The following is a 54,691-nucleotide window of genomic DNA, read 5'->3' on the forward strand; positions in this document are numbered from 1 at the left end:
CAAATACCAGATGGCCTTGTACTTCGTCCGTCATCCCGAAGAACTCGACCGGGCGGCCAACTCCGACTTCATCGAGGACGACGACTTCGTGAGCGACATGATGAGCCTCATCGACACGATGGGACCGCATATCGTCGCCGCGGCGGACAACCTGCGCCCGGACGACGACTATCGCTCTGAGCCACCTCGCCGTGAACGGACCTACCAGCCGTCGGTCGACTCCATCCCCGCCAGCGAGCAGCTCCTCCGGTCGACAACGGCCGACAACGAGGACGACGTGATGCGACGCATCGAGCGTCTCGAGCGGCTGCTGGAAGAGAACCTCTCGGACGACACGTAGTTCGACGACCGACTCGCCGCACCGACATCGCTTTCTTCGCCGTCGCGGACACTGCCGAGCGTCCGAGCCGGAGAGCCGACACAGTTTCCGACAGCACCCCGTTCAGTATGGTCCCATAATAGGACCAGAATAGTGCATAACTAGCTCAAACCACATATTGGTCCCAATATGCGAAAGATTCAAGTTTTATAGTCCCAAACAAGCTCTTGTGAGCCAGGAGGTGTGGAGGCTCCAAGTGTGGTCCCAGCGTGTGACCAAACGCGCTAGAACGGAGGAGACAACATGACCGAACAACTCACCGCCCAGTGCCCGTGTGGAGAGACGATACACATCACCGACCCCGACGACGGTCCCGAAGTGGAGGTGGACGTCGTCCTGTTCAACCGTAAGTTCAGGTTCGTGCCGAACGTCCACGCGATCCTGTCCGTGTCGGCGTTGGTCGTCATGGCGATGCTCATCTACACCGAGATGATTCACCACGGCGAGGCGAACCCGCTGACGCTGGCCGAGGTGGCTCATTTCGCCGGTTGGGTCTACCTCGAACTCCCCGAAGCCATCTTCATCGAGACGCTGGAGTGACGCGGGCGGCGCGAGACCGCGTCCACCCAGCCGTTCTAACGGTTTTATGGCCTCGACTGCCGACAGGACTGACATGAACCGCACCCGTGCGTTCTTCCTCTTCGTTTTGGTCGCCGTCGCGGGACTCTCTCTTCTCGTCGCGCTTCCGTACTCGCAGTATATCCTGTTCGGCGTCCTCCTCGCCTACGTCCTCCGACCGTTACACCGGCGGCTCACTCCCCGGTTCGGCCCTCGAATCGCCGCGGGCACGCTCATCCTCGCGACGGTCTTCACCGTCTTACTCCCGGTCTTCGTCCTCCTCAGCGTCGTTCTCGGACAGGCACTCTCGTTGCTCGCGGCGGTCAGAAACGGCGAACTGGACTACGATCTCGTCGAGGACGCCATCCGAGAGTACATCGGCGTCAGCGTCGACGTGCGGGACGTGGTCCGCTCGCTGACGCTCGACGTCCGCGCGGTGCTGTTCGACAACGCCCTCGACGTCTTCGGCGGGCTCTCGAACGCCACCGTCGGTCTCGCGGTGCTGCTCTTCGTCCTCTACTATCTGCTGAAGGACGGCCACCGGCTGCTCGCGTGGCTCCGCACGTCCATGCCGCTCCCTCGCGACGTCCAAGACGAGTTGCTCGAGACGCTGGATCGTCTGATGTGGGCCGTGCTCGTCGGCAACGTCCTCGTCGCGGTCGTCCAGGGGGTGCTGACGGGCATCGGCTTCGCCATCGTCGGTCTCCCGAGCGTCCTCTTCTGGACGGTGATGACGACGGCACTCTCCTTGCTCCCGCTCATCGGGGCCTCGATCGTCTGGTTCCCCGCTGGCGTCTATCTGCTCGTCACGGGTGACATCGTCGCCGGTGGCTTCATCCTCGTCTACGGCTCCCTCATCGTCAGCCTCTCGGACAACTATCTCCGGCCGCTCATCGGCGGCCACGAGGCGCGGCTCAATCCGGGGCTGTTCATCGTCGGTATCTTCGGCGGTATCGGCGCGTTCGGGGTCGTCGGTCTCTTCTACGGCCCCATCGTCCTCGGGGCGTTGAAGGGACTCGTCGACATCTACAGCGACGTGGGCGACCGCCTCGTGCCTGCGGACGCGTCCGGTGTGACCGCCCCGGCCGGCGCGACCGATGCGACCGACGTGGCCGATGCAACCGATGCAACCGACACGACCGACACGACTGACGGCCCGACGGATTCCGAGTGACCACCGGCCGTCGCCGGTGGGATGAAGTCGTGGTCGGCCGTGGGAGGTGGTATGAGTACGACGAACGGGCCGACCGCGACGAGTGAGACGACCACGAGCAGGGGGCCGAGCGACGTGGCCGACGTCGGCGACATCGGCGGTATCGATGACGTCGGCGACGCCGGTCAGGCGGGGGGCTCCGGTGGGTCGACGGCCGAGTCCGGCGGTCCGGCGGCGAAGATCGTTCGGGCGGTGCGGCTCCTCCGAATCGGGGCCTGGACCGCCCTCGCGCTCTTCGTCGTCGCACTGCTCGCCGTGACCGTCGTCGGCCCGTTCCTCCTTGGAAATCCGGCCGTCACGGGCGGCCGACCGCGCCTGTTCGGCGGTCTCCTGCTCTCGCTCGTCGCCGGGACGGCGGTGTTCGTCGTCGCCACCCTCGCTCTGGACTGACTCACTCCGAAGTGTAAGGCAAAAAGAAACTCTGTTTAACACGGACGGCGGTGTAGGACGAGCAACTGTGACTACGATTACTGTCGACGGGCTCTCGAAGTCCTACGGGTCGACGGCCGTCCTCGCCGGACTGTCGTTCACCGTGGAGTCGGGAACGGTGTTCGGGCTGCTCGGCAAGAACGGGGCGGGGAAGACGACGACCATCAACGTCCTGACCGGGACCGTCTCGGCCGACGAGGGCACCGTCTCGGTGCTCGGTCTCGACCCCGGCGACCACCCCCAAGCGGTTCGCGAGCGTATCGGCGTCCTCCCCGAGAAGGAGTCGCCGCCGAGCTTTCTCACGCCGCGGGAGTATTTCTCGTTCGTCGGCGGCGTCCGCGAGATGGACACCGACGTCGTCGAGGAGCGAGTCGGCGAGTGGACCGAGCGGCTGGACTTCGCCGAGAAGCTCGATACGCTCTGTACGGACCTCTCGCGGGGCCAACAGCAGAAGGTAATGCTGACGCAAGCGTTCCTCCACGAGCCGGAACTCGTCTTCATCGACGAGCCGCTGGCGAACCTCGACCCGGTCATCCAAGAGCGCGTCAAGGCTGCCATCCGGGAGTTTCAGGCCCGCGGGACGACGGTCGTCCTCTCGACGCACCACGTCGAAGTAGCCCAAGAGCTGTGTACGCAGGTCGGTATCCTCGTCGACGGCGCGTTCGCCGTCGAATGCGACCCGCGGGCTCTCGACGGTGAGACGCTGCGGGACGTGTTCCTCCGTGCCGTCGGTGCCACTCCCACGTCATGACCCGGTTCCTGACGCTCCTGCGGCTCATGACGGTCGAGGAGTGGCGGCTCCACAGCGAACTGTTCGGTGGCCGCCGGTTCGCCGGGTTCCCGCTCGTGCTCCTCGTCCTCACCGCCGTCGCGAGCTACGCGCTGACCGTCATCGGCGTCCCGGCAACGACGCTCACCGCCGGTGTCGTCGGTCTCGCGTTCGCCTTCGGTCTCCAGACGGGGAGTATCGGTTTCGTCAGCCGCGACTCGCTGTCGGACCTGCTGGGTGACGTGACGCTCCTGCTCTACGCGACGCGCACGCTGCCCGTCTCGGCCCGCGAGGTCGTCGCGGCGTTCCTGGTGAAAGACGTCGGCTACTACGCGCTCCTGTTTCTCCTGCCGGTCTCCGTCGGCGCGCTCGTCGGCCCGGCGGCGGCGAGTGACGCGACGTTCGGGCTCGTCCTCACGCTCTGGCCCGCGTCGACGCTCGCGTTCGCCGCCGGATTGGCGCTCACGCTCGCCGCAAGTTCGCTCTGGGTCGACGGCTCCCGGCTCGTCCGTGTGCTCGGTCTCGTCGTCGGTGGCGGCGCGCTCGCTGCGGTCGTCCTCGCCCGGTCGAGCGGGGTGGGGTTCGACATCGGCACGCTGGCCCCGCCGTACTCGCCGCTCGTCGTCGCCGGAGTTACACTCGCGACGGTGGTGCTCTTTCTCGTCGGCGTCTGGCGTTTCGACTTCGCAGATTCCGGGGAGACGGCGGCCCGTCACACTGGCTACCGGTGGCTGCAGCACCGCCTCGGCGGGGGACCGCTGGCGTCGCTCGTCGCCAAGACGGTCTTCGAGGTCCACCGCAGCAGCGGCGGCGTGTGGAAGCTCGCGCTCTCAAGCGGCGTCCTGCTCGGCGCGGCGGTCGTCGTCGTCCGCTTCGTCGGCACCTACGTCTCGCTCCCGCTCGTCCCGGCGGTACTCTTCGGCGCGGTCCTCGGTGCGACGGCGTTCCCGACCTACAGCTGGCTCACGCAGGTCGACTCGCCCGCGGACTACCGGCTCTACCCTGTCTCCGAGCGCTCGCTCTACCTTGCCAAGGCGGGCGCGTTCGCCCTCCTGGAGACGCCGGTCGTCCTCGTCTACTATCTCGGACTGGCACTCTTCACCGACGCGGGCGTCGCGGACCTCGCGCTCGGCGGCGGGGTCCTCGTCGGCTCCGTCCTCTTCCTCTTCGGACTCACGGTCCTCGTGACCGGCTTCCAGCCCGACGAGTTCCTGTTCGATACGGTGCGGTTCTCGGCGTACTCGCTCGTGATGCTGCTCGGACTCCTACCGCTCGTCGTCGCCGGGTTCGTCCTGCCGGCACTCCCGGACGTCTTCGCGCTGGCGACGCTGGGTTACGCGCTGGCCGTCGGCGTCGTCGGCGTGCTCGCGCTGGAGCGTGCCGCGTCGCGGGCCGTGTGACCACGCCGTCAGTTCAACGCCGTGACCTCGTCGGTGAGGTCCGTCGGCTCGTCGACGGGGCCGTTGACGAACAGAGCGTGGCTCATGATGGCGATGGCGACGAGGCCGGCCACGGGGACGGTGACGGCCGACGACAACGCGGTGAACTGCCCGAGGGCGACGCCACTCTCGAGACTGCCGGCGATACCCAGCAAGACGAGGTCGTAGTACTGCCAGGTGTAGCTCATGGGTGTGTGTTGTGACTGGTGTCGGGAAAGTGTGAGGGCGAGTCGCCTCAGGTGTACTCCTGTGCGACGTCCGTCGAACCCGTGTGGTCACGTACGAGAGCGGCACATCATATTAAAAACACCGCCAGATAATTAATCCCAATAGGCATAGAATTATTCGGAGAAGTAACGATGGATCTTCGGACGCTTCGAGCCGCTCTGTTGTCGGTTCTCGCGGTCGTCGCAGCGGGCGGGTCTGTCGTAGTCGGTGTGACGCCGAACGGCTGGAACCCGCTCGGTGGAGTCGTGCTCGGCTTCGTGCTCGTGTATCTGCTGCTCCGTCGGGTCGTAGGAGCGTATCTGACGGAGGTGCAGCGGTGGGGACTGTTTGCACTGTTCGGCGTGGTCTCGTTTCTCTCCGTGGCGACCTACACGGCGGTGTACGGCGGGAGTCCGGATGCCGAACTCGTCGTCAGCGTGCTCGTGTGTCTCCTCGTGTCCGCACTGTTCGGCTACCGAGCGCGAGCACGTGTACGCTCGGGGTGACGACTGCGTCTGACAATTAGGAATCCAACTGTCGCAGCGTGATGGGGTGCTGCACTGAGAGTGAGTTCAGCGAAAACACAGCGGGAAGTAGATTTGAACTACGCGAACGTCGCTCCCTTCGGTCGCTCGTTCTCTCGTTCAAACTACGACGTGACTATTTTCAGGAACTCTGGGGTCGCGACGCGATGAAACGCGTCGCTTGCGGTGTGAGTTCCTGAAAAATAGCGGGAAGTAGATTTGAACTACCGATCTCCGGGTTATGAGCCCGGCGGAATCTCCTGGCTATCCCATCCCGCTATCATCACGTATCCCTCGGTTACGTATAAGGTTTGGTAAGTCGGTCTGTCCTGTCTCCCGGTACCACGTCACTCGACAGCGACGCCGTTACCGCTGGCGTCCCAGACGCGTCGCTGGAGGTCTTCGAGACCTTCGCGCTCCGAGAGTCGGTGGTCGTCGACGACGACCTGTACGGGCCGCGTGCGGTCCGTGAAATGGTTGTGGAGCACCGTCGCGACGATGTCGCGGGCGATAGTCGACGGAATCTCGATGGTCACCCGGAGCACGTCGACCGGGGCCGAGCCGTTCGTCTGTGCCGCCGCACGCTCGACAGCGACGTCGAGGTCGGAGTCCGTCGCCCGCCGTGGCTGCTCGGGCGACTCGTGGGAGGGGCCGCGCGGCACCTCCGTCCACTGCTCGGTCGTCACCTCCGAGACCATCTCGTCGAGCTGCTGGAACGCCGTTGCTACTGCGGATCGGTCGCCGACGAGTGTCACGGTGACCGGTCGAGCCATGGTATGTGATAACGCCCAACACACATGAAGCTTCCCGCCGTGCGGTGTGTCGGCATCGACCGAGTATCAGTCAGACAGCCGTCACACCGGCCTGAAGCTTGATTACGCACCAGTAGAAGAATCAAACAATCAGTGACGTGAGAGAGTCATGACGGGCACACACTCCGGGCAGGAGGAAGACGGCGAGACGGATCGACGGACGTTGTTGAAGGGAATCGCACTGGGGAGCCTCGGCACCGCGGGCATCTTCGGCGGTCTGGGAGCCGCCGACGGTACGGTGGGCGGCGCGGTCGACGACGTCGCAGGGGGTCTCCTCGGCGACGACAGTCACGACGGCCACGACAGCCACCACGTGCTGGCTCTCGTTCCGCGCGACGCCGTGACCCACACCGCGAGCGGTGGGCAGTGGGCCGACGCGACGACGTGGGGAGACGAGACACCGACCGACGGCGCGCGGGTCCACGTGCCCGCGGAGACGACGCTCACACTCACGTCGACGACGGCGCGGCTGCAGACCCTCCGCGTCGACGGGACGCTCCGCGTCGACCCCGAGACGGCGGCGCGCCTCCTCGTCGAAACGCTCGTCGTCACCGGCAGCGGCCGACTCGAACTCGGGAGTGAGGAGACTCCGGCACAGGACACCGTCGTCACGTTCCTCGACTCGGGAGCCATCGACGAGTCCGACGACCCCGAACGCATCGGCCGGGGCCTGCTCACCCTGCCGGGTGCGACGGTCCGGGTCCGGGGCGTCGAGAAGACATCCTTCCTCGAACTGGCGAGCGCGCCGACGAGCGGTGACGACGAACTGCGCCTCGCGGCCGAACCGACCGGTTGGACCGCCGGCGACACGGTCGTCCTCCCGGGACTCTCACCCGACCGCGACGAGGACGAGGAGCGCGAGGTCGTCGCCGTCGACGGCACGAGCGTCCGCCTCGACGAACCACTGGAGTACGACCACATCCCACCCAAGTCCAGTCTCCCGAGCTACGTCGTCAGCCTCTCGCGAACCGTCCGCTTGGCGTCCGAGAACGACCGGACGAAACGGCGCGGCCACGTGATGTTCATGAGTCGCGACGTCGACGTCGTCGGTGCGGAGTTCTCGGACCTCGGCCGGACCGACAAGTCCCGCCCCGTCACCGACCCGGCCAACGGCGTTCCCCCGAAAGACGCCGAGTCGAACCCCCAAGCCCGCTACGCCTGTCACTTTCATCGAACTGGCCCGACCGTCGGCGACCCCCGCGTCGTCCGCGACTGTGTCGTCCGGGGCAGCCCCGGCTGGGGCTACGTCAACCACGACAGCCACGTCCGGTTCGAGGACAACGTCTCCTACCAGGTGTTCGGTGCGGGCTTCGTCGCCGAGATCGGGACCGAAGCAGGGACGTTCAAACGGAACTTCGCGCTCCGGTCGCACGGTTCGGGTAGCGTCCCGGACGGTCGACAGTTCCGCGAAGGGGACGAAGGAGCCATCGACGACTTCGGCCATGGCGGCTACGGCTTCTGGTTTCAGGGCCCCGGCGTCGCCGTCGAGGGGAACGTCGCCGCCGGCCACCGTCACCACGGCTTCGTCTACTGGACCCGCGCCAAGCCGGACCGGGAGGTCCCCCCGGGCGAACTCGGTGGCGTCACCGGCGAGTTAGCCAACTTCCCCGTCGAGCGCATCGAGAACCAGCCCGACCTCGTCGACTCAGACGAGGTCGACGACGGCATGGTCCCGTCGAGTCTGGTGAAGTTCCGGTCGTTCCGCGACAACACCGTCTTCGCCTCCGGCGGCGGGCTCGACATCTCGCGGCACCGCTTCGGCGCACACCACGACCGACTGGACGAGTACAGCGTCGTCGACGGATTTCTCGCATTTAACATCGGCCGCCACTACAGCCAGTGGGACCATCTCAGAGTTCCCAACAGCCGCGGTGCGCAGGGTGGCTACAACGGGGTCTCGGTCCGGTACAGCGCGAACGTCCGGATTCGAGACGCCCACCTCGTCGCGGGCGACGGCGCGGGTCGCGGGGTCGGAATAAATCGAAATCACGCGCCGAGCAACGTCCGCGTGGAGGACTCGACGGTCGAGGGCTTCACGGTCGGCGTCCGGGCCGCACCACGAGGCGAGAGCCCCGTCACGGGCGTCCTCGACAACGAGGTCGACGTGCAGGTAATCGGAGGGACGACCGACCGGCGGTGGACGCCCGCCCAACAGGTCGACGTCGAGGCCGAGTTCGGCGAGGGGGGCCGGACAAACCTCTATCTCTCGGCCGAGTTCGACGACGACCTCTACGGCCTGTTCTCGCCGGAGGGTGGCGTCACGCTGAACGGCGAGGGGGTCTACTTCGCCGAACAGGCGGCCGACTACGTCCCGTTCCCCACCCGCGCCGACCTCGACGCCACGGAGAAAGATTCGCTGTCGGCACTCACCGACGTCGCCCCGCGGAAACTGGTCGGGAAGTCGAACGCAGAGCTGTACGAGGAGTACGGCCTCGCCGTCGAGGGGTCCGTCCTCCCGGAGAGTGCCGGTACGGACGCGGCCGTCGAAGGCGGCTACGTCGCGGGCGCGGCCGACGGCAGCCGACGAACCGAGTGGCCGGGCAGCGACACCGGGTCAGCGTTGCTCGCGCAGGCTCGCTCCACCGAGGGGTCGCTCTCGGAGGTCGGCCGGTTGCGACAGGGCGAGCGGCTGACCGTCTACGGCGAGGACACTGTCCAGACGCTACCCGGGAAGTACGCTGGTCTCGCGTACGTCAGACCCGAGGAAGAAGACGCCGACGCCGAGCGTCCCACGGCACTCCAGCTCTCCGTGACCGCGCCGGCAACGGTCTACGTCGCCTACGACGCCGAGACGCGGCCGGACTGGCTCTCGTCGTGGCGCGACACCGGCGACACGGTCGGGACGACCGACGGGAAGCGTCGGGTCTACGCCCGCGAAGTCGACGCCGGAACCGTCCGACTCGGCGGCTGTCCGGACACCCACCGGATGTACACGCCGTTCGTCGAAGGGCGGTAGTCACGGCGGCGAGACGGGCGACATTCGGACCGGCAGACAGCGAGCCGTGTCTGACGCGTGCCTGACAGAGATTTATACGACTCCTCCGTCAACGGTTGGCCATGTTACACGGATTACGCACGACGGAACGGGGGAAAACGCGTGATTCGGTCGGCGACGGCGTCCGGGGGGCGGAGCGTGGCCACCGTGGGTGAGCAGTCGGTCCATATCGAACTCCTCGTCGCCGACGGCGACGAGGAGCGGCCGGACGTCGAGTCCGGGTCGCGCGTCGACGTCTCGGTTGCCGGCGAGATGTATCCGACCGCACGGCTGGCCGACGGCCGGTATATCGCGTGGTGGTTCGACACGTCGGCCCCGGACCCGACCGACCAGGCCGCGACCGAGTGGGTCGCCGCCCCGACGCGCTATCTCGCCGCGGCGACGCTCCGCGAGCTCTGGGAGGACCCGTCGCTCTTTGACACGCTCACCCAGGGGTCGACACCGGCGTCGCCCTGACCGCTCACTCCGACGCGTCCTCGACGTCGATGACGACCGGCTCCGACGCCTCGGAGCCGCCGGTCTCGTCGTTCGTGGTATCACTGAGATCGTCGAGCGCGTCGAGGTCGTCGAGGTCGACGGCACCGTCGGTCAGGTCGGCGAGCGCGAGTCCGAGGTTGCGCTTGTTGACCTTCCAGACGGCGTCGAAGAGACCGCCGACGAGCGGAATCGAGCCGACGGCGGCGTCGACGCCGACGTTCGCCAGCATTCGCAGGAGCGTCGTGTAGGACACGCCGAGCCGCGCGGATTCGAGGACGACGTACAGCGAGACGCCCGCCGAGAGCACGTCGCCGACGACCGGGAGCGTGCCGAGGACGGGGTCGACACCGAAGCGGAAGTTCGTCCCGGGGACACGCACGAGCTCGTCGAGCACGTAGGCGACCCGGCGGAGCCGTTCGATGGTGGCCGCGTCGACCGTGTCGGGGAGTTCGGCGGCGAGGTCGGGACCGAGCGCGTCACGGACGTCGTCTGGGCTGCTCATGCTCTGCCGTTGGCCGCCGAGAAGAATAAGCGCGGTGGCGGTCGAGTGACAGCGACTGGTGGTCGAGTGACAACGGCTGGCGGTCGCGCGGCCGTCTGCGCGCGGCTCGCACCCACCAGGTCCGGGCACTGACGACCCGCCGTCGCGTCCGCGGCTCGGTGTCCAGTCGGGCGAGCAGCGTCCGGCCGAGGAGGAAGGACAGAGAGAGGTTGAACAGCACGATGGCGACGGGACTCGGCGAGGCAAGGGCGACGAAGACACCGGTGAGCAAGAGCCGGACGGTGAAGGCGAATCCGGCGAGCGTCGCGCCAGCCGCGAGCAGCGTGCGCGTCCAGCCGTAGTCACGTCGCATATCGCCAGCGACGTAGTGTACGGGTGAGCGAGCCCTGAGGAGGTTTCTGAGTCCCCAGGACGCGCGTTGCGGCAGCCGCAGATACGTGTAGTGCCACGGCTCGAAGCACTGCGAGAGTGACGCCGAGTCACGGCGGCCGTGCGGCGACATATCACACCTTGGTCGCGAACCGGCTTGAAAATCAGTCAGACGCGCGTCTGCCGCACTGTGGGGACCGTCGACGGCTGTGGGAGACAGCCGAGACTTACTCTAAGAGGACCGAAAAGCCCCAGCGGGCCTGTTCCTCCTCGTCCGACTCGCCGCGCATCACGTTGTAGGTCGCCTCGAAGCGGTGCTCGCCGACCGGGAGACAGCCGTCGCCGTTCGGCGCGCCGTAGACGTCGACGAGCTGCGAGGTGGATTCGCCGGGTTCGAGCGTCACGATGCGGTATTCGCGGGTGATCGCGATGGGCTCGGTCAGCCGCCAGCAGTCGGGTTCCGCGGGGTAGTCGCCCCCGGCGGGGAGGAGCGTGAGCTGGCCGCTGTCGCTCGTTACGTAGCTGAAGACGACGTCGCGGCCCTCGCCGACCTGCACGGTCTCGTCGCCGTCGTTGGTGACGGTGACGCGGAGCTGCGGCGGATGCTCGGCGGTCGCAACGTCCTCGGTCACCTCGACGCTCGGCGTCACCGGGAGGTCGGGGGCGTCGTCGCTGCCGACGAGCGTCAGGCCCGGCCCGCCGGTACCCTCGGGGCGGGTGCCGCCGGCGTCGCCGGAGCCGTCGCCGTCGTCGCCCGGCAGGCCGCCGTCGGTGGCTGTGTCGGTCGGTTCGTCGGTCGGCTGGTCGGTCGTCGGGTCGTCCGTTGGCGCGCCGCCAGCAGTGCAGCCAGCGACGAGTGCAACGGTTGCGAGGCTACCCACCCGGAGGAACGTGCGTCGTGTCGGGGACATACCAGTAAGAAGGGGAGTTCAGACGTTAACCGTAGCGTAGAGTGAAAGAACGTTTTGTCCCTCCGTGTGACGGTCACGCATCCCGGAGTGCCTGCGCGACCGCCTCGGCCGCTGGCGGGATCGCCCGCGCCACGAAAGCGACTTCGAGGTAGGACGAAATCCAGTAGTCGACCGCCGAGACCGAGACCGTCCCGTCGAGGTCGGCGAGGCGGTCGTCGGCGTAGTGCAGCTCGCGGGCGAGACGGACGGCCGAGTGTCGGACGAGATGGCTGTCGACACCGAGTGCGGCACGGAGCGCGTCGACGGCCTCGGCACGGTACTGCCGTACGTCGGCGACGCGCTCGACCGTGAACCGCTCGCCCTCGTCGAGCCGGGAGACGAGCGAGTCGAGTGCCCGGTGGGACGTGAGCTGTCGGTGAGCGACCAGCAGATCCGAGGCGAGCGTGTCGACCGACGAGTCGTCGGCAAAGCGGGGATACGCGACCCGGTCGACGAGCGCGTGCAGCGTGTCTCCCGCGGCCGTGCCCTCGACGTCGCCGTCGACGAGCGAGGACGGCTCGACCGACTCGTTCGGGTCGAAGTCCGCTCCGAACCGGTCGCGTCGGCGCGCACGGACCTCGGCGACGAGCGTCGCCACCGCCGAGTCGAACGTCTCGCGCAGCGACGGCTGGTCACCGCTCCCGGCGGTATATTGGTCGAACAGGTGGGCGGCGTCGCCGACGCTGGCCCGCGCGCGTTCGAGCCGTTCGGCGAGTTCGCCAACGCCGAGGGCAGTTCCTGAATCGAGCCGTCGCGTCGGGTCCTCGAGCGTGTTGACGGCGTGTCGGACCTCGTTTTCGAGCGCCGCGTGGACGACGACGGCCCGCGTCGGGTCGGTGCCGACGTACTCCCACCGGTCTCGGAACTCGTCGAGAGCGGGGCGAAGCTCGTCGGCCTGCTGGCGGACGTCGTCGCGAGTCAGGCCGTCGTCGATGGCCGCCCACGCGGCAGCGACGTACTGGGCCTCGCCGCGAGCGTACTGCAGGTCACTCAGCCGTTCGTACGGCGAGTCCGCCTCGGCCGTTCTGGCGAGATACTCGGTCGCCGACTCGCGGGCGTGGCCGAGTCGCTCGCGCATCACGCCGTTCGGAATCTGCTGTCGCGTGAACTCGTCGGGGACGGCGGCGAGCAGGTCGCGCGCTCTCGCTTCCGAGTCGTCGAGATGAGCCGGCGCGATGTCGACCGGGAGGGTCCGCGGCGGGTCGGGGGCGTCCGACTCCGAGAGGTCCCGCAGGGCGTCCCCATCGAGTTCGGGCGTGTCGTCGCCGGTGAGCCCGTCGAGGGCACTACAGCCCGCGAGTGCCGCGCTCCCGGCGGCGGCACCGAGCGCGAGCAGTCGGCGGCGGGTCGTTCGGTGGTCAGTCATCGGTCGCCCTCCGGCGGGCGACAGCCGCTCCCGCTGGTCCCCGAACTGAACCGAGAGACGTCCTCGGGGTCGAGCGCGGCCGGGATACGGACGAGCGTCGCGACGACGTCGTACGTGTCCGTCTCGCAGGCGACGTCGGCCGGAAGCAGCCGACGGCCGTACTGCGTCTCGACGCGGTCGGTGTCCCAGCGGACGTAACAGAGGTCCAGCGCGAAGCACTCGCGAATCCGACGCTGTTCGAGGTAGACCGTCTCGCTGTCGAAGTCGGTCTCGGCGAGGAGCCGTCGCGCCGCGGCGACGGACTCGTCGTCGACCCCGTCGCCGAAGGTCAGCCCGTCGGCCGTCTCGCGGCTGGCGACGAAGGGGTGACTGCGGAACTGAAACGAGTCGTCCTCGTCGTCGGTCGGTGTCTCGTCGTCGGGATGGCGGACGGCCGCGGCGTCCGCCGTGCTCCGCAGCTGGACGTGTGCGGGGTCGGTTTCGGCGTCGTCGGGGACGGGCCGCTCGCTGGCCGTGGCGGTACGCGAACTGGAGTTCGACCCGGAACAGCCGGCGAGACCGACGAGGAGGGCGGCCGCAGCTCCGTGGAGGGCGTGGCGGCGTGTGCAGGGACGCATCTCTCCGACCTTGACCTGTCTGATACAAAACGCCTCGGGTCGGCCACGAAGAGTTATCCGCGCGCCGTCGGATGTGGAGGCATGGAATCCGAGTTCGACTGGCTCACCCTCGACGAGGGCGAGGAGGTCCTCTGGGCCGACACGCCCCACCAGTACAGTCTCGTCCCCGCGCTCGTGGTCGGTATCCCGCTCTCGCTGTTTCTCGTCGGGGTCCCCATCGTCGTCTCGGCGTATCTGACCTACAAGAACACGAACTACGTCGTCACCTCCGCGGCACTCTACAAGAAGACGGGCGTGCTCTCCCGAAGCGTCCAGCGCATCGAGTTCGACAAGGTCCAAGACACCTCCTACAGCCAGAGCTTCTTCGGGGGGCAGTTCGGCTACGGCACCGTCGACATCAGCACCGCCGGTGGCGCGGGCGTCGAGTTGAGCTTCCAGAGCGTCAGCGACCCCCAGGAGCTCCAGACGCTCATCAACGGTCGCATCCGGACGCGTGAAGCTCCCGCGGACGACAAGGCGACCGTCCTCGACGACATCCTCGGCGAACTGCGGGCGATCCGGCAGGCCGTCGAGGGCGAGGAGTCGACCACGCCACCGGCGGACGCGACGGCGACGGCGGCCACCGAGACCGACGAGGCGATGTTCGAGCACGGCGAGCCGGTCTCGGTCGACGAGTCCGAAGCGGCGGACGGGCCAGCCGGTGACGACGACGGCCGATGAGCACGAGCCTCGCTGCCGACGTCGACCTTTCGGCCGTCGACGAGTGGATGGCGCGCGGGGGCGACGAGGACGTCCTCTGGAGCGGGCGGCCGCGGACGACGAGCGCGCTGCCGGCCATTGCGGTCGGGGTCGTGCTGGTCGTCGCGGGCGTCGTCGGGGGAGCCACGCAGACACAGCTCGCGGTCGCGCTCGTGCTCGCGACCCTCGTCCCCATCGGCCTCCTCGTCGCCGTCTGGGGCTACCTCGGGGTCGTCAGGACGCGCTACGTCGTCACCGACCGCGCGCTCTACCGCAGAACGGGCGTCCTCTCGCGGCGCGTCCAGCGCGTCTCGCTCGGCCGCGTCCAGAACAGCGCGTTCACGCAGGGCGTCCTGGGCACTGTGTTCGACTACGGGACCGTCTCGGTCGAGGCCGCCGGTGGCGGAGCCATCGCGTTCGCCGACATCGACGACCCGCGGGAGGTGCGCGCGCTGGTGGAGAAGCAGGTCGGCGGCGGCGAGCTGCCGGGGACGCTCGCACAGTGGCAGGCCGTCCGCGACGAGGTGCGGGCACTTCGCGGAGCGTTCGAGCAGCGCGGGGGGTAGGTCAGAGGACGCACGGCGGCAGTGCGACGGCCATACGCGAGTGTCGGGTCAGCCCTCGTCGACACCGCCGTCACTGTCTACGGGGTTCTCACCGTAGACGGCGGGCACCCAGTTCTGGTGGTGAATCGGCGGCCGTTCGTAGTCGGTACTGTCACCGCTGTCAGCCTCGTCGCGCGGCGGCAGCTCGATGGGGTCGGGCGTGCGGTCCTCGTAGTCGAACTGGTCGAGGAGATGCGTGATGCAGTTCAGCCGGGCGTGTCGCTTCACGTCGGCGTGGACGACGTGCCACGGCGCGTGGTCGGTGTCGGTGTGCTCGAACATGACGTCCTTCGCCTCCGAGAACTCCTCCCAGCGCGCCCGCGCTTCGAGGTCCATCGGGCTGAGCTTCCAGCGTCGCTTGGGGTCGTCGTTGCGCCGCTGGAACCGCCGTTCTTGCTCCTCCTGGCTGATCGAGAACCAGTATTTCACGAGGACGATGCCCGAGCGGACGAGCAGCCGCTCGAACTCCGGACAGGAGACCAGAAACTCCTCGTACTCCTCGTCGGTGCAGAACCCCATCACGCGCTCGACGCCCGCGCGGTTGTACCAGCTACGGTCGAAGAAGACCATCTCGCCCGCAGTAGGCAGCTGTTCGACGTACCGTTGGAAATACCACTGGCCCTGCTCGCGCTCCGTGGGTTTGCCGAGCGCGACGACGCGGGCGACGCGGGGGTTGAGCCGTCGTGTGAGACGCTTGATGACGCCGCCCTTCCCGGCCGCGTCGCGGCCCTCGAAGACGACGCAGACCCGCAGCCCCTCCTCCTCGACCCAGTGTTGGAGTTTGACCAGCTCTTCCTGAAGCCGGTCGAGTTCCGCCTTGTACTGTTGCTTCTTCAACACTCCCTCCTCGTTGTACCGGTCGCTGTCGGCATCCATGTATAACTGCTGTGACAACACGCGGGGACGGCTTAAGCGCGGTGCTGGAGTTCATGTTCTCCGTCGCTTGGCGGTGACCATTGCCGTCGTCCCGGTGGCGACCGTTGCCGTCGTCTCGGCGGTGACGGTTGCCGTCGCCCTGTCGCTTTTGCCGGTGGCTCGGCGAGAGGGGGTATGAGCGACCTCACTGCACACCACGTCGGTCTCACCGTAGCCGACCTCGAACGGATGGTCGAGTTCTACCGCGACAGCTTCGGACTCGACGTCGTCAACCGCTTCACCGTCAGCGGCGACGCCTTCGCGACCGCCGTCGACGTCGCCGGTGCGTCCGCACGGTTCGCGCATCTCGACGCCGACGGCGTCCGTATCGAACTGGTCGAATACGAACCCGAGGGCGAGACGCGAACTGACCCGGAGCTGAACCAGCCGGGGGCGGCGCATCTCGGGCTGTCGGTCGACGACGTCGACGAGTTCTTCGCGTCGCTCCCCGAGGGAGTCGAGACGCTCAGCGAGCCACAGACGACGTCGACCGGGACGCGGATCCTGTTCGTCCGCGACCCGGAAGGCAACCTCGTCGAAGTGCTCGACGCCTGAGGCTGAACGTTACACGCGGGACCTCCCTCTCCTGTTGCCCGCCCTCCTGTCCGGTGGGGAGGCGGGGTGGGCGTGTAGGTAGCCGCTGGGGAACTCCTCGTCGTTCGCACCGCAGTCCGGACACGCGTCGCCGGGATGACCGATGAAGCCTTGCGTACAGAACCGACATTCGTACAACATCAGTGTGTGAATTGCTAACATGCTACATAAGCTTTCTGTCGGTTCGAACCGTCGACAGGTGCAGAAAGTGTGAAATGGTAGCATCCGCAGTCCTACTTCAACGCCTCGGTCCGGAATCGACGCGAGAAATCAGATTTCGAGAGATTTACCGTCACGAAAGACGTTCTCGTACGTTCTAACGCGTCGAGACGACAGTCACCTTCGTCGTCGGAAAACACCACATATTTACGCGTTGGAACCAGAAAACATATCTCAATGGCTGATTTCTCCCGGCAACGATCCCGAGGTCGGACAAACGAGGACGAACAGACCAGCACGGAATCCGAGGAGCAGGTCTGTCCGGAGTGTAACTCCGACAGTATCGTCCACAGTGGCGGCGAACTCGTCTGTGACGACTGCGGGCTCGTCCTCGACGAGCAGAACATCGACCGGGGCCCCGAGTGGCGCGCGTTCAACCAGAACGAACGTGATTCGAAATCGCGCGTGGGCGCACCGACGACGAAGACGATGCACGACAAGGGGCTGACCACCCAGATCGACTGGAAGAACAAGGACGCCTACGGCCGGTCGCTCTCCTCCGAGAAACGGAGCCAGATGCACCGCCTGCGCAAGTGGCAGGAGCGGATCCGGACCAAGGACGCGGGCGAGCGCAACCTCCAGTTCGCGCTCTCGGAGATGGACCGCATGGCCTCCGCACTCGGCGCGCCGCGCTCGACGCGTGAGGTCGCCTCGGTGCTCTACCGCCGCGCGCTCAACGAGGACCTCATCCGCGGTCGGTCCATCGAGGCCGTCTCGACGAGCTGTCTCTACGCCGCCTGCCGGATGGAGGGCATCCCGCGCAGCCTCGACGAAGTGACCGAGGTCGCGCGTGTCCCGTACAAGGAGATCGGCCGCACCTACCGCTACATCGCCCAGGAGCTGAAACTGGAGATGCAGCCGGTCGACCCCAAGGAGTACGTCCCGCGCTTCGCCAGCGAACTCGGCGTCAGCGAGGAGGTCAAGCAGAAGGCCAACGAGATCATCGACGTCTCCGCCGAGCAGGGTCTGCTCTCGGGCAAGTCGCCGACCGGCTTCGCCGCCGCGGCACTCTACGCCGCGTCGCTGCTCTGCAACGAGAAGAAGACCCAGCGCGAGGTCGCCGAGGTCTCGCAGGTGACGGAAGTCACCATCCGGAACCGGTACCAGGAGCAGATCGAAGCGATGGGTCTCTACTGAGCAGTTTCGCTCAATAGCCCCGTTCGACCCATCCGTCTCACACCACCGCACCACGACACCACCACACCGCTTTTGCAACGCTGTCGCCACCGTCCCGACCAGCGCAAGCTATACCACGGCTCGGCGGACTACTCAGACCAGTGACTGACGAGAGGCCTGCGGACGACGACCCGGTCGACACCGCCGACGTGACGGTTCCCGGCGACGAGCCGACGTACGTCGTCGCCACGGTCCGCGGCGAGCGTATCGAGATCGCCGAGTCGGTCCTCGACGAACTGGTCGACCTCGCCGACGAGGACGGACTGACCGCCGAGGCGTGGGTCGAACAGAACCTCGGCCCCTCCATCCTCTACGGCGCGGTCGTCGGCGTCGTCGACGCGTTCGACTTCGAGGAGCCGCCGTCGGCGACGACGGTCGCCGCGTGGCACGAGGAACTGGCCGACAGCCGCGAGGCCGCCGAAGAGGTCTGGAACGAGCCGACGCTGGAGTACTCCGATCAGGTCTGGGAGTCGGCCGTCCGGCTCGAACATCTCCTAGAGACGGTCGAGACGAGTCTCACGTCGCTGGAGATCGCCCGCGAGAAACACGGAGCGGACCACGAACTCGTCGAAGAGCTGTCCGCGAACGTCGACAGCCAGGTGGCCCTCCTGCGACGGATCGGCGAGTCGATGACGGGCTAGAAAAGCGAGGGAGGTTACTGCACGGAGTCGATGTAGTCGAGGACGGTGACGTCGGACGTGATGGTCTCGGGCAGCGTGATGGCCGCGACGCGCTCGGTCTCGGAGACACGGTTGCCCTCGGGGTCGATGTCGTAGACGACGGGCGTGCCCGCACCGCGCTCGCCTTTGTCCTTCGCGAGGATGCGGATGCGTCGCGTCTCGCCGACGAGTTCGACGGTCGTATCGACGTACTCGCCGCCGTAGGTTGCTCGCTCGCGCCGTTCGCGGACGTTGAACGGGCCGTCCCCGTTCACCCGGACCGCGGTGGTACCGGCCCGGAGTTCGTCCAGTGTCTCACGTACGGTAGTGGTTACACGCTGCGTCTCGCCCATTGTTTACTCGTTTGTGTGTAAACTCTTAACACTCACGGTTGGATGTGGGCGAGTCGCACACTCGTCACGAAGCGTCGAGAGCGGAGCGAACAGAGAAAGCGCGCGAGAGACGGACTGCCGGGCTACTTCGACGCCGTTTGTCGCGCCCACTCGTCGCGCCAGGTGTCCATGTTGGCGGCGAGGGTGTCGTAGTCGAACTGGATCGGCTCAGCAGGCTCGTAGGCGTACTGCTGCATATCCTCGGGCAGTGAGGCGTTCGTGACGGTCGGAAGCCCGACGTTCTTGACCGCGACCTCCTGTTGGACGGCAGGGTCGAGCATGAAGTCCATGAAGGTGTGGACTAACTCGTCTTTCTCCGTCGTCGCGAACGGTGCCGTGCCGTCGACGTAGGCGTAGCCCTGGTCGTTGGGGAAGCCGATCTGGTGGCGGGTCATGTCCTCACCGGAGCTGGCGGCGTAGACCTGATCGGTCGAGTACGAGACGACCATCGGGGCCTCCTCGTTGGAGTACGCGGCGTAGGCGTCGGACCACGAGCCGAGGACGCGGACGCCGTTGTCCATCAGTCGCTGCCAGTAGTCGAGATAGTTCTCCTCGCCGACCGTGTTGATGCTCCAGAGCAGGAAAAGCAGCCCCGTGGCCGTACTGTCGGGGTTCGCGAGGAGGAGCGAGTCGGCGTACTCCTCCGTAGTCAGTTCCTCGAACGTCGGCGGCGCGTCGACGACGCTCTCGTCGTAGACGAGACAGACGTAGGAGGCACCCGTCGGCAGCACGCGGTTCTGCGGGTCGAAGCGGTAGGCGTCGACGATGTTCGACGCCTGCGCGAGCTGCGAGGTGTCGAAGCCGGTGAAGAGCGCGTTGTCGTCGCCGAGCGCGTCGTCGGCGCGGACGAGGTCCTGCGGCGTCAGCCCGACGTACATATCGGCTTCGAGGTCGACGCCGCGCTGACGACGCTGGATGAAGTCGTTCAGTTCGTTCTCGCGGACGACCCACTCCAGGGTAACGTCGTGGCGCGACTCGAACTCCTCTTTGATCCACGGGCCGGCACTCGTGCTCGGCGCGTCGACGAACGCGCTGTAGGTGCCGACACGGAGCGTCTCCGGGTCGGTTCCGGACGCCGTGCCGCCGACGGTCGTCGGCGAGGTCGACGTCCCGTCGGACCCCCCGTCGGTGCCGCCGGTACAGCCAGCGAGACCGACCGTCGCCGCGCTGCCCGCCCCGGCGAGGAACCGACGCCGCGTCGTCCAGCGAGTCATGGCTCGTCCTCCACGGTCCGCGCGTCGCGGCCGAGATGTGCCTCGACGCGTTCGACCTTCTCCTCGACGGCGAGCGTCTCCTCGCGGAAATGGTCGATCTTCAGCGACGTGAGCGTCCGGCTGGCGTCGACCGCCTCGGTCGCGGCCTGCGCGGCGGCGAACACCTCGCTCAACTCGTCGGCCTCGATGGTCGTCTCCATCGGGTGTGTCTCGTAGCGCACGTCGAAGCGCTCCAGGGCATCGATTGCCTTCGCGATCTCGGCGTCGAAGTCGACGTCGGGCTCGTCCAGCGGAGCCACGGTCAACATCGCTGTGACTGTCATGAGCGGTGATTCCGAGTGGCCCGTGTTATAACCAAGTGGTACGCTCTGGTTATCGGGGCTGGCCGGACGGCCGGAGCGGAGCGAAGGTCAGAAGAGAGCGAGAACTGATTGGACAACAGCCTCGACGACGGCTTCGCCGGAAATTCTCACCGACGGGGCCTGAACTCGACTCGGACCGTCGAACGGACGTGGGGAGTGTGAACGACCGCCTCAGAGACCCGCATTCGACACAACAGACAACAAATTTTAGAAATTTTAGAAAATCTAGACATTGTAGGCATTGTGGAGAGTGTGAGAGGTGCAGCATTCGCGACAAATTCGAAAGAGAAGTGTCCAAAGAGAACCGTCGATTACTCGTCTTGGGCGTCGACCACGGCGACGGCGGCGAGGTTGACGATGTCTTTGACCTCGTCACCGCGCTGGAGGACGTGGACGGGTTTGTTCATGCCGACGAGCATCGGGCCGATGGCCTCCGCGCCGCCGAGTCGCTGGAGCAGTTTGTAGCCGATGTTGCCCGCTTCGAGGTTGGGGAAGACCAGGACGTTCGCCGGCTCGTTGAGGTCGGCGAAGTCGTAAGTGCCGGTCAGCATCTCCTCGACGAGCGCCGTGTCGGCCTGCATCTCTCCGTCGACCGGGAAGTCCACCTCGGGGTCGGCGTGGAGTGCCTTCACGGCGTTCCGCGGTTTGCGGACGCCCTCGTTGTCGACGCTGCCGAAGTCCGAGTACGAGAGCAGCGCGGCGCGGGGTTCGACGTTGAAGCTCCGGGCGAGTTCAGCGGTGTGTTTCGTCACCTCGGCGAGGACGTCCTCGTCGGGGTCGAGGTTGACCGTCGCGTCCGCGCAGAAGACGACGCGGTTCTTGAACGTCAGCATGTAGACACCGGCGGCGTAGTCGGCGTCGTCGGCCGTCTCGATGACCTGCAGCGGCGGGCGCAGGGCCGAGGGGTAGTGGTGGGTCAGCCCGGTCAGCATCGCGTCGGCGTCGCCGACCTCGACCATCACGCTCGCGAAGTAGTTCGAGTCGTTCTGGACGAGTTCGGACGCCTCCGTCCGCGTGAGCCCCTTGCGCTGGCGACGCTCGTAGAGCGCGTCGACGTAGTGGTTCCACTCGCCGTCGTGGGGGTTGGCGATGACCGGGTCGAAGTCGAGACCGAGCTCGTCGGCCTTCCGCAGGATCTCTTTCGTCCGGCCGATGAGGATGGGTTCGGCGATGCCCTCCTCGACGAGCTGGTTCGCCGCACGGATCATCTTCTCGTCCTCGCCTTCCGCGAGCGCGACGCGCTTCGGCTCGGACTTCGCCTTGTTCAGGACGACCCGCATCATCTCGCGGGACTTGCCGAGCCGCGCCTCCAACTCTTCGCGGTAGGCGTCGAGGTCGATTTCTTTCCTCGCCGCGCCGCTGTCCATCGCCGCCTTCGCGACGGCGGGCGTGACCTCGTAGAGCACGCGCTGGTCGAGCGGTTTCGGGATGACGTAGTCGGGACCGAACTGTAGCGGGTCGTCGCCGTACGCCTTGACCACAGAGTCGGGAACGTCCTGCCGGGCGAGATCCGCGAGTGCCTCGGCGGCCGCGCGTTTCATCTCCTCGTTGATCTCGGTCGCGCGCACGTCGAGCGCGCCGCGGAAGATGAAGGGGAAGCCCAGCACGTTGTTGACCTGATTCGGGTAGTCCGAGCGACCCGTCGCCATGATGACCGTGTCGTCGCGGGCTTCCTTGGCGTCCTCGTAGGTGATCTCGGGGTCGGGGTTCGCCATCGCGAAGAGGATGGGGTCGTCGTTCATCGACCGGACCATCTCCTGGCTGACGATACCGCCGACCGAGAGGCCGACGAACACGTCCGCGCCCGCGATGGCGTCTTCGAGATCGCCGTCGTCGACGCCGCGAGCGAACGGCTCGGTGAACTCGTTCAGCTCGCCCGCCTCGGCACGCGACTCCGAGAGGATGCCGTCGACGTCGCTCATCGTGATGTTCTCGCGAGGGATGCCCAGCGAGACGTAGAACCGTGCGGTCGCCGTCGCCGCCGCGCCTGCGCCCGCGAAGGTGACGTTCAGGTTCTCCAGTTCCTTGTCGGCGATGTCGACCGCGTTCAGGAGCGCGGCCCCGGAGATGATGGCCGTCCCGTGTTGGTCGTCGTGGAAGACGGGGATGTCCATCTCGTCACGGAGATCCGACTCGATCTCGAAGCATTCGGGCGCTTTGATGTCTTCGAGGTTGATGCCGCCGAACGTCGGCTCCATCGCGGCGACGGCCTGCGTGAACGCCGCCGGGTCTGCGAGGTCCAACTCGACGTCGAACACGTCGATGTCGGCGAACCGTTTGAACAGGACGCCCTTGCCCTCCATGACGGGTTTCGACGCCTGCGCGCCGATGTCGCCGAGACCGAGGACGGCCGACCCGTTCGAGACGACGCCGACGAGGTTGCCCTTCGCGGTGTACTCGTAGGCCATCGTCTCGTCCTCGGCGATGTCGAGACACGGTGCGGCGACACCGGGCGAGTACGCGAGCGAGAGGTCGCGTTGTGTGTTCGTGGGCTTCGTCGTCGATATCTCGATCTTCCCCGGCGGCTCTTCGCGGTGGTACTCCCGTGCGTCGTCTTCCAGCGTCATTGGTCGCACCGTCGTATTCGAGGTAAGTAGCCCCTTCGCTCGCCGAACCTGTTGCGACGTGCGGTCGAGGGGTGGCGTTTCGACCCCGACCCCCGATAGCTGAGACGGTGAAAACAGTGGAGACTGAAACTGCGGGAGGTGTGGTAGCTGTGAAGACCGTGAAGACTGCAGAGATTGTAGACACTGTGAAAATTGTGGAAATTGTAGAAACTGTGGAAGCTGCGAGGAGTGCAGACAGCTTTCGGAAACTGCGGAAGCTGTGAGAACTGTGCAAATTGTAGAATTTGTAGAGTGTGCAAGCAGTGCGAGCAATGCGGGCAGTTCAGGCAGTGCGAGCAATGCGGGCAGTTCAGGCAGTGCGAGCAATGCGGGCAGTTCAGGCAGTGCGAGCAATGCGGGCAGTTCAGGCAGTGTAGGCAGTGCGGGCAGTGCGAGATGTGACGGATGTGACCGCTGTGGGGGACATGTAGACAGTCCAGAGCGTACAGACGGCGTGTGCAGAAACCGGGCGGAGCGTCAGCCGTCGTGTTCCTCGAAGGCCGACCCGGCGTCGGCCGCGAGATCCTTCGCCTCGATGTGTGAGTAGTGACTGCGGACCATCTCCTCGGAGTTGTCGAGCAAGCGGGCCGCCGCCGTGAAGCCGCGCTGGCGGACCATCACCTCGCCGACGCCGCGGCGGCCGCCGTGGGGTGCGAGATAGCCGTGTCCGTCGTCGAGGTCGAGTCCGGCGGCGTCCGAGAGTCGCCGCATCGTCCGGCGCGCGCCGTCGGTGGTGATGGCCGGGGGCGCGAGACCGTGCTCGCGGAGGACAGCGAAGACCTCGGCGTGACCCGAAATTCGGTCGACGAGGTCGGCGACGGCGTCAGTGTTCCAGCCGTCGCACGCGCCGAGTCCCTCACGGATCGTCGCGTAGAGTGATGGATAGTGGAAGGTCGGAAAGACCGGCCAGTCGTCGTGCGGGTCGAGGAGACGGCGGTAGCGGTCGAGCGGGGCGACGGCCTGCGCGGGCAGCGAGCGGTCGGCCCACCGTTGGTTCTTCGAGAGCACAGTCAGGCTGTTGTCGGCGAGCGAGACGTCACGCCAGCGGACGCCGACACGGCGGTCGTCCTTCGGGTCCGCGAAGACCTCGCCGCCGCGGACGCCCGAGTAACAGAGCAGGTAGACCAGTGCCCGGTCGCGGAAGGCTTTGGCCGCCGCGAACGGCTCGTCGGCGTCGTCGAGGGCGGCGTGGGCCGCGTCGTCGACGTGGCGGGTGATCGCTGTCCGATGGTCGTCGGTCCAAGCTTGCTGGTCGCCGCTGCGACGGCCGTCGTTGTCGGGCAACGGCTCTTTCGCGAGGTTCTGCTGGGCCGGGTTGCGTTCGAGATAGCCCTCGCGGACGCACCAGCCGAGGTAGGCACTGACCTGCGCGTAGTAGGTCAGGACGGTCCCTGCCGCGAACTCGCGGGCGACGAGCGGGTCCTCGGACGCAGGGTCATGGGTCGCGAGCGCGCGAGCGAACCGCCGCATCGTCCGAGCGTCGAGGTCGGCGAACGTCGCCTCCCGTCCGAGCCAGTCGAGGAAGCTGCCGACGACGCGCTCGCAGGTCCGGCGGTAGTTGCCGCTGTCGGCTCCCTTCGCCTTCGAACGCAGGAAGTCGTCAAGCGGGTCGCCGACAGGGACGTCGCTCATTCGGCGTCGGGTGCCGTCCAGAACTCCGGCGTCGTCTCGAAATGCGTCTCGTTGGGGTCGGGGTCGGCGTGCGCGTAGAGCGCGTCGTGGGCGCGGCGGTAGACCTCTTCGTCGTCGTCGACTGGCTCGTCGTCGATGCTAGAGTCGTAGACGACTCGCCAGCCCGTGCCCTCGTCGTAGTCGAGCGCAAGGAGGCCCTGGCCGACGATGTTGAACAGCAGCTGGTAGGCCATCTGCGTCCCGTCGTAGGTGCCGCGGACGGCGACGCACTGCTCGACGTCGTCCAGCGTCTCCAGCTCGTCGGCGGTGTCGGCCTCGACCTGCCGGTCCGGCAGGACGTCGGCGAGCGTCTGACTCATCGGTCCGCTCCGAGTGTCGGCCGAAGGTGGGCGAACTGGTCCGTCGAAACCGGGGCGTGCGTCGTAGTCATCCTGTCTGTGGCCGACGGCGGCGACCCACTAAAGTCTACTCGTGATTATTGGAGTAATCAAGAGTGTTGTTTCGAGAGCTAATTCTGACGTTTGGCGGTCTGAGTCGCCCGTATTTCGGAGAAGCGCGCGTTTATAAATCACATATCGCGATAGAAAGTTCGCGCATGGGAGAAGTTGAGACGACACCCGGTTTAGCGGGGCTGTGATACGTGGATGAAGCGTGGGCAGAGCGACATGACCACGACCCTGTGAGCCCGAGTTGGTTCTCACGAAAGCTCGGAAGTCACATTGAATTTGCGAGCGATCGGCGACGGCTTGATGGGGAACTTGCTCGCGTTTTCGTTGGGTTCGATATCGATTCTTCTCAGGGTCGTGATACTGAATAAGGGGTGGAAGAGAAGGGAGTGAAATCGGGTATCGACACACCGTGAAACAGGGAGTGTTCCACCCATTTTTGCGGTTCGCTTCCAACCACAAAATCGCAAGACTGCGTGGTGTTCCACCTATTCGGAATTTGGGTGGAACATTAACCATCTCGAGAAAATGGGTGGAACACCGCAACGTCATGCGTTTTTCAACTGAAAACCGGGGGTGTTCCACCCAAAAACCAACTAGTATAGAGGGGGGTGAGGCCGTTGGAAGTGAGCGAAGCGAACGCGAGGGGATTTTTTCTGGCGCCAAAAGGGGCGCGGCTCCCAAAGGAGACACCCAATGACTGACGAACCTACCGAGATTCAGACATAGGAATCGATACCCGAAGAATTAGTCGAACGACCCCAGTGGTCTGCTGGCGACGGTCGGAATCGACGCGGGAAGATCGAGTGTTACGACAAAGCTCGGGTCTTCACCGTGACCGGCGGCCGGGTGGCGGACACGCCACGAGACGTTTCACACCGACAAGACGCGCTGGAAGCGATTCACCGGGACTACGTCGCCGAAACGACACAGACAGAAGCAACAGACAGCACTATGGCTGTAACGGCAAGTGAGGGTTTCTCATCACCGCCGTCGACGATGGAATTCCGGTGGCTTGTGAGTGTCCAGCGGACGCAAAGTACTCGTCGGCGTGTAAGCACCGTGTCGCAGTTGCGATTCGGACTCAATTCCTCGATGCCGCTGCAACGCAGGTGGTCGCCGACGGCGGAACCGTCGTGAGCGACGACACTGGGGAGTCAGACGAGTGCGACTGTGCAGACCTTGGCGACGGGTTCCCCTGCTAAGAGTGCTATCGAACGTGGAAACGAACACTGCCGGCTCCGCTTTAGATTGTGAACGATGCATTTGCTGACGAGTTCGCGGAACTGCTTCCACCAGAGGCGTAACCGAACGAATGCACCGAAGTTCTGTTTGATCGCCGCGTTGACTGTCTCGTTTATGTTCCGTCGATGGTTGAGATGCGATTAGAGCGCAACTACTGGCAATCTGGGTAGTCGAAGAGTCTTTTTCTTCGGATGTCAGTTGAGACAGGTTTCGGTAGAGCCAATATTGATCCACCGTGCTTGACCAGTCCAGGGACGAACGTGTCACCGCCAACGGTGAAGGAAGACAAGTCACTCTGTTAATCAAAAATGTCTCGGTGAGTAAATTGTTGTCACTTTACACATTTGGGGAACGGTTGTCAGGTGTCTGATGAAGCTACGTAACGTACTTGCATCCCCCGATGACGAATCCCCCGATGACGAATCCCCCGATGACGAATCCCCCGATGACGAATCCCCCGATGACGAACTCAGCTTTGCGATCGAAGACCGGCGACGGCCGTCCCCGGACCAGGCGCAGTCCGATACGGAACCCGACGGGCGTGCCACCGTCGGAGACTTCTCACTCGACACGACGTTCGAGATACTGATGAACAGGCGTCGGCGCGACACGCTGGAGTACCTGCTCGCTCACGGTGGGCAGTCCACGCTGAGCGACCTCGCCGAGCACATCGCCGCCCTGGAGAACGGCATCGATGTGGACCACCTCTCCTCGAGCCAGCGCAAGCGGGTCTACATCGGGCTCTACCAGTGTCACCTCCCCCGGATGGATCGGGCCGACGTCGTCGACTTCGACAAGAACCGCGGAACGGTCGTCCTCCGCGACGAGGCCGAACAGCTCGTCGAGTACCTCGACCACGGGCGGGTCCACGGCGACGACTCGGCAACCGACGCGGAGCTGGTGCGCGGGACGGCCGTCTCGGCCGCCATCGCCGCCGTGGTGGGCTCCGTCGGTCTGCGGCTGTTCGCCCTGGTTGGCGGTCTCTCCGTGGAGAGTGTCACGGCACTCGTCATCGGGGCCACGCTCGTCGTCGCGGTGGTCGGCGCCCGCGCGACGATTCTCGGCCGAATCCCGTGAGCGGGGAGGTGCGGGGACCGTGACGGAACGCGGTTCTCATCGGCCGAAAACCAAGTCAGCGATATCGGACACTCCCCGTCACTCGTGCCGGAATCCGAAAAGGTCGGCCACGTTGTGCTGTGCCTCTCCTACTGGCACCGATTCCTCCATATGCGCGAATACATGGACCATACCTGCGGCCGAGAACGTGGCGCGGCTGCGCTCAAATAAACGTCTCTCACATTGCTGCGTCTGCCGAATTCGCGATTACACTCCGGAGGCCCTTCAGGGCATTGTGTTTGCGGGTGTACCCCTCGCCACTGCTCGCAATGATGTTCCCGTTTCGATGACGGAGTCGCCAGCGCCATTCCGCATCTCGAGCCCGGTAGACTTCGAATCGAGCCAGTGATTGTGCTCCATCAGTGGCTCCCAAATACGCGACCTCCTCGTCCTCACCCTCGGGAGTAACGTCGAGGGACGAAACAGGAGGTGCTTCACTCGATACCGTCCACTCCAGTTCCAGTTCCAGACTCATCTCGTCGTCTTCGGTTTCGAGTTCGATTTCCAGCGTGAGTTCGTCTGGCGTATCGACAGTCACGGCATCCGGGCTATCGCCTAACCGAACGGCTCCTGTGCGAATTCCTTCCGCCACACCGCTTAGTATGGATGCAATCTCCTCCCGGCCGGCGGACAGTTTCTCGTCGTAGTCGTCTCGGGACACAGTACAGTCAAATACGGCTGACGACAGAATAGTAGCCCCGAATTTCCGAACAAGAGTGTGTCCTGATTAATCGGGTGAATCACTACCACCCTATGGAGTCACCCGATTACTCAAAAACAAGATGAGGGTGAATCTGTCACGGGTTAAAATGCTCAGGAGACGTAGGTGGGGTATGTTAGAATCACACGGAGTTCTGGATAGTGCTGTCTCAATCCAAGCGGTGCCGTTGCAGTTCGGGGGTGGTTTCATTGAGCTTGCAGTCCTCTTCTTGATACTCGCGGTCGTCGCAGCAGTGCTCGGTGCTCGGGGGGTCGCTGGACTCAGTATGGATATCGCAAAGTGGCTCGTCATCATCTTCGTCGTCCTCGCTATCGTCACGTTCATTCTGTAGACTCAGAATGATACCTATCGAGTCAGTCCGAGGTAGCGGTCGATGGTAGATGTCATGGGGAACCTCGCATTCGGATTGCTGTTCGCGCTCCCGGCGTGGTTCGTCTGGAACGACAGGGCCAGCGTCGTGTTCGTCGCCTTCGCGGCAGTCGCCGCGCTCTTCCTCGACATCAACCTGGAGCCATGCTCAGGGTAGTGCCTGCTCTCCCGATTGTTCATGAACACCGAATAGCGTCGGTGATCGTCGTGCTCGGAGTTCTCTTGCCGGCGGTAGTACCTCCAACAAATAGGTGGTGTGACGAATTGGGGCCCCTGTTTCGAAACGAATACGAGTTTTTCCTTCCGGGTAGAAGTGACAGGCTCTGTAGATTTCATTTGACCCCATCTCGCCTAGCGGTGCCAACACGTGCATCCATGCCCTATCCAAGAGTTGTTTTGATAAATTGGGTGAAAAACTACGGATTCTTTCGTCGTCCAGTACGAATCAGAACCGTGGAGTACGAACTCGGGGCGGACGAATCGGTCAGTATGGCTGTTGTACGAGCGGTGAGCGCGCTCATTGGTTGTGAACCATGCTCGCTTCAACCGCTGGGGAACGTCGTTGATCCGGATGCGTTAGATGCGTTGTTCGACAGGCAGTACGACGGAACACCTCGGACAGGTGGACGTCTCTCTTTTGTGTATAACGGTTGTCACATCACGATTAACAACGGTGAGTATCTCACTCTTCAGATGCTCGAAGACTGTTCCTACGACGAACGTGATCGAGAACCCACCGAGAGTTACGTCTGCTAACGAACGAGTCAGTAGTCTGCACGTCGTGAGATCATTGCATGGGGTCACGAGCGGTCAACAACCCCTGAGCCATGAGTCGGCGAGCGATTACGACGAGACCGTTTCCGAACCCTTCGCCGAAGACTGCTCGTTCCTCTTTGCTGCCGGGCATGATCGAACTCACGAGGATCGTCGAGCGGTCGACCAGAAGGAGCCGGCCGATCGCCGTCTCGTCTTCAGTAATATCCTCGCCGTGTAGCCACTCTAGGCCAGAGATGAACGTCGTCGCGTCCGGCACGGACGTCTGAATCTGGTCTTGAAGCGACTCTGTCAACGCGCCGATGAGAAGGTCGACGTCGGCAACGGCGTCGTTGAGCCTGGCAACGAGTTCCTCGGTCAGCAGAGACTCGTCGCCCAGTACCAGCACGATTTCATCGGACGCTTTCTCGATGAGTTGGTCCGTCCGATTTTCGATTGCGTCGCGCCCGGACATCGCCCACACCTGCTGGGGGTGTGTCTCGCCGTCTCCGTCGATGATTTCGACCGTGTCCAGCGCGTCGTGGAGTCGCTCGACGCGGTCTTCGTACTGGTCGCGCAGGGTCTCGGTCGCCTCGTCGAGCGGGACCGCCCGGAACTGCTGCGGGCTCGAATGCTGGATCTCGACCAGGCCTTGCGCCTCCAGCATTCGAATCGCATCGTACACCCGTGTTCGGGGGACCTCCGTCATCTCGCTCAATTGCTTTGCTGTTCCCGTGTGGCGACGGGACAAGCCGACGAAACACCGCGCTTCGTATTCTTTCAAGCCAAGTTGCTGGAGGACTTCGATTGCCTCCTCCAAATTGTCAGTAGTAGTCATGTGTCCCAACCTCACGGGGTGTCCCCCAGTGATTCTCTAATTAGTTTGCTCCCGACACGGATAGGCATTGTCACTCAGTCCGTGACAATGAATTTCGGAAGAACCGCGTCTAGGGCGTTTCTGTCGCCGCTTTGCGTCGACAGGCGAGTTTCGCAATTTTGTTGTGAGGATTAGAGTTACACTATCGTGAAGCAGAGTACACCACTGAGAAGACCAGAAAGCGAGCGTTTAGAAAGTCACTCGTTTAATCACAAAAGAGATTTACCGGGTGGAGGACAACTCTGACACCGACACGCCGTTCAGTTCTGCGTCATACCCCCACCATGCTACTTCATATCAACCCGGCTCGTGCCCGGTGGCTGGACTCACACTGACCTGTACTCCCCCTAAACGATGAGCAACAATCCAGACGAAGACCCACAGTCCGTCGCAATCAAGCAGCTCGAACAGTTCGGGTTGAGTACCTACGCCGCACGGACGTTCGTCGCACTTGCGAGTCTCGGCACGGGGACGGCCAAGGACGTCAGCCAAGTCTCGCAGGTCCCGCGCACTCGCGTCTACGATGCAGTCGACGAGTTGCGTGAGCGGGGACTCGTCGACGTCCTCCAGTCGTCGCCCAAGCAGTTCTGGGCGATCTCCACCGAGACCGCGAGTCGGACGTTCGAACACGAACGGCAGCACCGCATGGAACTCCTCCAAACAGCACTGAGTGAACTCGAACCCATCGAACAACGAGCCGAACAGCGCGGCGTCTGGACGGTAGACGGGCAGACGCCAGTCACGGAACGAGTCTTGGATTTCTTCGCGAGTGCGGAAGAGGAGATCGTCTACATGACCGTCGAGGACCATCTCACCGAGGACCTGATCGAGGGGTTAGGCGAGGCCGCAAGGCGGGGCGTTTCGATCAAGCTCGCCGGGGTGTCGACGGAGGTTCAAGAACGCATTCAGGACGAGATTCCCGGCGTGACGATGTTCGAGTCGCTGTGGGTCTGGTCGGACACGTCGGCGGGACGGCTCATGATGGTCGACGGTCGGAAGACTCTCGTGAGTGTGCTCGTCAACGGTGCGGACGCGAGTCCGTCCGATCCGCGGTCGGAGACCGCCATCTGGGGCGAGGGTGAAACGAACAGTCTGGTTGTCGTGTTGAAGGCAATCTTCACCTGGCGACTCCGGACAGACGAGTCGGGGTGAGAACAACTGTCGACGGGCCGTTCTGGAGCGACTCACCGGTGACGAACGTCGCTGAGCGCACAGCCGACAGGAGGTTGCGTGTATCACTGAGAGCAGTCGGGGTGAGGCTACAGAACGAACGTCAGTAGCATCGACAGCCGCTCAGAACGAAACGTCGGCTTCGTCTGTGGGCGCTACCGCCGCTGCGGAGGGGTTCGGGCCACGGTCATCGTAGAATTTGCGCCCGATATACTCGTCGCTCAGGTTACCGATGATGGTCGTGTACAACTCATCGGCCGAGTCGTACGTCTCCTGACCGACGTGACCGAGTATCGTCGAAATCGTCTCAGTTTCCTGTGCGTCCGGTGCCTCGAGTTCGGTGTCTCCAATCTGCTTGATGACCGAGCCGTGATCGATCGGAAAGCTGAATTCGTCTTCGAGGGATTCGAGTGCGGTATGTATCTTCATCGGATGTCTACACCATCGTTCCCCAGCTACCTAACGTGACACCAATTTCCAAACGAGACGTGTTGTGAATAACTGAGTGACTGTCCGTGCCACCGCGTTGGCGGTGACACGCTCGCCCCTTGACTGCGCAAGCACCATTCGTCATTAGCTAACTCTCAGCAGTCGGTTAAGTGACGAAGGTCGCCATCATCTCCGGAAGACTCGTCGTCTCCAGGAGGGAGCCATCGGCGTCAGGGATTCGGTATCGACACTCCGCCTGAGAGTGAGTCAAGCACCGATTCCACCTGTTCGTCGGGATGGTACCGGACGGCTCCGCTTCTGTGTTCGAATTCGACGACGCCGTGCTCTGCCAACTTCGGCAGGTGAATGTGATGTAGTTGGATGGCGAACGCATCCCGGTCCTGCAATGGGACGTTTTTGGAGTCAAAATCACTACTGTGGAACTGTTCGACGAGTTCGTCAACCGTCGTGGTCCCGGTAGCCTCGTGGCGCAAGTGGTGGATGATCCAGCGTCGGTGACGATCGGCGACGAGCCGGAGACATGCGTCGAGACTGTGGGTCGTCATACTGCGTTACTCTCGACCGAGAGTATCAACTGTAGAGATTTTCACAGTTGAGAGGATTTTGATTATGTGAGTGACGTCCGCAGCCTGTACATCCCTGCGTCACTGGTCAATTGGTTGCTGTACTCTCTCACTACGTCACCCGGTTAATCAGAACTCATCGGATTGGTAAAATGTTGTCACTTGATGCAGTCGAAGCGCGTTAGTCTCAGTGTCCCCTCACCGGGGAGAGATCACACATGGTACGAGATCCGTTCCGATCACGTCGAGAAACGCGGCGTCGAACACGAGAAGCGGTCGACTCCGAGAAGGCGAAAACCGTCCTTTCGGAAGCCGCTGATGAAGATGTCGTGCCAGATGAGACTGCAGCGGTGCTACGAGAGGAAGCAGCCGAGGAAACAGCCGGAATCGCCGAATCGGCGTCTCGTCATGCCCGCTGTCGCGGTCGAAAAACCATCACGTCCGAGGACGTTGCGCAGGCGAACGAACGAACGACATCAGGACCGCGAAGAACGTGGACGGCACCGATAACGCTCGACCACAGAGACGTCCCTGCCAGGCCCTCCCAAGCAACTGAACGATGACAGAATGTAACAACTGCGGTGTGTTTGTAACGCCACGATTTGCCCGCGTCTTCGGGGACAACGAAGACGACATCTACGGTTGCCGCAGCTGTCTGTCATTCGGAGCACTGGTCGAGGGAGGTGCGTCACGGGATGCTTTGTGACGCGGACGATTGCGTCCGCTCCCGATCGATGTCTGACGTGCGGTACGGCAACCACCAACAGATAATGACCACGAAACCCAACTCCGGTTCAGAGACAACACTCTACGTATGCCGTGATTGTGGAGACGGCATCGAAGACCCAACCGACACGAACACCTGTCCTCACTGCGGCGGAACGCTCGTAAACAGTACTGTCCCGCACGATTAGCGGTGCAATCCGACGGAACCCCTCCACACTCCTAGTCGACACCGTGAAAAAAACCCGCTCGGTGGGGATCTTCTGCGGAACCTAGACGGCGACTCAACGAATCGAAGATGGGTTCGTTAGCTCGGTTCCCGAATGTTGGTCGGTGCGTACAATCACGTTCCCCAAGACGTCGAGACGATCGGTGGACTGGTCTTCAGTCGCCTCGGCAAAGTTCCCACGAGGAGGTGTTCATCCACTCATCAAGCATCCTGAATTCTCGTCGCTCCATAAGGCATGGAACGCTCGACTAGACGCTACTCTCTAGAGCCAGCGTTGTCTGAATGAGACGGTGACCTCTCGGCTCAAACACAGGCATATCCCTTTCATCCGCTCACGACACTGGTCGAAGCAGTTCCGCGAACTCGTCAGCAGGTGTGTCGTTCACAATCTGGAGCGAAGCTCGCTATTTCACACGAGCGGAGCGACTGTCCGTGATTCCGAGAGGGACAGCTTACTGAATACAGAGGATTCATCGCTCAATCCCAACTGAGAACGTCATAATTGGCACCGACACATTCCGGACGGCTCTTTACCTCACTGTTTTTCAAACGACCAATCCGCTCTGCCCCACAATCGGCACAGGAAAGGGTATTCTGGATTGAGATTACCAGTACCCACGCATACTGTTGCTAGTCGTCTACAGCTTCTGAAAACGTGCTGGTATGAGGGGCTTGAGCTTGATACTGCCACAGCTACTTGCGGTGACTTCGTACCCCTGATACTCGAACGTGAGGTGTAAATCACCGATAGCGGCTCTACGAGGGGTGACGAGTGAATCGAGAGCGTCTGTGTCCACGGTTGCGTACAGTGGTTCCATGTCGAGCGGATCCGTATCTGAGGCTGCTGCGACGGCACTTATGACAGCATCACTCGCGACTTCATCGGTAGTGCTGAACTGAGCCTGGTAGAGATCTTCCTCCGCGTGGTATTCTATCGACTCAAATTCACAGAGACTCCGCGAGGGAGCGAGTGTTCGGTATGGGTGCGGGGACATTTTCTTCTTGTTGGAGGGCGGAGAGTCTTTGTCGGTCATCACCCGCTATACTCCACCAATCCGGGTTACGTTGGCCATTTCATACACAACAGAGTATTTAAGCGGCACGCGAGGACGGACTTACGAGCGCGACTCGGTGAGTGCTTGTTCGATGAGTCGGCGATTCCCTCGTCGCAGGCGAGCACCGAGGGCTTGCTGTGAAACATCGAGTTCATCAGCCATCTCTGCCAGCGTCGTGTCTCGCGGTGAATTGAAGTACCCGCGGTCATACGCCAGCGTCAGGGCTTCACGTTGGCCATCAGTCAGATTCTGCTTCGCATCCAACGGGCGGAGTGCGTGGATTTCCGTCAAGGTGACCAGGACACCGTGGTCGTGACAGTAGTCTCGAAACGACGCGATGGCCTCTCGGCTTTCGCCGCGAAGTTCGAACGTCCACTCTTCTGCTGTCCCGGTCGCTGATAAGAGGACGATTTCAGGCACGATCAGGGCGTCGAGTACGCTGTCGTACCCCGAGGTCCACTCACACCGCAACAGGTACTCCGATTCGACGTGATCGATAGCGCGGATGTCTCGGACGCCCGGGTGCTCAGAGAACTGATCGACGATCGAATCGGACTCCGTACCGCGGACCCAGAAGTAGGGCACCACGCCGTTTTTAACCGGAATAACCCGTTCGAGTTGCACGACCACGTCTGGTAACTTAGTGAAGACAGTACCTAAAGGGAACTCGTTAGATGGGAGTGTGAATTCGGCAACGGTAGCCATGCAACCAGATAGGTGCTGCGTCGATAAGAGTGCGTTCTCCAATTGAGGTTGCTCGTCGTAGCAGCTCAGCACCGGTGAGTTCCGAACCAGTGCATCTTCGATGCGTTTCTGGAATCCAAAAGCGCGCTGTATTCAGCAGAGTCGGCGAAACCTATCACCTGCTGAGGGTTTCAACAAGGCCGAACTAGTGACTATCAAGCTGTAGTGATAGACCCCTCCTGGTACTTTACTTCATTCGAATCCTCCGTGAATCGCACATAACGGCTCTACCAGGGCACAGATGAGGCTGTGTCACTACCAGTTCTTTTCCGCTTTGTTGAAGTGCTTAGATCCGACTCGTTCGGGCCGACGCAGCACCGTTTGTGGGTGAGTCACTAGCGACCGTTCGTCGCGATTCTGAGCGCGGGTGGAGCGTAGTCGGGGTGGTTCGTGACGGAACAGTCTCCACAGACGAACACACCATAATTGAGCCGGGGGATGAGGTGTTCGTCGCCAGCAGCGACGAGGGGAGACAGCGGTTCGAGCGAACCGTGCATACTTGAGAATCGAACCAAATCGACTGACGCTCTGCTCTGCTCTGCTCTGCTCTCGATATGTCGGTTGTTTCTTAGTGTTGTGTTTGCTGCCCGAGGGTGACGGATACTGGTGGAGACTGGTTACTGAACTCAGGAGACACCTACAGTAGCACGCTAAAGAGGAGATAGGAGCCGACGACCGAGAGCGAGGGTGCCAGGATCCAGAGGATGACGATTCGGCGTGTGGCGGCCGGGTCGAATAAGCTCTCTGCGCTGAGCTCGTCGATGTGTTCCTCCCCGATCGGGGGAACCGGTCTGTCTCCGTCCCGTCGCCCCGTCCGCTCGCCAGCCGTACTGCTCGCCAGCTCGCCGATGGTCGGGCTCGTCGGTCTGTCATCCGACCCCGTAGACGCCGCGAGCGCACCCGTGGTAAGGCCCGCAGCCAACTCACGCTCGGTACGTCGGGTGGCGATCTCCGCGAGCGTGGCGGCGCGACTCGCTCGTCCCCAACCGAGTCCGATGATACAGCAGGTCGTACTCACCGCGAGACTCGCCGGGATTCCGAGATACGAGAGGACGGTAATGATGGTCGCTCCGATGCTCGAGACGACGAGTGCGGCCAGGATGGGCAGGTCGGTGATCCCATCACTGACCGTCGCGAGCGTCCGCCGGGCGATGGTGAACCCACCGAGGCCGATGGCGGCGACGGCGAGCACGATGCCTTGCTCGATGGTAATCGACCCGTTGCCGACGAGCGGCGCGACCGCATTCGCGGCGTTCGATGCCCCTGCACTGAACCCCATGTAACACGCGATTGCAATGACCAGAAACGAGCCGACGAGGTCCCGGGGGGCTGCGTTCGTATTGAGGCTGAGCCGCGGAACGTTGCCCGAGCGATCGAGCTGGACGAGGTGCCGCTCGAAGCGCGTGAACGACAGATGGGCCTCTAACTGGGGGTACAGATATCGGCCGACGATGGCACCAGTCACGAATCCGAGGAGTGGCGCAACGATCCACGCGGAGACGATCGTGAACATCAAGGCCTCGTTGAGCGAGTCCGTTGCCAGACCGAGCCCGACGATTGCACCCACGGCAGTCATCGACGTCGAGGCGGGAACCCCGTAGAGATTCGAGAGCAAGAGTGCCAGACCGGTGAAGAACAGAACACCGACAGTCGCTATTGGCGAGAACTGCACCGCCGGAACGATGCCGTCGCTCATGGTGGCGATGACGTTCCGACCGACCGTCCACGCACCCAGAAACGCGAAGAGCGTGAACAGGGTTGCGGCAGTGGCCTTTCTGACGAGGCGGCTCCCGACGGCCGGTCCGAACGCGACACCGGTCGACGACCCGCCGATGTTAAACCCGACAAAGGCAGCCACGAGCAGTCCCACGACAACGAGTGTAGATACCATATTCAAGCGGTCCTTGTTCCAATAGTTCGGCCCGGAGACGTAATGTTGTGTCCCTCCTAGATGGTCGATGGACGTCGATGTATTCGACCCGGTTCGTAACTCCCTATGAACGGATTCCGGAGTGCATTCTCATGTCCCTGATCACCGATCAAACCGGCGATAGAGCACTGTGGTATAATCGCGGCCCATGATTCGTCGTGTGTCGTCTGCTCGGTCTCTAGCACCCAGTCTGCCGGAACGTTCGCTTCAGAAGTCACGCTCCGTCACCGGCGTGGTCGGCACCCTCGGAGTTTGTGGTCCCGTCTTTGACCGCCTTGGCCTGCTGTTCCAACTCTTCGACGTCCATCTCGGCGGCCTTGTCGATCTCGCCGAGGATCTCCTTGATGTCGTCGAGTCCGATGAGTTCGCGAGTCTCAGCGTCGAATCCCTGGCTATCTAGCCGGTGCCCATTGGTCGCCACGTCGCTTCCTGTGAGGTGTTTGCCGTAGCGACCCACCAGCGAGGTGAGTTCCTGAGGAAGGACGAACGTCGTCGACTCCCCCCGACCGATCGCTTCGAGCGTGTCCATTCCTTTGTCGATGATCGCGCGCTCGCCCATCGATTCGGCAGACTTTGCCCGCAGCACCGTCGAGATCGCATCGCCCTGTGCCTCGAGGATCTGGCTCTGTTTTTCACCTTGCGCTCGAATGATGTTCGACTGCTTGTCCCCTTCGGCGTTCTCGACTGCACTCCGGCGTTCGCCCTGCGCTTCGAGGATCGTGGCTCGGCGTCTCCGTTCCGCGCCGGTTTGCTGTTCCATCGCCTGTTGAACCTCTTGACTGGGGTTGACCTCTCGGACCTCGACTGACTCGACGCGGATTCCCCATTCGTCGGTCGGTTCGTCGAGCTCCTTACGAATGCGAGCGTTGATCTCCTGACGCTTGTTCAGCGTGTCGTCCAGTTCCATGTCGCCAATGACTGCCCGGAGCGTGGTCTGGGCGAGGTTCGAGACCGCCGTCTTGTAGTCTTCGACCTCCAGGAACGCCTTCTTCGCGTCCATCACACGGAGATAGACGACGGCATCCGCTGTCACGGGAGAGTTGTCGCGGGTGATCGCCTCCTGGCGCGGCACGTCCATGGTCTGCGTACGCATATCGAACGTGTACGTGCGCGAGACGAACGGGGGGATGAAGTTGATGCCCGGCTCGAGCAAGCCGCGATATTCGCCGAACACGGTGAGCGCCTGTTTATCGTACGCGTCGACGAACCGCACCATCTGCCAGACCGTGACGATTGCCAGCACCAGTACCAGCAGGCCGACTATCGCGAATCCGAGAGTGGAAACCTGCAGCGGGACCAGGTCATACATGTGTTCTCCATTGACTCTGTGACTGTGTCAAATCCCCATATTTTCACACGCAGCCGAGTTATCATTATGTGGGTGACACGACCGACAACACCCATACTGGTCCACTCGAATCACGAACGGATGAAGGGCACGCGACCTGTAGTCTACAAGCGGAGTGAACTACGGAGCGTTCTCCTCGAACGTCGGATACCACTGAGACGGCCTTGTTGAACTCCTCAGAAGATGACACAATCCGCTTGGTGAGTATCGAGGCCGGATCTCTCATCTCGTCGCTCGCTCCCGCTGGATACTGTTAGAAACCAGCTACTGAATACAGAGCGCGTATCAGCCACCGGATTCGTTTTTGCCGGAAGCTGAATCGAGTTGAAACAGATTGCGGCAGGCAAGTGTGTATTCGTCCGCGGGGGACTCCGAGGCACGTCTGTCTAACGGCCTTACTCGCTGATCACTCATCGGGCGACGATTACCGGAATGGGCGACTGGCGGACCACCTTCTGGGCGACGTTCCCGACGATCAGTCGATCGACTAACGAACCGCTGTGGCTACCGAGTACGATTGCATCGAAGTCGTCGGCTCTGTTCAAAATCTCCCGGGCCGGGTGACCCATCTGAACTTCGGTAGTAATGTCGACATCGTACTCGGCGGCGAGTTCCCGAGCGTCCTCGAATACTGCCTTCGAGTGCTCTTCGGCGGCCGCTTCCGGGTCCTCCTCGAGAGCGAGTGCCGTGGCTGCTCCCCCCATCAGTGACGGGCCACCCTCGACATGCAAGACCGTGATCTCCGCCTCGGGATGGTTCTCGAGAGCGTACTCGAGCGCTTGCTGGGCCATCTCCGAGTCATCCATCGGGACGAGAATCCGAGAAATCATACTCAAGACTACGGTCAGGAGGTTCATAAATGGATGCTCGCTCGTCTCAAGAGACACATCGGACTGGCACCAGTTGCTGGACTCATCCTCTGTATCTCTCACGGTGTTCTTGACAGATGCCGAGTGAGTCGGTCAGCGCGTACTGTATAGAGGCGCGAGTCTCCCGCGGAAGGCGCAAATGACAAGAGAGACATTTTCCACCATCGGGATCACTTGCCACCCCGCCCGTCCGATTGTGGGAGAGTACGTGTGGTTGTCCTCCCAAATTTCGGGTGTACATAGCTTCCGGAACGTCCGTGAAACAACGTTCTTTCTCGAAAATAATCGGGAGTTCAATCGAGCCGATCGACAACGCAGATTTCGCTGACGAAAAGTACTGCCGAGAATCTCATCATCGGGACTGTTCGTCACACCGGTTACGTCACTTATTAGCTTCCCAGACGTAGCTAGCAGTGTGGCTCGCAAAATCAAGTTCAGCGACGTTTCGACCCTGCTTAATGAAATTGAGTATCCCATCAGACGGACGACAGCAGCCGAAGAACTCTCCGATGTTCGGTTGATATTGGCCGACGGTGAGACAAATCTAGGCAAGTTGGTTTCTAAGACCTCCCGTGACTCGTTCGAATCGGCTGCCGATATTACGTCCGAACTCCACAACGTGCTTCCACGGGAGGCGGTCGGGGACCCATATCAATCTGAAGGGGATGCGTAACGACTCAGATTCCGAGATCGTAGAACGACAGATCTGCCCAAGTCCAGCGACTAACGGCCCTTTTGCATCTATCTCGCGACGGTCCAAGGAAAGATATCACATCAGACAGCGGAAAATCAACGAGTCAAGTACTTACGACCGTTGTGCTGAACCCTTCCTCGATATGCAGCAGGCCACAGCTATCCACATCGAGGGAATTCAACAGAGCAGTATGGACGTCTCTTCTGTGTAGGAGTGCAGACACTGTGTCGTCCTGTGAGTACGGACGACAGAGTAAACCGTCTCCCTAGCATATATCACACGGTAGCCGTACGGCCGGGTCGGTGACAGCGTTCGTCGATGCAGTCAGTGTCAGCCAGACCGATGTGAATCACCCGATTGAACGGACGTCAGGTCGACCCGCCTTCAGTTCGCTGTGTCCGGTACGCAAGACCATTAATCATGACTAAACACACAATGAGAACGATAGAAACGCGAACCATCGACGGCATCGAAGCACTGGTCAACGTAGATTCGGGAGAAATTTTCATTGATCTCCCCGCGTCGAATCCACGGTATCTCCGTGTCCAGGAGGGCGATCGCATTCAAGAAGGCGACGTCGGTACTCAGTCAACTGCTGAGATGGCTGGGCCGCTACTTACGCACTGGGTCATCGAATCGATCACCGAAGAGACCGTACTAGGGAGGGATACCGAGACCAACGAGACACGAGAATGGGATCGCGAACAGCTGATTCAGCGCCTTGGAACCGGTGAATTCAGCGCAGAGCTTGCAACGTTCGACCGGGTAAGCGTCACCGAACTCGAAGAGTGGCGCGGGAGGAACACTTCCAAAGGTTCTGAAGAGGTAAAGCCGTATGTGCTCGTCATTGCGTACGGCAACAATGGGGAGAAGTTCACACAACTGTACGCGGCAACCGAAGCCGGTGACTGGGATTCTCTAGAAGTAGTACAGCAGGATTCACACGTCCAGGCGTTCAGCGACGAGCTACGGACACACTTCGACGACGCCGTCCACGAGGCACTCGAGGTCGAACAACGGTATCACTAGATTCGCCACTGGTGTACTCAGTTTCTCACAGACTACCTACCAACCGACGCACACTAGTTGTCTTTCGATCAACTCCTTCCACCCCCTCTGAGGAGGAATAGAGTCCGTTACCCGCCGAGCCACCGCCCGTAGAGGTGTTCTTGAGCCTCAGCGTCGGATTGCTTCTTCGATTGGCCGTACGTCTTCCCCGTGAGCAGCTGGCGTTCAGTTGCGTTCGCGACGAGACGGAGGGCGTGGGTAGCACCGTAGCCTTCTCCGTCGGCTGTGAAGTAGCCGCGGTCGGTGACCAGTCGAATCCGTGCCAGCACCAGGGGCACTCCGCGTACGGGCGGCCTCAGATGTCGCTCTGCCGGAGGACGCGGCGGCCGGACTGCTCCAGTCGGTCGAGATGGTTCTGGGCGGTCGGGTTGTGGACCAGCCCGTTGCGCTTGACGACGGTGCCGTCGACGATGACGGTGTCGACGTTGGCGATACCGGCCTGGAAGACGACCGTCTCGACGGGCTTGTGGACCGGTGCGGTGTTCAGGTCGTCGCCGTCGATGATGGTCAGGTCGGCGCGCTTACCGGGCGTGATCGAACCGATCTCGTCTTCGAGTCCGAGCGCGCGCGCGCCGTCGATGGTCGCTATCTCCAGGGCGCGGTGGGCGGTCGGCGTGACGTCCTGAATCTGCTCGCCGCGTTCGACGGCGGGCTGGTTGTTCAAGCCGCGCTGGACCTGCACCGCCATCCGGAGCTGGGTGAACAGGTCGTCGCTGACGTTCGAGACGATGTCGACGCCGACAGAGGGAATCGCACCGTTGTCGATGGCCTCGCCGACCACGGGCATCCCCATCCCCATCTGGAGTTCGACCTCGGGCGTCGTCGAGATGGAGCCGCCGGACTCGCCGATGAGCGCGAACTCTTCCTCGGTGAGCCGGTTGGCGTGGACGTAGTTCAGGTCGTCGCCGAGCAGACCGAGCTCGTCGAGCTTCGAGACGCCGCCCGAGCCGAGCGAGCCGATGTGCATCGACGCCGGAATCCCGAGTTCGCGGGCGAGTTCGATGTCCTGGCGGACGACCTCGTCAGTGGAGTAGTCGGGACCGCGGATCCCCATCGCGAGCGTCAGCAGGCCGTCGTCGGAGGGGAACCGCTCCTCGTGGAGCCGACGGATGTCGTCAGGGTGGGTGACCGAGCTGTTCTCCCACCACTTCGCGCTGTCGTCGCCCGGCGGGCCGTGGGTGAACAGCGCGCGGATGCCGGCGTCTTCGAGCCCGTCGATGGCGCGGTCGGTGTGTTGCGAGGAGTTGGCGATGTGGAACCAGTCGAGGACCGTCGTCGTCCCGGCGTTGAGCTGTTGGACCGCGCCGAAGAGATTGCCGAGGTAGGCGTCGACCGGCCGGTAGTTGCTGCTGATCTCCCCGAGCATCTTGTCGAGATATTCGAGGAAGGTCCAGTCGCCCGCGACCCCGCGGACGCCCGACTCCCAGGTGTGGAGATGGGTGTTGACGAAGCCGGGGACGACGATGGACCCCTCCGCGTCGACGACGTCGGCACCGTTCGCGTCGAGATCGTCGCCGATGAGCCTGATCTCGCCGTCTTCGACGTAGATGTCCGTGTCGTACAGGATGCCGTAGTCGGGGTCGACCGTGACGACCGTCCCGCCGCGGATGAGTAGCCGCCCGCCGTCGTCGGGAGCGTTGCCGTTGCCATTGCCGTTGCCGCGCCCGTTGGAACTCTGCGCGCTCGCGACAGAGGAGAACGACACCGCAGACAGCGCCGCCCCACCGAACTTCAGATAGTCCCGTCGCGATACGTCACCGTCGGTTGGCGTCTCGTCGTTCGCCATGTGCAGTTTCCCGTCGGGGCATGACAGGGTTACGTGTTCGTTCGGATATTTCCAAGCGATCGTGTCGGGGAGACTACGGGAGTGCGGCGAGGTGTTCCGTTCCGGCGGCCAGCGGTCGCCGGTGACTGGCCGGATGCTCAGCGGGAGGCTTCGGGGGGTGTGCGCAGACCGCCGGGCGTGCCAGCGCGTTCGAGAAACGCTCGCGCGAGATGTCCCTCGGCACTGGAGAGACGGTACTGGAGGGTCGACGTCGGAATGTCGGCCTCGCCGGCGATCTCTTGGAGGGTGTGGCGACGCGGATGTTCGTAGTAGCCGTAAGCGACGGCGAGTGCGAGTGCCTCGTGCTGTTCGTCCGAGAGGTCCGAGGTCGCCGTCGTCCAGTGGTCCGCCCAGTTCGGCGAGTGCTCGACGTGCTCGAACTCGAGTGAGAGCCCCTCGCGGAGGTTCCGTTCGAGTTCCTCGTAGATGTCGCTCATCACCGCGCCGTCGTCGGCGAGGACGCGCCAGAGATACTCGTTGCCCTGCTGTTCGGCCTGCAGTAGGAGCCCATCGCCGAGATAGTGCGCGACGAGATACGGGATCGACCGACAGCCCTGCCCCTCGGACTGTCGGGAGTAGACGACGCGGCCGGTCGGATAGGAGTCCAGCACCTCGTGGGTCCAGTCGATCTCGCAGCCGCCCATCCCGCGGAGACTGGAACACCGCGAGAGCTGGGCGACCGCTTCGTCGTACTCGGCGAGTGCCGCCTCGGGACCTTCGACGCGGTCGACGCGCCACATCGTGTTCGGCGTGACGTGACAGGAGACGGTCCGCGAGGACAGTTCGGGATTGTCGATGAAGACGTCCATCAGGTCGTCGGCACCGGCCTCGTACACGACGCGAAACGCGAATTCTCGCATATTTCACCGAACTTCGACGCCGACGGTAATGAGGACTCGGTTGGAAGGCTCCAACTGCCGGTATCGGTCGCGAGGGCCGTGCTATCACTAGACAGAGGGAGACAGAGGAGAGGCCAGAAACAGCCAGTGTGACCGCACGGGCGTGCAGTCGCGCGAGACCGGGACGCCAGCTTTTGAGGCTGTCGCAACGCGAGGGTACCTCCGCTTTGCGGCTCCGTTTATGTACCAGCGGCCAACGGGCAGTTGCACATGGTCGACGACATCGCAATCGACGCCGACTGGAACGCGCTGTACATCGACGGCGAGTGGACCGAAAGCGAGAGTGGCGAGAGCATCGCAGTCGAGGACCCGTCGACCCGCGAGACGGTCGCACACGTCCCACGTGGGACGGAGGCCGACGTCGACGCCGCCTACGAGGCGGCCGCCGAAGCCCAAGCAGAGTGGGCCGAGACGCCGCCCGCCCGCCGACAGGAGGTCGTCGAGCAGTTCCTCCAGGCACTGAACGAGTACGAAGAGGAGGTCATCGACCTGCTCGCACACGAGGTCGGCGGCTCGCGCATCATGGGCGAGACGTCCATCCAGATCGCCTCCGACCACGCGAGCGAAGCGGCGACGCTCCCCCGGCGGATGAAGGGCGAACACGCCGACTCCAACATTCCCGGCAAGGAGAACATCGTCCAGCGGAACCCGAAGGGCGTGGTGACGGTCATCTCGCCGTGGAACTTCCCGCTGAACCTGTCGATGCGGGCGGTCGCACCCGCCATCGCGGCGGGCAACGCGGTCGTCCTCAAGCCGTCGACCAACTCCCCCATCACGGGCGGGCTGCTCTTCGCGAAGCTGTTCGAGGAGACCGACCTGCCCGCGGGACTCGTCAACGTCGTCACGGGCCGCGGCTCGGAGATCGGTGACCGCGTGGCGGGCCACCCCGAGAGCGACGTGGTGGCGTTCACCGGCTCCACCGAGGTCGGCCGCCGCGTCTCGGGCATCGCCGGCGAGAACCTCGCCGTGCCCGCGATGGAACTCGGCGGCAACAACGCCCACATCGTGACCGAGGACGCCGACCTCGACCGCGCTATCGACGGCGGCGTCTTCGGCAGCTTCGTTCACCAGGGACAGGTCTGTATCTCCATCAACCGCCACATCGTCCACGAGTCGGTCTACGACGAGTACGTCGACCGGCTCGTCGACCGCGCGGAGTCGCTGCCCGTCGGCACCGCCCACGACGACGACACGGTCGTCGGCCCCATCATCGACGAGTCCCAGCGCGACGAGATGCTGGGCTACGTCGAGGAGACGGTTGAGGCCGGTGCGACCCTGGAGACCGGCGGCTCGACGGTGGACGTCGACGGTGTCGACGACTCGCTGGTCGTCGCACCCACCGTCCTCTCGGACGTGACGAACGACATGGCCGCCGCGTGCAACGAGCACTTCGGTCCCATCGCGCCCGTGATACCGTTCTCCGATATCGACGAGGCGGTCGAACTCGCCAACGCGACGGAGTACGGTCTCTCCGGCTCCGTCCACGCGGGCGACCTGACGACCGGCAAGGAGATCGCCACCCGGATGGAGACGGGCAACGTCCACGTCAACGACCAGTCGATCAACGACGAGGCACACGTCCCGTTCAGCGGCATCGGTGCCTCCGGCGTCGGTACCTACAACAGCGACGCCTTCCTCGACGAGATCACGGAGACGAAGTGGATCTCCCTGCAGCACGAGCCGCGGGAGTATCCGTTCTGAAGTGAGCGGGAGCGTCGCCACGCCGCCCGAGACGGACGGGTGACGGTCCGTCCCGGCGGCCTACACGCTCACGCCACCCTCGTCGCGGCCGCGGTCCTCGTCGGTAGAATCGCCCTCGTCGGTCGCGTCGCCGTCGGCATCCTCGCCTTCGGCCGCATCGTCGCCCACCGCGGCCAAGTCGGAGGGTTCGGCGAGATACCCCATCGCCTCGCGGTCGCTGACCTGCCCGAAGTCGCGGTAGAACGAGCCGACCGCGCCGAAATACTGCGGCATCTCGACGCAGTAGACCGCGTCGGCCTCCTCGCGGAGCCGAGAGACGGTCTCCGGGGGCGCGACCGGGACGGCCAGGAGCGTCTCCGCGGCACCCGCTGCGCGCACCTGTCGGAGACAGGCGGTCGTCGTCGCGCCCGTCGCCACCCCGTCGTCGACGACGAGGACGCGCTTGCCCGCGAGATCCAGCGGCGGGCGGCCGCGACGGTACCGGTCGAGTTTGTCGGCCGCGACTGCGGCCTCTTCGTTCCGTTTTCGCTCGATGTAGTCGTCGCTCACGCCGAGGCTGTCGACGATGCTATCGTTGATCCAGACGGTGCCGTCGGCGGCGACCGCGCCGATTGCGAGTTCCGGGTTGGCTGGCGCGCCGAGCTTCCGGGCGGCGACGACGTCGAGCGGAACGCCGAGCGCGTCGGCGACGGCGCGGCCGACGGGAAGCCCGCCGCGGGGGACCGCGAGCACGACGTCCGCCTCGACGGCCTGCTCACGGAGCAACGCGGCGAGTTCGACGCCCGCCTCGGTTCGGTTTCTGAACATGATAACACACCCCTAGAGGGACGCACGAGAGCGCGAATAACGTTCCGTCGCGAGCGCGGCGGGTGGACGAACGGACGGTCACGACGTGCGTGAGAGCCGCGAGCGGACGCAGCTATTTGTCGGCCGTGAGCGTTCTAGACACCATGAGTCTCGAACGAATCGGGCGGACGGACGTCGTGACCGTCGGGGTCGACAGCCCCGTCGACGAGGTGGTCGAGACGATGCGGTCGCACAACGTGGGCTGCGTGGTCGTCGTCGACGGCGGGCGGCCGCGGGGCATCGTCACCGATCGCGACCTCGTGCTCTACGCGATGGACGGCTCGGAGGCACTGACGGCCCGGAACGTCATGGCCGAGGATCTGTTCACCGTCGATATCGGAGACGACGTCTTCGACGTCGTCAACGAACTCTGCGAGCGGGGCGTCCGGCGCGCACCCGTGCTCGAACGCGGCGACCTCGTCGGCATCGTCACACTCGACGACTTCGTCCGCCTACTGGCGACGGAGCTAGACAGACTCGCGGACGTCATCGAGGCGGAGTCGCCGCGGCTGTAGCCCGGCTTGTCGGCTGCGGCGGGCGAAAAGAGAGCGTCGGTTCGCGTCAGTGAGCGTCAGTGAGCGTCGGTTACTGCCGTGCCGACACTTCGTCGAAGTCGATGCCGACGACTTCCAGCTGTTCACGGTACCGGTTGCGGATGGTCACCTCGGTGACCTGCGCGACCTGCGCGATCTCGCGCTGGGTGCGCTTCTCGTTGCAGAGCAGCGCGGCCGTGTAGATGGCCGCGGCGGCGAACCCCGTCGGCGACTTGCCCGAGTGCAACCCCTCGGCGGTCGTCTTTTCGATGATGGCTGCCGCGCGCTGTTGGACCTCCTCGTTCAGTTCGAGTTCCGAGCAGAACCGCGGGAGATACTGCTTGGGGTCGACGGGAGCCATGTCGAGACCGAGTTCGTGGGCGACGTAGCGGTAGGTGCGGCCGATTTCGCGTCGGTCCACCCGGGCGACCGACGACACCTCCTCGAGGCTGCGCGGGATGTTCTCCTGACGGCACGCGATGTAGAGCGCGCTCGTCGCGACGCCCTCGATGGAGCGGCCGCGGATGAGGTCGGTATCGAGTGCCCGTCGGTAGATGACGGCGGCGACCTCCCGCACGGAGCGCGGCACCCCCAGGGCCGACGCCATGCGGTCGATCTCCGAGAGCGCGAACTGGAGGTTGCGCTCGCCCGCGTCCTTCGTTCTAATTCGTTCCTGCCACTTGCGCAGGCGGTGCATCTGGTTGCGCTTCTCCGAAGAGAGCACGTGTCCCGACGAGTCCTGGTTCTTCCAGTCGATGGTCGTCGTCAGCCCCCGGTCGTGCATCGTACTCGTCGTCGGGGCCCCCACCCGCGACTTCGACTGGCGCTCGGCGTGGTCGAACGCACGCCACTCCGGCCCGTGGTCAACGACTTTGTCGTCGACGACGAGCCCGCAGTCGTCACAGACGAGTTCCCCCCGGTCGTCGCTGCGCACGAGCGCGGCCGAGTCGCACTCCGGACAGTGGCCACTGGCCACCTCGTCCGCGTCGTCCACTTCTGTCTCTTCTCGTCCCCCGGTATTGTATCTGACAGCCATGGTCCTTCCCCGGCAGTAGTCGGGTACGCCGAAGCCCAAGAAGGGTATATCTAGATACCTAGAGCGGGAGTAAATAACCCCGTACGCCCTGAAATCGAAGGAACGGAGTAATCGGTCGCAAGTCGTGACAGTCCGTCCTCACTGAACGTCGGATGGGCTGCCACCGCCACTCGACGGAATACGAGCAGCCTTGGTAACAGTCTGAACAGACGCTGTTCAATGAACCTCCGAATAGTAATGATAAATGAATGATTAAATTGCCGACAACTGCTCAACGAGCGGGGACGAGCACGGCAGTCGATCCGGGATGGCTGCAGGAGCGACAGCGGTGAGAGACGCCGTATTACCGATGCTCCGACGGCAGTCGGCGACGTCGCCGATACCACACCGCGAACGCTCCGAGGAGACCGAGGCCGACGGCAGTCCCGCCGACGGAGACCGCCAGCCTGCGGGTCGTCGCAGCCTCGCGCGCCGCCGTCGCCTGCGACTCGGCCGCCGCGGCCAGCGTCGTCGCCAGCGCGAAATCCTCGCGCTCGTAGGCGTCGATAGCGGACGCGAGCGACGCTTCGGCCTCGGTCGGCGTCGCCCCAGCGGCTCGTGCGGCGGCGGTTTCGGCGGCCGCCGCGTCGATGGCGTCGGCGACGGCGGCACTCTCGGCGGTGAAATGGTGGACTCGCCAGGTGCCGAGCGTCGTCGGAGTCTCGCCCGGTCGCGTGACCGCGACCGACGCGAGTTGGAACGTCTGCGGCGGATCGTAGCGGTAGTCTGCGACCGACGGGACGCGACCGACAAGCCGGACACCGACTTCGCTGACGTCCGCGTCGAGGCCAACACCGTCCTCCGCGAAGGACCGTCCGTCGAGGGACTGTCGGCCGAGCTGGTTGCCGTCGACGTCGTAGAGCGTCACCGTCCACGTGGCGTCGGTCAACTGGGTGAGACCCACGAGCCGCCACGACCCGAGTGTGGGGTCGTGATAGAGATCGGCGAAGTGGACGCGTGCCGAGAGCGTCGCGCCGACCTGTCTCTCGTCGGGGACGGCCGCCTCGGCGACGCCGACGGCGGGCACGGCGACCGTCGCGACCAGCAGCAGGGCTATCGCGAGGAGCGCGACGCGCTCGCTGTCAGCCCGCCCGAGTCCGACGGGTGTGCGGTTCATGGGTCGTCTGTGGTGTCAGAGATACGACTGGAAGGAGCATAAGACCGTCGTCGACAACGGTGACCGTCGGTGCAAGTTCGTTTTCGAGTCGCTCGAACCGGAGAAACGGTCCGTTGTCACGGCTGGTTCGTCCTGACCAGCGAATGATTCTGTTACAACACTACGTTTGTCACGATTCTAGTGGTTAACAGTGCGTATTCCCCATATTTGGGCGTCTAAAGCCGTCTCGCTGCGGTTTCGTCGGGGGGACCGCGAACTGGTGAGCAAAATCGAGGTCGAACACTGGTCCGACACCGGCACGACCACTATTGTAAAAATAGAATGATAAACAGATATTCGACAGGTGTGGGAGAGAGAAAATTGGGGTGTCCGGTCGAAGAGACAGTCTCGCCAGAAGAAGTAGAGAATGAACTGCACTAGTAGTGATAGCGGCGGATGTGAGGGGTTTTTCGAGAAAAAGCTGAGAAATCACTCTGTCGAGGTTGTCAGGCAGTAGCAGTCGCCTGAGTAAAGCAAAACCATATAGAATTTAGCACAAATTTTGAATAGACATCTAACAGAGATATTTTGAGAACCGGTGCGTTCCGGTTGCAGTCGTGTTCTTCGGGCATCGGGGCAGGGAGCCAGCGAGAAGACGGAAGTCAGGCAGGGACGTGAGTCGGGAGTGGAGACTCAATGGCGTCGGCTCCGTGCTTCTCGAACCTCGGCCCCGTCTCGGAGTTTGTCTTCACAGTGGGGACAGACACGGGGATGTTGCGCGCCGTTGGGGGCGAACACGCGAACGTAGGCTTCGGTGACGAACGAGCCACAGTTCTGACATTCGGGCATACCGAAAATCTTGCTCGGATTCTGGCATAAGGATTGGGGGCGAACAGGTGACGAGAGGAGGGTGTGGGAGGAGAGGAAAGGAGAGGAGGGTGTGGGAGGAGAGGAAAGGAGAGGAGGGTGTGGGAGGAGAGGAAAGGAGAGGAGGCGTGTTACGACTCCCAATCGAGGTCGTCCGACCGGCCCGACTCGCGGAGGATGAACGGGCCGATAGCGAGTGTCCGGCGAGCGATGGTGGCAAGCCGGATCATGTAGACCCCGAGCAGGAAGAACGGCATCGAGCAGATCGTTGCGGCGGCGGCGACGAGCCAGACGACGCTGTCGACGCCGAAGACCGAACCGGGAACGGTCTCGGGACCGACGACGAGGATCATCGAGACGGCGACGAGTAGGGCTGGAAACGAGACGTAGACCATCTTCCGCGAGAGACCGACGAGTTCCCACTCGAAGAAGAGCGTCTTGATGTGTTCGCGTGCGGGACCGAAGAGTGAGAGCAGGTCGATGAGGTCGTCGAAGGCCGCACTCTCTTCGTCGGTAAGGTCGTCGGCGTATCGCTGACGGAGGCGACGTGCCTGGTAGATCTTCCACGAGTAGTTGAAGTCGAGGGCGGATTTGACGACCTGATAGCGACCGAACTGGGCGTCGTCGAGGTCGCTTGCGACGGCATCCGCGTTGTGGGTCAGCTCGTCGAGAAACTCTTGGACGTCGTCGCGCGACTTGGCGACCTCAGCGAGCCGCTCGGCGGTCTCGCCGCTCACCTCGACGAACGCCTGGAGGAACGCTGCCGGCTCCGGCGGCGGCGTCGTCCCGAGATACTCTTTGGCCTCCTGGCGGAAGTCGACGGCCCCTTTCATCCGCTCATGTTGGTCGCCCAACGGACCGAGTTCCTGTGAAAGCACCAACTGTGAGATGGTGACCACCAGTGTAACACCGGTGATGAGTGCCGTCACGTACCCCTGAAACAACGTCTCGACTGGGTCCGATTGAGTCATCGCGACGAGGAGATCGTCACCGGTCGCGACGATCGTGGCCGAGAGGAGAGCGAAGAAGAGAACGCTGATTAGGACGGTGAGCCGCAGACGACCCGCGTTCAACTGTGCCGCGAGCCTGAGTCGGCTGCGACGGTCACCGACACGCTCCCGCATCGTATCGTCCGGTTCTGTCTGTGTCATCGTGAGGGAAAGTCCGCAGTCACTCGCTCTTCACGCTGACGCGCTACTAAACTACCGGCCAGCAGCGGTCTCCTGGCCAGCAACTGTCTCCCGGCCGGCAGAATTCTCCCGGCCAACAGGAGTCTACCAGCTAGCAGTTGTGTAGACCACCGCCGACGAAGTGGCCGATGTCGATGTCTCCTTGCCCCCTGGCTACGAAGAGATACCGATGGCAAGTATCTCAGCGAAGTGGAACAAGACGGGACAGGGCTTCGAACGTGACGACGACACACTCTCGGTCGGTGTCTACGTCACGACTGCCGATGTCCACTACCACGGCGACGACGTCCACGTTCGCCCGGACGTCCCGTCGGAGATGGCCAACTCCTATCAGGTCTATGCAGTGGTCGGTCTCGACGGCACCGACGGTCAGCGGGTTCCGTTTATCAACTACGCGGAGCTCTCCGACGCGGTCACGTTCGCGACACTCGTGACCCGGTATCTCGACGAACGCGACAACGTAATCGGCGTCGAGGAGATCGCCGAACGTGAACCCGGAGCAGACGACGACTGGTGGCCGGAGGGCGTCGTCGACGGCGACGAGACTGCACCGAGAGAGGCACTCGCTGCGATGCTCGGGACCTATGCGGAGCGACTCGACGAGGCACTGTCCAGCTAACTGTCGGAAGGTCCCGGATTCGGGTCGGTACGTCTACTGTACGCCAAATATATCAGAAAGTCGAATGGTAGTGGAGAAGTATGGTGGACACACACACCATGCTCGCGAATGTAAGTGTGTGAGAGCGGGGGGTGGAGTCGAAATCAGGGGGTTGAGTTTGAAGCAGGCGAGTAGGGTGGAAATCGGAGAACGTGTAACTGTCGCGAGAATACGGTTGAGACGCCCAGATCGACACGGCTCGCGTGAACAACGACACGTGGATGAAAGCGACCGATACCGTAAGATCTACTCGGTCTGAACCTTCTGCTCGATGGTTTCGTCTCGACACAGGACGAAGTATCGTCCTCTACAAATTGTGACGAAGTTAACTTGGCGGGCTTTTCTCGTTGTGGGCTTATAAAACATTGGGTCGTGAAGCCAATGAAACGAATCCTGGGAGAAATGCCCTCGTTCGACGGACGCGGTCCCGTCTTTCTCGGCAGACATCCCACCGTTGGCCCTCTCCAACCCGTCTTACACCCGAATCACTCACATCCCTTGTACGAACCGATCTTTCGAATCAGTCGTCTCGGGTACTGCTACCCCCTTCTTCGACCGTTTACATTCGCGAAGTAGGTGTGTGGGTGTAACCGTAACCGTCTCGGGCTTCTTCTCGACGTCCTATTTCGTTGTTTGCGTGTGCCTGCGTTGGTCCCGTGCACAGCACAAGATGACACTCGAGAACACATAGCACGGTTCATGCCACATACGGCTCATCACATCTGACTCACCTCTTTTGCACACTTACATTCGCGAGGGTGGTGTGTGTGCGTGGCCGTTCCGGTGTCGAACTCCTGCGACACACCTTCGATTTTCGCTTACATTCGCGAGGGTGGTGTGTGTCTGTTCCACGCACGACTTCGACTCATCCGGTGGGCTGACACTAACCTGCCGAGTCGATGGGGATGAGACCGGTGAGACTCCTTCGGCTACCTACTTATCGATCGAACAGGAAACCCTCCCGTTACATTCGCGACGGGGGTGTCTCACACACCACACGGACGGCCTCCACTACACCGTCACCACCGAACCGCGATCTGCAAATGCAGATACATTCGCGACAGTGGTGTCATACATTCGCGACGATGGTGTCGGGTCGACGCCTGTTCCGTCGCTAACGGTAGTTCTCGACGAACCGCGGCCCATTACATTCGCGAGCTTGGTCGTCGGCCTCCTTCGAGAGTTTCCCTTTCTTGTGCTGTCTCTCGACACTTTCTTGGAGAATACATTCGCGAAGGGGGCGTCAGACTCCCAGTACAGTTATGACCGTTCAGTAGAAATACCGTCCAATCGATGACGCTTGGCGACGACTCCGAGGTGGAGCGAGACTCACTCTTTCGGTACGAAGAACCCATCTTCGCGCGCGAAGAGCTTCTCGATATCCGCCACATCCCCGGTCCGGACCGTATCGTCGGCCGCGATACGCATATGCAGCGAGTCGCGAACGCCCTCAATCCCGCCATCTTCGGCCGACCGCCGAAGCATCTCCTCATCTACGGGAAGACAGGGACCGGGAAGTCGCTGGTCTCTCGTCACGTGACCCAACGGCTCGCGACCGAAGCGGCGAAAGACTCCGTTATCGTCCGAACCGCCTTCGTCGACTGCGGAGAGGAGAACACCGAGACCTCCGCGGTCAAGACGATCGCTGCCCAGTTGAACGACCCCGAGGAAACCGGTATCACGATCCCCGAACGGGGGCTTTCGACGGGTGACTATTACAAACGACTCTGGACGATTCTCGACAGTCGCTCCGACGTCGTCGTCATCCTGCTCGACGAGATCGATATGCTCGAAGACGACGAGATCCTTCGGAAGCTCTCACGAGCCGGTGAAAACAGTCGAATCGAACGCTGCAGCATCGGCGTCATCGGAATCAGCAACAAGATCGACTACCCCGATCAGCTCACAGAGCGTGTCAAGAGCAGCTTCCAGCACGACGAGATCGTGTTCAAACCCTACGCCGCCGACCAGCTCAGCGAAATTCTCAACAACCGTAAAGATGCCTTCCGCGAGGGGATTCTCGGCGACGACGTCATTCCGCTCACATCCGCGCTCGCCGCTCAAGAGCACGGTGACGCGCGCAAAGCGATCGACATCCTCCGAAACGCTGGCCGAATCGCGACCGAAGAGGAGAACCCCGAGGTGACAGTCGAGCACGTCCGTAAAGCGAAAGAGCGTACCGAGGCGGACCGGTTCAACGAGATCATCGCCGGTACGCCCGTGCAAGGGAAGGCGATACTTCTTGCACTGGCACTGTTGACGCTGATGTCCGACGAATCGGAGTTCTCGACGAAACGCGTCTACGACACGTATACCACCATCGTCAACGAGATCGGTATGGACCGACTGTCCGAACGGCGAGTCAACGAGATCCTCCAAGAGCAGGCGTTCCTCAACGTCATCAACTCCACCCGAACGAGTCGTGGACGCGGACGCGGTGTCTACAGTAAACACCGACTGCTCGAAGATGCAACCATCGTCAAGAAAGTCATCACCAGCGACGACCGGTTCGAGGTCTACGAGGAGATCGGTGTCTGAGCCGTATTCGCCGTAGTACCGACTACTCGACCTGTGGCGTCCGATACATCGCCAACAGCTCTTCGAGTACGAGTGCAGCCCTACTTCCGGCATCGACCTCGTCGTCGACGTATTCGTATCCTGCGTCGAACTCGCCCCGCAGCCCGTATTTTCGGATTTCGACGACCGCTTCGAGGAAGTCGTCGTCGAACTCGTAGCTGTCGTCGACTTCTGACGGGAACTCCAGGTCGAGTTCTCCTTTCAACTCTTCGTAGCTAAACGTCTTCTCGTTGTAGTCGGGCGAGACGAGCTCGAGCATATACTCCGCAGAGAACCGGTAGAACTCGGATTTGCTCTCGAACGTCCCATCCGCCACCAGTGATTCGATCTCCTCGA

General features: G+C 63.1%; 59 protein-coding genes, 1 tRNA gene and 3 pseudogenes (2 of these 63 only partly in view). 30 read left to right on the forward strand and 33 right to left on the reverse strand.

Features of this window, described 5'->3' with window-relative positions; all coding sequences use genetic code 11:
- From BLR57_RS17445 to BLR57_RS17470, 6 genes are all read left to right on the forward strand, one after another.
- On the forward strand, positions 1-340 hold the 3' portion of the coding sequence (locus tag BLR57_RS17445) for a hypothetical protein (RefSeq protein ID WP_139173393.1). Its footprint begins 86 nt before the window's first position; the window shows 340 of its 426 coding nt (coding positions 87-426); its start codon lies beyond the left edge, outside the window; it ends in the stop codon at positions 338-340.
- A gap of 282 nt (positions 341-622) precedes the next feature.
- Positions 623-919: a hypothetical protein gene (locus BLR57_RS17450; RefSeq protein ID WP_089699755.1), complete on the forward strand. Its 297-nt coding sequence runs from the start codon at positions 623-625 to the stop codon at positions 917-919.
- 73 nt (positions 920-992) lie between these two features.
- Entirely contained in the window at positions 993-2,111 is a 1,119-nt protein-coding gene (locus BLR57_RS17455; RefSeq protein WP_089699757.1) for an AI-2E family transporter, read from the forward strand.
- 51 nt (positions 2,112-2,162) lie between these two features.
- Entirely contained in the window at positions 2,163-2,540 is a 378-nt protein-coding gene (locus BLR57_RS17460; protein ID WP_139173394.1) for a hypothetical protein, read from the forward strand.
- Positions 2,541-2,607: 67 nt separating this feature from the next.
- Positions 2,608-3,330, forward strand: a complete 723-nt coding sequence (locus BLR57_RS17465; RefSeq protein WP_089699762.1) for an ABC transporter ATP-binding protein — start codon at positions 2,608-2,610, stop codon at positions 3,328-3,330.
- Positions 3,327-4,748, forward strand: coding sequence for a hypothetical protein (locus BLR57_RS17470; protein ID WP_089699764.1), 1,422 nt, complete (start codon positions 3,327-3,329; stop codon positions 4,746-4,748). Before BLR57_RS17465 ends, BLR57_RS17470 begins: the two co-directional genes overlap by 4 nt.
- Positions 4,749-4,756: 8 nt before the next feature.
- On the opposite strand, the gene BLR57_RS17475 is transcribed toward BLR57_RS17470, so the two are convergent.
- Complete coding sequence (locus BLR57_RS17475; RefSeq protein WP_089699767.1) at positions 4,757-4,975, reverse strand: DUF8015 family protein; 219 nt, start codon at positions 4,973-4,975, stop codon at positions 4,757-4,759.
- Positions 4,976-5,146: 171 nt separating this feature from the next.
- Between BLR57_RS17475 and BLR57_RS17480 the strand changes: the two genes are divergently transcribed.
- Complete coding sequence (locus tag BLR57_RS17480) at positions 5,147-5,500, forward strand: hypothetical protein (protein WP_089699769.1); 354 nt, start codon at positions 5,147-5,149, stop codon at positions 5,498-5,500.
- A 222-nt stretch (positions 5,501-5,722) separates the two neighbouring features.
- Here the strand turns inward: BLR57_RS17480 and BLR57_RS17485 are convergent.
- Both BLR57_RS17485 and BLR57_RS17490 read right to left on the reverse strand, forming a co-directional pair.
- Positions 5,723-5,797: transfer RNA gene (locus tag BLR57_RS17485), tRNA-Met, on the reverse strand.
- A 68-nt stretch (positions 5,798-5,865) separates the two neighbouring features.
- Positions 5,866-6,291 (reverse strand): hypothetical protein, encoded by a 426-nt coding sequence (locus BLR57_RS17490; RefSeq protein ID WP_089699771.1) that lies wholly within the window; start codon positions 6,289-6,291, stop codon positions 5,866-5,868.
- 148 nt (positions 6,292-6,439) lie between these two features.
- Between BLR57_RS17490 and BLR57_RS17495 the strand changes: the two genes are divergently transcribed.
- Both BLR57_RS17495 and BLR57_RS17500 read left to right on the forward strand, forming a co-directional pair.
- Complete coding sequence (locus BLR57_RS17495; RefSeq protein ID WP_089699773.1) at positions 6,440-9,286, forward strand: right-handed parallel beta-helix repeat-containing protein; 2,847 nt, start codon at positions 6,440-6,442, stop codon at positions 9,284-9,286.
- 177 nt (positions 9,287-9,463) lie between these two features.
- Complete coding sequence (locus BLR57_RS17500; RefSeq protein WP_211603309.1) at positions 9,464-9,781, forward strand: hypothetical protein; 318 nt, start codon at positions 9,464-9,466, stop codon at positions 9,779-9,781.
- A 4-nt stretch (positions 9,782-9,785) separates the two neighbouring features.
- Here BLR57_RS17500 and BLR57_RS17505 read toward each other — a convergent pair whose 3' ends face one another.
- From BLR57_RS17505 to BLR57_RS17525, 5 genes are all read right to left on the reverse strand, one after another.
- Positions 9,786-10,304, reverse strand: coding sequence for a DUF4112 domain-containing protein (locus tag BLR57_RS17505; RefSeq protein WP_089699775.1), 519 nt, complete (start codon positions 10,302-10,304; stop codon positions 9,786-9,788).
- Positions 10,279-10,806, reverse strand: a complete 528-nt coding sequence (locus BLR57_RS17510) for a hypothetical protein (RefSeq protein ID WP_089699777.1) — start codon at positions 10,804-10,806, stop codon at positions 10,279-10,281. Before BLR57_RS17510 ends, BLR57_RS17505 begins: the two co-directional genes overlap by 26 nt.
- Before the next feature lie 94 nt (positions 10,807-10,900).
- Positions 10,901-11,584 (reverse strand): hypothetical protein, encoded by a 684-nt coding sequence (locus tag BLR57_RS17515; protein WP_089699778.1) that lies wholly within the window; start codon positions 11,582-11,584, stop codon positions 10,901-10,903.
- A 73-nt stretch (positions 11,585-11,657) separates the two neighbouring features.
- A complete protein-coding gene (locus BLR57_RS17520; protein WP_089699780.1) occupies positions 11,658-12,989 on the reverse strand; it encodes a hypothetical protein in 1,332 nt (443 codons plus the stop codon).
- On the reverse strand, positions 12,986-13,606 hold the full coding sequence (locus BLR57_RS17525) for a hypothetical protein (RefSeq protein ID WP_089699782.1): 621 nt from the start codon (positions 13,604-13,606) through the stop codon (positions 12,986-12,988). The genes BLR57_RS17520 and BLR57_RS17525 overlap by 4 nt, the downstream gene beginning before the upstream one ends.
- An 81-nt stretch (positions 13,607-13,687) precedes the next feature.
- Between BLR57_RS17525 and BLR57_RS17530 the strand changes: the two genes are divergently transcribed.
- The gene (locus BLR57_RS17530; protein ID WP_089699784.1) at positions 13,688-14,326 is read left to right on the forward strand and encodes a PH domain-containing protein; all 639 of its coding nucleotides are present in this window, start codon (positions 13,688-13,690) and stop codon (positions 14,324-14,326) included.
- Positions 14,323-14,910, forward strand: a complete 588-nt coding sequence (locus BLR57_RS17535) for a PH domain-containing protein (protein ID WP_089699786.1) — start codon at positions 14,323-14,325, stop codon at positions 14,908-14,910. The genes BLR57_RS17530 and BLR57_RS17535 overlap by 4 nt, the downstream gene beginning before the upstream one ends.
- A 48-nt stretch (positions 14,911-14,958) precedes the next feature.
- Here the strand turns inward: BLR57_RS17535 and ppk2 are convergent, their stop codons facing one another.
- Positions 14,959-15,825 carry a polyphosphate kinase 2 gene (gene ppk2, locus BLR57_RS17540; protein WP_089699788.1) on the reverse strand — a complete coding sequence of 289 codons (867 nt, stop codon included), beginning with the start codon at positions 15,823-15,825 and terminating at the stop codon, positions 14,959-14,961.
- Positions 15,826-15,999: 174 nt separating this feature from the next.
- On the opposite strand from ppk2, the gene BLR57_RS17545 reads away from it, so the two are divergent.
- From BLR57_RS17545 to BLR57_RS17555, 3 genes are all read left to right on the forward strand, one after another.
- Complete coding sequence (locus tag BLR57_RS17545; protein WP_089699790.1) at positions 16,000-16,419, forward strand: VOC family protein; 420 nt, start codon at positions 16,000-16,002, stop codon at positions 16,417-16,419.
- Between the two features lie 435 nt (positions 16,420-16,854).
- A complete protein-coding gene (locus BLR57_RS17550; RefSeq protein WP_089699792.1) occupies positions 16,855-17,814 on the forward strand; it encodes a transcription initiation factor IIB in 960 nt (319 codons plus the stop codon).
- A gap of 140 nt (positions 17,815-17,954) precedes the next feature.
- Complete coding sequence (locus BLR57_RS17555; protein ID WP_089699793.1) at positions 17,955-18,494, forward strand: hypothetical protein; 540 nt, start codon at positions 17,955-17,957, stop codon at positions 18,492-18,494.
- Positions 18,495-18,508: 14 nt separating this feature from the next.
- On the opposite strand, the gene BLR57_RS17560 is transcribed toward BLR57_RS17555, so the two are convergent.
- The 4 genes from BLR57_RS17560 to BLR57_RS17575 form a co-directional block, all read right to left on the reverse strand.
- Entirely contained in the window at positions 18,509-18,865 is a 357-nt protein-coding gene (locus BLR57_RS17560; protein WP_089699794.1) for a hypothetical protein, read from the reverse strand.
- Between the two features lie 122 nt (positions 18,866-18,987).
- A complete protein-coding gene (locus BLR57_RS17565) occupies positions 18,988-20,118 on the reverse strand; it encodes a thiamine ABC transporter substrate-binding protein (protein WP_089699796.1) in 1,131 nt (376 codons plus the stop codon).
- Entirely contained in the window at positions 20,115-20,441 is a 327-nt protein-coding gene (locus BLR57_RS17570) for a thiamine-binding protein (RefSeq protein ID WP_089699798.1), read from the reverse strand. Before BLR57_RS17570 ends, BLR57_RS17565 begins: the two co-directional genes overlap by 4 nt.
- 350 nt (positions 20,442-20,791) lie before the next feature.
- Positions 20,792-23,047: an NADP-dependent malic enzyme gene (locus tag BLR57_RS17575; protein WP_089699800.1), complete on the reverse strand. Its 2,256-nt coding sequence runs from the start codon at positions 23,045-23,047 to the stop codon at positions 20,792-20,794.
- Between the two features lie 107 nt (positions 23,048-23,154).
- Between BLR57_RS17575 and BLR57_RS19550 the strand changes: the two genes are divergently transcribed.
- Positions 23,155-23,310, forward strand: coding sequence for a hypothetical protein (locus tag BLR57_RS19550; protein WP_170830694.1), 156 nt, complete (start codon positions 23,155-23,157; stop codon positions 23,308-23,310).
- 253 nt (positions 23,311-23,563) lie between these two features.
- On the opposite strand, the gene BLR57_RS17580 is transcribed toward BLR57_RS19550, so the two are convergent.
- Positions 23,564-24,718 (reverse strand): tyrosine-type recombinase/integrase, encoded by a 1,155-nt coding sequence (locus BLR57_RS17580; RefSeq protein ID WP_089699802.1) that lies wholly within the window; start codon positions 24,716-24,718, stop codon positions 23,564-23,566.
- The gene (locus tag BLR57_RS17585; RefSeq protein ID WP_089699804.1) at positions 24,715-25,077 is read right to left on the reverse strand and encodes a DUF7964 domain-containing protein; all 363 of its coding nucleotides are present in this window, start codon (positions 25,075-25,077) and stop codon (positions 24,715-24,717) included. The genes BLR57_RS17580 and BLR57_RS17585 overlap by 4 nt, the downstream gene beginning before the upstream one ends.
- Positions 25,078-26,174: 1,097 nt before the next feature.
- Here BLR57_RS17585 and BLR57_RS17590 point away from each other — a divergent pair.
- Positions 26,175-26,369 (forward strand): SWIM zinc finger family protein, encoded by a 195-nt coding sequence (locus BLR57_RS17590; protein WP_244510103.1) that lies wholly within the window; start codon positions 26,175-26,177, stop codon positions 26,367-26,369.
- A gap of 409 nt (positions 26,370-26,778) precedes the next feature.
- Complete coding sequence (locus tag BLR57_RS17595) at positions 26,779-27,486, forward strand: DUF7344 domain-containing protein (protein WP_170830695.1); 708 nt, start codon at positions 26,779-26,781, stop codon at positions 27,484-27,486.
- A gap of 217 nt (positions 27,487-27,703) precedes the next feature.
- Here the strand turns inward: BLR57_RS17595 and BLR57_RS17600 are convergent, their stop codons facing one another.
- Positions 27,704-28,186, reverse strand: a complete 483-nt coding sequence (locus BLR57_RS17600; protein WP_089699808.1) for an amphi-Trp domain-containing protein — start codon at positions 28,184-28,186, stop codon at positions 27,704-27,706.
- Between the two features lie 172 nt (positions 28,187-28,358).
- Here BLR57_RS17600 and BLR57_RS17605 point away from each other — a divergent pair, with 172 nt between their 5' ends.
- The 3 genes from BLR57_RS17605 (at position 28,359) to BLR57_RS17615 (ending at position 29,371) form a co-directional block, all read left to right on the forward strand.
- On the forward strand, positions 28,359-28,577 hold the full coding sequence (locus BLR57_RS17605; RefSeq protein ID WP_089699810.1) for a DUF1328 domain-containing protein: 219 nt from the start codon (positions 28,359-28,361) through the stop codon (positions 28,575-28,577).
- Between the two features lie 42 nt (positions 28,578-28,619).
- The gene (locus tag BLR57_RS17610) at positions 28,620-28,772 is read left to right on the forward strand and encodes a hypothetical protein (RefSeq protein WP_211603311.1); all 153 of its coding nucleotides are present in this window, start codon (positions 28,620-28,622) and stop codon (positions 28,770-28,772) included.
- A gap of 296 nt (positions 28,773-29,068) precedes the next feature.
- Complete coding sequence (locus BLR57_RS17615; RefSeq protein WP_089699812.1) at positions 29,069-29,371, forward strand: DdfA family disk-determining factor; 303 nt, start codon at positions 29,069-29,071, stop codon at positions 29,369-29,371.
- Positions 29,372-29,402: 31 nt separating this feature from the next.
- Here the strand turns inward: BLR57_RS17615 and BLR57_RS17620 are convergent, their stop codons facing one another.
- Entirely contained in the window at positions 29,403-30,206 is an 804-nt protein-coding gene (locus tag BLR57_RS17620; protein WP_089699857.1) for a TrmB family transcriptional regulator, read from the reverse strand.
- 393 nt (positions 30,207-30,599) lie between these two features.
- On the opposite strand from BLR57_RS17620, the gene BLR57_RS17625 reads away from it, so the two are divergent.
- Positions 30,600-31,397, forward strand: coding sequence for a TrmB family transcriptional regulator (locus BLR57_RS17625; protein ID WP_089699814.1), 798 nt, complete (start codon positions 30,600-30,602; stop codon positions 31,395-31,397).
- A 141-nt stretch (positions 31,398-31,538) separates the two neighbouring features.
- Here BLR57_RS17625 and BLR57_RS17630 read toward each other — a convergent pair whose 3' ends face one another.
- Positions 31,539-31,844 (reverse strand): DUF5789 family protein, encoded by a 306-nt coding sequence (locus BLR57_RS17630; RefSeq protein WP_089699816.1) that lies wholly within the window; start codon positions 31,842-31,844, stop codon positions 31,539-31,541.
- Positions 31,845-32,074: 230 nt separating this feature from the next.
- Positions 32,075-32,410, reverse strand: coding sequence for a DUF7344 domain-containing protein (locus BLR57_RS17635; protein ID WP_089699818.1), 336 nt, complete (start codon positions 32,408-32,410; stop codon positions 32,075-32,077).
- A 577-nt stretch (positions 32,411-32,987) separates the two neighbouring features.
- On the opposite strand from BLR57_RS17635, the gene BLR57_RS20055 reads away from it, so the two are divergent.
- Together BLR57_RS20055 and BLR57_RS19815 are read left to right on the forward strand one after the other, a co-directional pair.
- Positions 32,988-33,134, forward strand: a complete 147-nt coding sequence (locus BLR57_RS20055) for a DUF7563 family protein (protein ID WP_449271670.1) — start codon at positions 32,988-32,990, stop codon at positions 33,132-33,134.
- Between the two features lie 434 nt (positions 33,135-33,568).
- A pseudogene (locus BLR57_RS19815) lies at positions 33,569-33,781 on the forward strand (IS5/IS1182 family transposase); the annotation flags it as partial.
- A 237-nt stretch (positions 33,782-34,018) separates the two neighbouring features.
- Here the strand turns inward: BLR57_RS19815 and BLR57_RS17645 are convergent.
- Positions 34,019-34,414, reverse strand: coding sequence for a HalOD1 output domain-containing protein (locus tag BLR57_RS17645; protein WP_089699822.1), 396 nt, complete (start codon positions 34,412-34,414; stop codon positions 34,019-34,021).
- A gap of 81 nt (positions 34,415-34,495) precedes the next feature.
- Entirely contained in the window at positions 34,496-35,140 is a 645-nt protein-coding gene (locus tag BLR57_RS17650) for a helix-turn-helix domain-containing protein (RefSeq protein ID WP_089699824.1), read from the reverse strand.
- Positions 35,141-35,502: 362 nt separating this feature from the next.
- Between BLR57_RS17650 and BLR57_RS17655 the strand changes: the two genes are divergently transcribed.
- Entirely contained in the window at positions 35,503-35,682 is a 180-nt protein-coding gene (locus tag BLR57_RS17655) for a TrkA C-terminal domain-containing protein (RefSeq protein ID WP_211603313.1), read from the forward strand.
- Between the two features lie 134 nt (positions 35,683-35,816).
- On the opposite strand, the gene BLR57_RS17660 is transcribed toward BLR57_RS17655, so the two are convergent.
- The 3 genes from BLR57_RS17660 to BLR57_RS17670 all read right to left on the reverse strand — a co-directional run bounded on the left by BLR57_RS17660 (position 35,817) and on the right by BLR57_RS17670 (position 39,287).
- Entirely contained in the window at positions 35,817-37,070 is a 1,254-nt protein-coding gene (locus tag BLR57_RS17660) for an inorganic phosphate transporter (RefSeq protein ID WP_089699828.1), read from the reverse strand.
- 253 nt (positions 37,071-37,323) lie between these two features.
- Complete coding sequence (locus BLR57_RS17665) at positions 37,324-38,418, reverse strand: SPFH domain-containing protein (protein ID WP_089699830.1); 1,095 nt, start codon at positions 38,416-38,418, stop codon at positions 37,324-37,326.
- Positions 38,419-38,867: 449 nt separating this feature from the next.
- Positions 38,868-39,287, reverse strand: coding sequence for a universal stress protein (locus BLR57_RS17670; RefSeq protein ID WP_089699859.1), 420 nt, complete (start codon positions 39,285-39,287; stop codon positions 38,868-38,870).
- A gap of 454 nt (positions 39,288-39,741) precedes the next feature.
- On the opposite strand from BLR57_RS17670, the gene BLR57_RS20060 reads away from it, so the two are divergent.
- Both BLR57_RS20060 and BLR57_RS17680 read left to right on the forward strand, forming a co-directional pair.
- A complete protein-coding gene (locus tag BLR57_RS20060) occupies positions 39,742-39,999 on the forward strand; it encodes a DUF5789 family protein (protein ID WP_089699832.1) in 258 nt (85 codons plus the stop codon).
- A 456-nt stretch (positions 40,000-40,455) separates the two neighbouring features.
- On the forward strand, positions 40,456-41,049 hold the full coding sequence (locus tag BLR57_RS17680; protein ID WP_089699834.1) for a hypothetical protein: 594 nt from the start codon (positions 40,456-40,458) through the stop codon (positions 41,047-41,049).
- 107 nt (positions 41,050-41,156) lie between these two features.
- On the opposite strand, the pseudogene BLR57_RS17685 reads toward BLR57_RS17680, so the two are convergent.
- The 3 genes and pseudogenes from BLR57_RS17685 to BLR57_RS17695 form a co-directional block, all read right to left on the reverse strand.
- Positions 41,157-41,372: pseudogene (locus tag BLR57_RS17685) on the reverse strand (CBS domain-containing protein); the annotation flags it as partial.
- A gap of 11 nt (positions 41,373-41,383) precedes the next feature.
- Positions 41,384-42,874 carry an amidohydrolase family protein gene (locus tag BLR57_RS17690; RefSeq protein WP_089699835.1) on the reverse strand — a complete coding sequence of 497 codons (1,491 nt, stop codon included), beginning with the start codon at positions 42,872-42,874 and terminating at the stop codon, positions 41,384-41,386.
- 137 nt (positions 42,875-43,011) lie between these two features.
- Positions 43,012-43,773 (reverse strand): helix-turn-helix domain-containing protein, encoded by a 762-nt coding sequence (locus BLR57_RS17695; RefSeq protein ID WP_089699837.1) that lies wholly within the window; start codon positions 43,771-43,773, stop codon positions 43,012-43,014.
- Between the two features lie 249 nt (positions 43,774-44,022).
- On the opposite strand from BLR57_RS17695, the gene BLR57_RS17700 reads away from it, so the two are divergent.
- Positions 44,023-45,513, forward strand: a complete 1,491-nt coding sequence (locus tag BLR57_RS17700) for an aldehyde dehydrogenase family protein (protein WP_089699840.1) — start codon at positions 44,023-44,025, stop codon at positions 45,511-45,513.
- Positions 45,514-45,699: 186 nt separating this feature from the next.
- On the opposite strand, the pseudogene BLR57_RS17705 reads toward BLR57_RS17700, so the two are convergent.
- Positions 45,700-46,320 (reverse strand): annotated as a pseudogene (locus tag BLR57_RS17705) (phosphoribosyltransferase); the annotation flags it as partial.
- A 143-nt stretch (positions 46,321-46,463) separates the two neighbouring features.
- Here BLR57_RS17705 and BLR57_RS17710 point away from each other — a divergent pair.
- Positions 46,464-46,874 (forward strand): CBS domain-containing protein, encoded by a 411-nt coding sequence (locus tag BLR57_RS17710; protein ID WP_089699843.1) that lies wholly within the window; start codon positions 46,464-46,466, stop codon positions 46,872-46,874.
- 70 nt (positions 46,875-46,944) lie between these two features.
- Here BLR57_RS17710 and BLR57_RS17715 read toward each other — a convergent pair whose 3' ends face one another.
- From BLR57_RS17715 to BLR57_RS17725, 4 genes are all read right to left on the reverse strand, one after another.
- Entirely contained in the window at positions 46,945-47,928 is a 984-nt protein-coding gene (locus BLR57_RS17715; protein WP_089699845.1) for a transcription initiation factor IIB, read from the reverse strand.
- Positions 47,929-48,271: 343 nt separating this feature from the next.
- Complete coding sequence (locus BLR57_RS17720; RefSeq protein ID WP_089699847.1) at positions 48,272-49,084, reverse strand: hypothetical protein; 813 nt, start codon at positions 49,082-49,084, stop codon at positions 48,272-48,274.
- A gap of 672 nt (positions 49,085-49,756) precedes the next feature.
- A complete protein-coding gene (locus tag BLR57_RS19555; RefSeq protein ID WP_170830696.1) occupies positions 49,757-49,912 on the reverse strand; it encodes a DUF7563 family protein in 156 nt (51 codons plus the stop codon).
- Between the two features lie 149 nt (positions 49,913-50,061).
- Positions 50,062-51,081, reverse strand: coding sequence for a DUF7972 family membrane protein (locus tag BLR57_RS17725; RefSeq protein ID WP_089699848.1), 1,020 nt, complete (start codon positions 51,079-51,081; stop codon positions 50,062-50,064).
- A 208-nt stretch (positions 51,082-51,289) separates the two neighbouring features.
- On the opposite strand from BLR57_RS17725, the gene BLR57_RS17730 reads away from it, so the two are divergent.
- Entirely contained in the window at positions 51,290-51,739 is a 450-nt protein-coding gene (locus BLR57_RS17730) for a hypothetical protein (protein ID WP_089699850.1), read from the forward strand.
- Between the two features lie 1,332 nt (positions 51,740-53,071).
- Positions 53,072-54,316: a Cdc6/Cdc18 family protein gene (locus tag BLR57_RS17735; RefSeq protein ID WP_089699851.1), complete on the forward strand. Its 1,245-nt coding sequence runs from the start codon at positions 53,072-53,074 to the stop codon at positions 54,314-54,316.
- Between the two features lie 22 nt (positions 54,317-54,338).
- Here BLR57_RS17735 and BLR57_RS17740 read toward each other — a convergent pair whose 3' ends face one another.
- Positions 54,339-54,691, reverse strand: partial view of a CopG family transcriptional regulator gene (locus BLR57_RS17740; protein ID WP_089699853.1) — the 3' portion only. Its footprint extends 37 nt past the window's final position; the window shows 353 of its 390 coding nt (coding positions 38-390); the start codon falls outside the window, past its right edge — the gene reads right to left on this strand; it ends in the stop codon at positions 54,339-54,341.

The sequence above is a fragment of the Halogranum gelatinilyticum genome (assembly GCF_900103715.1).
GTDB classification, from domain to species: Archaea; Halobacteriota; Halobacteria; order Halobacteriales; family Haloferacaceae; genus Halogranum; species Halogranum gelatinilyticum.

Coding starts and splice junctions, on each gene's coding strand:
- BLR57_RS17680 (WP_089699834.1), top strand. CDS start 40,456: ATGAGAACGATAGAAACGCGAACCATCGACGGCATCGAAGCACTGGTC.
- BLR57_RS17570 (WP_089699798.1), bottom strand. CDS start 20,441: ATGACAGTCACAGCGATGTTGACCGTGGCTCCGCTGGACGAGCCCGAC.
- BLR57_RS17660 (WP_089699828.1), bottom strand. CDS start 37,070: ATGGTATCTACACTCGTTGTCGTGGGACTGCTCGTGGCTGCCTTTGTC.
- BLR57_RS17495 (WP_089699773.1), top strand. CDS start 6,440: ATGACGGGCACACACTCCGGGCAGGAGGAAGACGGCGAGACGGATCGA.
- BLR57_RS17505 (WP_089699775.1), bottom strand. CDS start 10,304: ATGAGCAGCCCAGACGACGTCCGTGACGCGCTCGGTCCCGACCTCGCC.
- BLR57_RS17560 (WP_089699794.1), bottom strand. CDS start 18,865: ATGGGCGAGACGCAGCGTGTAACCACTACCGTACGTGAGACACTGGAC.
- BLR57_RS17460 (WP_139173394.1), top strand. CDS start 2,163: ATGAGTACGACGAACGGGCCGACCGCGACGAGTGAGACGACCACGAGC.
- BLR57_RS17470 (WP_089699764.1), top strand. CDS start 3,327: ATGACCCGGTTCCTGACGCTCCTGCGGCTCATGACGGTCGAGGAGTGG.
- BLR57_RS17645 (WP_089699822.1), bottom strand. CDS start 34,414: ATGACCGACAAAGACTCTCCGCCCTCCAACAAGAAGAAAATGTCCCCG.
- BLR57_RS17625 (WP_089699814.1), top strand. CDS start 30,600: ATGAGCAACAATCCAGACGAAGACCCACAGTCCGTCGCAATCAAGCAG.
- BLR57_RS17620 (WP_089699857.1), bottom strand. CDS start 30,206: ATGACTACTACTGACAATTTGGAGGAGGCAATCGAAGTCCTCCAGCAA.
- BLR57_RS17480 (WP_089699769.1), top strand. CDS start 5,147: ATGGATCTTCGGACGCTTCGAGCCGCTCTGTTGTCGGTTCTCGCGGTC.
- BLR57_RS17715 (WP_089699845.1), bottom strand. CDS start 47,928: ATGGCTGTCAGATACAATACCGGGGGACGAGAAGAGACAGAAGTGGAC.
- BLR57_RS17580 (WP_089699802.1), bottom strand. CDS start 24,718: ATGAGCGACGTCCCTGTCGGCGACCCGCTTGACGACTTCCTGCGTTCG.
- BLR57_RS17630 (WP_089699816.1), bottom strand. CDS start 31,844: ATGAAGATACATACCGCACTCGAATCCCTCGAAGACGAATTCAGCTTT.
- BLR57_RS17720 (WP_089699847.1), bottom strand. CDS start 49,084: ATGAACCGCACACCCGTCGGACTCGGGCGGGCTGACAGCGAGCGCGTC.
- BLR57_RS17700 (WP_089699840.1), top strand. CDS start 44,023: ATGGTCGACGACATCGCAATCGACGCCGACTGGAACGCGCTGTACATC.
- BLR57_RS20055 (WP_449271670.1), top strand. CDS start 32,988: ATGACAGAATGTAACAACTGCGGTGTGTTTGTAACGCCACGATTTGCC.
- BLR57_RS17565 (WP_089699796.1), bottom strand. CDS start 20,118: ATGACTCGCTGGACGACGCGGCGTCGGTTCCTCGCCGGGGCGGGCAGC.
- BLR57_RS17585 (WP_089699804.1), bottom strand. CDS start 25,077: ATGAGTCAGACGCTCGCCGACGTCCTGCCGGACCGGCAGGTCGAGGCC.
- BLR57_RS17530 (WP_089699784.1), top strand. CDS start 13,688: ATGGAATCCGAGTTCGACTGGCTCACCCTCGACGAGGGCGAGGAGGTC.
- BLR57_RS17650 (WP_089699824.1), bottom strand. CDS start 35,140: ATGGCTACCGTTGCCGAATTCACACTCCCATCTAACGAGTTCCCTTTA.
- BLR57_RS17670 (WP_089699859.1), bottom strand. CDS start 39,287: ATGATTTCTCGGATTCTCGTCCCGATGGATGACTCGGAGATGGCCCAG.
- BLR57_RS17605 (WP_089699810.1), top strand. CDS start 28,359: ATGTTAGAATCACACGGAGTTCTGGATAGTGCTGTCTCAATCCAAGCG.
- BLR57_RS17695 (WP_089699837.1), bottom strand. CDS start 43,773: ATGCGAGAATTCGCGTTTCGCGTCGTGTACGAGGCCGGTGCCGACGAC.
- BLR57_RS17635 (WP_089699818.1), bottom strand. CDS start 32,410: ATGACGACCCACAGTCTCGACGCATGTCTCCGGCTCGTCGCCGATCGT.
- BLR57_RS17545 (WP_089699790.1), top strand. CDS start 16,000: ATGAGCGACCTCACTGCACACCACGTCGGTCTCACCGTAGCCGACCTC.
- BLR57_RS17520 (WP_089699780.1), bottom strand. CDS start 12,989: ATGACTGACCACCGAACGACCCGCCGCCGACTGCTCGCGCTCGGTGCC.
- BLR57_RS17525 (WP_089699782.1), bottom strand. CDS start 13,606: ATGCGTCCCTGCACACGCCGCCACGCCCTCCACGGAGCTGCGGCCGCC.
- BLR57_RS17490 (WP_089699771.1), bottom strand. CDS start 6,291: ATGGCTCGACCGGTCACCGTGACACTCGTCGGCGACCGATCCGCAGTA.
- BLR57_RS17575 (WP_089699800.1), bottom strand. CDS start 23,047: ATGACGCTGGAAGACGACGCACGGGAGTACCACCGCGAAGAGCCGCCG.
- BLR57_RS17710 (WP_089699843.1), top strand. CDS start 46,464: ATGAGTCTCGAACGAATCGGGCGGACGGACGTCGTGACCGTCGGGGTC.
- BLR57_RS17535 (WP_089699786.1), top strand. CDS start 14,323: ATGAGCACGAGCCTCGCTGCCGACGTCGACCTTTCGGCCGTCGACGAG.
- ppk2 (WP_089699788.1), bottom strand. CDS start 15,825: ATGGATGCCGACAGCGACCGGTACAACGAGGAGGGAGTGTTGAAGAAG.
- BLR57_RS17690 (WP_089699835.1), bottom strand. CDS start 42,874: ATGGCGAACGACGAGACGCCAACCGACGGTGACGTATCGCGACGGGAC.
- BLR57_RS17510 (WP_089699777.1), bottom strand. CDS start 10,806: ATGTCGCCGCACGGCCGCCGTGACTCGGCGTCACTCTCGCAGTGCTTC.
- BLR57_RS17450 (WP_089699755.1), top strand. CDS start 623: ATGACCGAACAACTCACCGCCCAGTGCCCGTGTGGAGAGACGATACAC.
- BLR57_RS17475 (WP_089699767.1), bottom strand. CDS start 4,975: ATGAGCTACACCTGGCAGTACTACGACCTCGTCTTGCTGGGTATCGCC.
- BLR57_RS17665 (WP_089699830.1), bottom strand. CDS start 38,418: ATGTATGACCTGGTCCCGCTGCAGGTTTCCACTCTCGGATTCGCGATA.
- BLR57_RS17735 (WP_089699851.1), top strand. CDS start 53,072: ATGACGCTTGGCGACGACTCCGAGGTGGAGCGAGACTCACTCTTTCGG.
- BLR57_RS17730 (WP_089699850.1), top strand. CDS start 51,290: ATGGCAAGTATCTCAGCGAAGTGGAACAAGACGGGACAGGGCTTCGAA.
- BLR57_RS19555 (WP_170830696.1), bottom strand. CDS start 49,912: ATGCCCGAATGTCAGAACTGTGGCTCGTTCGTCACCGAAGCCTACGTT.
- BLR57_RS17455 (WP_089699757.1), top strand. CDS start 993: ATGAACCGCACCCGTGCGTTCTTCCTCTTCGTTTTGGTCGCCGTCGCG.
- BLR57_RS17595 (WP_170830695.1), top strand. CDS start 26,779: ATGAAGCTACGTAACGTACTTGCATCCCCCGATGACGAATCCCCCGAT.
- BLR57_RS17725 (WP_089699848.1), bottom strand. CDS start 51,081: ATGACACAGACAGAACCGGACGATACGATGCGGGAGCGTGTCGGTGAC.
- BLR57_RS17550 (WP_089699792.1), top strand. CDS start 16,855: ATGGCTGATTTCTCCCGGCAACGATCCCGAGGTCGGACAAACGAGGAC.
- BLR57_RS17610 (WP_211603311.1), top strand. CDS start 28,620: ATGGTAGATGTCATGGGGAACCTCGCATTCGGATTGCTGTTCGCGCTC.
- BLR57_RS17515 (WP_089699778.1), bottom strand. CDS start 11,584: ATGTCCCCGACACGACGCACGTTCCTCCGGGTGGGTAGCCTCGCAACC.